The organism is Herbihabitans rhizosphaerae (genome assembly GCF_004216555.1).
Lineage (GTDB): Bacteria > Actinomycetota > Actinomycetes > Mycobacteriales > Pseudonocardiaceae > Herbihabitans > Herbihabitans rhizosphaerae.
Genome location: NZ_SGWQ01000001.1, coordinates 502,258 through 555,029, shown reverse-complemented (window position 1 = coordinate 555,029; position 52,772 = coordinate 502,258). Strand labels below are relative to the sequence as shown.

Annotated in this window: 58 protein-coding genes and 1 CRISPR repeat array (1 of these 59 running past the window's edge); of the genes, 28 read left to right on the top strand and 30 right to left on the bottom strand. The window is 69.3% G+C overall.

Annotation, left to right across the window (positions count from 1 at the left end; translation table 11 throughout):
• Window positions 1-121: 121 nt before the first annotated feature.
• A CRISPR array of direct repeats spans window positions 122-461; the repeat unit is 37 nt; unit sequence GTCAAAGAGTTGGTGCCGCAATGGGGACCGGTGAGAG.
• A gap of 184 nt (window positions 462-645) precedes the next feature.
• Together EV193_RS02915 and EV193_RS02910 are read right to left on the bottom strand one after the other, a co-directional pair.
• Window positions 646-1,821, bottom strand: coding sequence for a hypothetical protein (locus tag EV193_RS02915; protein WP_130342354.1), 1,176 nt, complete (start codon window positions 1,819-1,821; stop codon window positions 646-648).
• A 1,365-nt stretch (window positions 1,822-3,186) separates the two neighbouring features.
• A complete protein-coding gene (locus EV193_RS02910) occupies window positions 3,187-3,798 on the bottom strand; it encodes a TetR/AcrR family transcriptional regulator (RefSeq protein ID WP_130342353.1) in 612 nt (203 codons plus the stop codon).
• A gap of 52 nt (window positions 3,799-3,850) precedes the next feature.
• Here EV193_RS02910 and EV193_RS02905 point away from each other — a divergent pair, with 52 nt between their 5' ends.
• Both EV193_RS02905 and EV193_RS02900 read left to right on the top strand, forming a co-directional pair.
• Complete coding sequence (locus EV193_RS02905) at window positions 3,851-5,248, top strand: ABC1 kinase family protein (protein ID WP_130342352.1); 1,398 nt, start codon at window positions 3,851-3,853, stop codon at window positions 5,246-5,248.
• Window positions 5,245-6,381 carry a cytochrome P450 gene (locus tag EV193_RS02900; protein ID WP_130342351.1) on the top strand — a complete coding sequence of 379 codons (1,137 nt, stop codon included), beginning with the start codon at window positions 5,245-5,247 and terminating at the stop codon, window positions 6,379-6,381. The genes EV193_RS02905 and EV193_RS02900 overlap by 4 nt, the downstream gene beginning before the upstream one ends.
• Here the strand turns inward: EV193_RS02900 and EV193_RS02895 are convergent.
• Window positions 6,378-7,148 (bottom strand): TIGR03619 family F420-dependent LLM class oxidoreductase, encoded by a 771-nt coding sequence (locus EV193_RS02895; protein ID WP_130342350.1) that lies wholly within the window; start codon window positions 7,146-7,148, stop codon window positions 6,378-6,380. The two genes, EV193_RS02900 and EV193_RS02895, sit on opposite strands and share 4 nt — an antisense overlap.
• Window positions 7,149-7,189: 41 nt before the next feature.
• Window positions 7,190-7,960 carry an alpha/beta fold hydrolase gene (locus tag EV193_RS02890; RefSeq protein WP_130342349.1) on the bottom strand — a complete coding sequence of 257 codons (771 nt, stop codon included), beginning with the start codon at window positions 7,958-7,960 and terminating at the stop codon, window positions 7,190-7,192.
• A gap of 52 nt (window positions 7,961-8,012) precedes the next feature.
• On the opposite strand from EV193_RS02890, the gene EV193_RS02885 reads away from it, so the two are divergent.
• Window positions 8,013-8,357, top strand: coding sequence for a MerR family transcriptional regulator (locus EV193_RS02885; RefSeq protein WP_130342348.1), 345 nt, complete (start codon window positions 8,013-8,015; stop codon window positions 8,355-8,357).
• Between the two features lie 6 nt (window positions 8,358-8,363).
• Here the strand turns inward: EV193_RS02885 and EV193_RS02880 are convergent, their stop codons facing one another.
• The gene (locus tag EV193_RS02880; RefSeq protein WP_130342347.1) at window positions 8,364-9,293 is read right to left on the bottom strand and encodes an alpha/beta hydrolase family protein; all 930 of its coding nucleotides are present in this window, start codon (window positions 9,291-9,293) and stop codon (window positions 8,364-8,366) included.
• Window positions 9,294-9,350: 57 nt separating this feature from the next.
• Here EV193_RS02880 and EV193_RS02875 point away from each other — a divergent pair, with 57 nt between their 5' ends.
• A complete protein-coding gene (locus EV193_RS02875; protein ID WP_130342346.1) occupies window positions 9,351-9,887 on the top strand; it encodes a helix-turn-helix domain-containing protein in 537 nt (178 codons plus the stop codon).
• A gap of 3 nt (window positions 9,888-9,890) precedes the next feature.
• On the opposite strand, the gene EV193_RS02870 is transcribed toward EV193_RS02875, so the two are convergent.
• Together EV193_RS02870 and EV193_RS02865 are read right to left on the bottom strand one after the other, a co-directional pair.
• Window positions 9,891-10,685 (bottom strand): ABC transporter permease, encoded by a 795-nt coding sequence (locus EV193_RS02870; protein ID WP_242613102.1) that lies wholly within the window; start codon window positions 10,683-10,685, stop codon window positions 9,891-9,893.
• Window positions 10,678-11,652, bottom strand: a complete 975-nt coding sequence (locus tag EV193_RS02865; RefSeq protein ID WP_130342345.1) for an ATP-binding cassette domain-containing protein — start codon at window positions 11,650-11,652, stop codon at window positions 10,678-10,680. The genes EV193_RS02870 and EV193_RS02865 overlap by 8 nt, the downstream gene beginning before the upstream one ends.
• Before the next feature lie 91 nt (window positions 11,653-11,743).
• Here EV193_RS02865 and EV193_RS02860 point away from each other — a divergent pair, with 91 nt between their 5' ends.
• The gene (locus tag EV193_RS02860) at window positions 11,744-12,511 is read left to right on the top strand and encodes a TetR/AcrR family transcriptional regulator (protein WP_130342344.1); all 768 of its coding nucleotides are present in this window, start codon (window positions 11,744-11,746) and stop codon (window positions 12,509-12,511) included.
• A gap of 3 nt (window positions 12,512-12,514) precedes the next feature.
• On the opposite strand, the gene EV193_RS02855 is transcribed toward EV193_RS02860, so the two are convergent.
• On the bottom strand, window positions 12,515-12,787 hold the full coding sequence (locus EV193_RS02855; protein WP_242613101.1) for a hypothetical protein: 273 nt from the start codon (window positions 12,785-12,787) through the stop codon (window positions 12,515-12,517).
• 285 nt (window positions 12,788-13,072) lie between these two features.
• On the bottom strand, window positions 13,073-16,141 hold the full coding sequence (locus EV193_RS02850; protein ID WP_130342343.1) for an AfsR/SARP family transcriptional regulator: 3,069 nt from the start codon (window positions 16,139-16,141) through the stop codon (window positions 13,073-13,075).
• Between the two features lie 371 nt (window positions 16,142-16,512).
• On the opposite strand from EV193_RS02850, the gene EV193_RS02845 reads away from it, so the two are divergent.
• Window positions 16,513-17,160 carry a response regulator gene (locus tag EV193_RS02845; RefSeq protein ID WP_130342342.1) on the top strand — a complete coding sequence of 216 codons (648 nt, stop codon included), beginning with the start codon at window positions 16,513-16,515 and terminating at the stop codon, window positions 17,158-17,160.
• A 167-nt stretch (window positions 17,161-17,327) separates the two neighbouring features.
• On the opposite strand, the gene rpsR is transcribed toward EV193_RS02845, so the two are convergent.
• Genes rpsR through rpmB form a run of 4 tightly spaced genes read right to left on the bottom strand, consistent with a single transcriptional unit; the run spans window position 17,328 to window position 18,281 of the window.
• On the bottom strand, window positions 17,328-17,570 hold the full coding sequence (gene rpsR, locus EV193_RS02840) for a 30S ribosomal protein S18 (RefSeq protein ID WP_130342341.1): 243 nt from the start codon (window positions 17,568-17,570) through the stop codon (window positions 17,328-17,330).
• A gap of 5 nt (window positions 17,571-17,575) precedes the next feature.
• Complete coding sequence (rpsN, locus tag EV193_RS02835) at window positions 17,576-17,881, bottom strand: 30S ribosomal protein S14 (protein WP_130342340.1); 306 nt, start codon at window positions 17,879-17,881, stop codon at window positions 17,576-17,578.
• Complete coding sequence (rpmG, locus tag EV193_RS02830; protein ID WP_130342339.1) at window positions 17,881-18,045, bottom strand: 50S ribosomal protein L33; 165 nt, start codon at window positions 18,043-18,045, stop codon at window positions 17,881-17,883. Before rpmG ends, rpsN begins: the two co-directional genes overlap by 1 nt.
• Window positions 18,045-18,281 carry a 50S ribosomal protein L28 gene (gene rpmB / locus EV193_RS02825; RefSeq protein ID WP_130342338.1) on the bottom strand — a complete coding sequence of 79 codons (237 nt, stop codon included), beginning with the start codon at window positions 18,279-18,281 and terminating at the stop codon, window positions 18,045-18,047. The genes rpmG and rpmB overlap by 1 nt, the downstream gene beginning before the upstream one ends.
• 96 nt (window positions 18,282-18,377) lie before the next feature.
• Here rpmB and mrf point away from each other — a divergent pair, with 96 nt between their 5' ends.
• Genes mrf through rpmF form a run of 3 tightly spaced genes read left to right on the top strand, consistent with a single transcriptional unit; the run spans window position 18,378 to window position 20,055 of the window.
• A complete protein-coding gene (gene mrf, locus EV193_RS02820) occupies window positions 18,378-19,634 on the top strand; it encodes a ribosome hibernation factor-recruiting GTPase MRF (protein WP_423202128.1) in 1,257 nt (418 codons plus the stop codon).
• A complete protein-coding gene (locus EV193_RS02815; protein WP_130342337.1) occupies window positions 19,631-19,894 on the top strand; it encodes a type B 50S ribosomal protein L31 in 264 nt (87 codons plus the stop codon). Before mrf ends, EV193_RS02815 begins: the two co-directional genes overlap by 4 nt.
• On the top strand, window positions 19,894-20,055 hold the full coding sequence (gene rpmF / locus EV193_RS02810) for a 50S ribosomal protein L32 (RefSeq protein ID WP_130342336.1): 162 nt from the start codon (window positions 19,894-19,896) through the stop codon (window positions 20,053-20,055). Before EV193_RS02815 ends, rpmF begins: the two co-directional genes overlap by 1 nt.
• 278 nt (window positions 20,056-20,333) lie before the next feature.
• Here the strand turns inward: rpmF and EV193_RS02805 are convergent, their stop codons facing one another.
• A complete protein-coding gene (locus tag EV193_RS02805; protein ID WP_130342335.1) occupies window positions 20,334-20,990 on the bottom strand; it encodes a histidine phosphatase family protein in 657 nt (218 codons plus the stop codon).
• Window positions 20,991-21,053: 63 nt separating this feature from the next.
• On the opposite strand from EV193_RS02805, the gene EV193_RS02800 reads away from it, so the two are divergent.
• Together EV193_RS02800 and EV193_RS02795 are read left to right on the top strand one after the other, a co-directional pair.
• Complete coding sequence (locus EV193_RS02800; protein ID WP_130342334.1) at window positions 21,054-21,371, top strand: EthD family reductase; 318 nt, start codon at window positions 21,054-21,056, stop codon at window positions 21,369-21,371.
• Window positions 21,368-22,534, top strand: coding sequence for a GNAT family N-acetyltransferase (locus tag EV193_RS02795; RefSeq protein ID WP_130342333.1), 1,167 nt, complete (start codon window positions 21,368-21,370; stop codon window positions 22,532-22,534). Before EV193_RS02800 ends, EV193_RS02795 begins: the two co-directional genes overlap by 4 nt.
• Window positions 22,535-22,633: 99 nt before the next feature.
• Here the strand turns inward: EV193_RS02795 and EV193_RS02790 are convergent, their stop codons facing one another.
• Window positions 22,634-23,284, bottom strand: coding sequence for a DUF4360 domain-containing protein (locus EV193_RS02790; RefSeq protein WP_130342332.1), 651 nt, complete (start codon window positions 23,282-23,284; stop codon window positions 22,634-22,636).
• Between the two features lie 179 nt (window positions 23,285-23,463).
• The gene (locus EV193_RS02785; RefSeq protein ID WP_130342331.1) at window positions 23,464-24,090 is read right to left on the bottom strand and encodes a DUF4360 domain-containing protein; all 627 of its coding nucleotides are present in this window, start codon (window positions 24,088-24,090) and stop codon (window positions 23,464-23,466) included.
• A gap of 279 nt (window positions 24,091-24,369) precedes the next feature.
• On the opposite strand from EV193_RS02785, the gene EV193_RS02780 reads away from it, so the two are divergent.
• The 5 genes from EV193_RS02780 to EV193_RS02760 all read left to right on the top strand — a co-directional run bounded on the left by EV193_RS02780 (window position 24,370) and on the right by EV193_RS02760 (window position 29,126).
• Entirely contained in the window at window positions 24,370-25,008 is a 639-nt protein-coding gene (locus EV193_RS02780) for a trimeric intracellular cation channel family protein (RefSeq protein ID WP_423202132.1), read from the top strand.
• Between the two features lie 10 nt (window positions 25,009-25,018).
• Entirely contained in the window at window positions 25,019-25,708 is a 690-nt protein-coding gene (locus tag EV193_RS02775) for a response regulator transcription factor (RefSeq protein WP_130342329.1), read from the top strand.
• On the top strand, window positions 25,705-27,105 hold the full coding sequence (locus EV193_RS02770) for a sensor histidine kinase (protein WP_242613100.1): 1,401 nt from the start codon (window positions 25,705-25,707) through the stop codon (window positions 27,103-27,105). The genes EV193_RS02775 and EV193_RS02770 overlap by 4 nt, the downstream gene beginning before the upstream one ends.
• A gap of 63 nt (window positions 27,106-27,168) precedes the next feature.
• Complete coding sequence (locus tag EV193_RS02765; RefSeq protein WP_130342328.1) at window positions 27,169-28,581, top strand: S1C family serine protease; 1,413 nt, start codon at window positions 27,169-27,171, stop codon at window positions 28,579-28,581.
• Between the two features lie 164 nt (window positions 28,582-28,745).
• Complete coding sequence (locus tag EV193_RS02760) at window positions 28,746-29,126, top strand: DUF6191 domain-containing protein (protein WP_207222463.1); 381 nt, start codon at window positions 28,746-28,748, stop codon at window positions 29,124-29,126.
• Here the strand turns inward: EV193_RS02760 and EV193_RS02755 are convergent.
• Genes EV193_RS02755 through EV193_RS02735 form a run of 4 tightly spaced genes read right to left on the bottom strand, consistent with a single transcriptional unit; the run spans window position 29,051 to window position 35,338 of the window.
• Window positions 29,051-30,004 (bottom strand): TolB-like translocation protein, encoded by a 954-nt coding sequence (locus EV193_RS02755; RefSeq protein WP_130342327.1) that lies wholly within the window; start codon window positions 30,002-30,004, stop codon window positions 29,051-29,053. The genes EV193_RS02760 and EV193_RS02755 overlap by 76 nt on opposite strands.
• Window positions 30,001-31,404: an MFS transporter gene (locus EV193_RS33930; protein WP_242613099.1), complete on the bottom strand. Its 1,404-nt coding sequence runs from the start codon at window positions 31,402-31,404 to the stop codon at window positions 30,001-30,003. The genes EV193_RS02755 and EV193_RS33930 overlap by 4 nt, the downstream gene beginning before the upstream one ends.
• A gap of 2 nt (window positions 31,405-31,406) precedes the next feature.
• On the bottom strand, window positions 31,407-33,254 hold the full coding sequence (gene asnB / locus EV193_RS02740; RefSeq protein ID WP_130342326.1) for an asparagine synthase (glutamine-hydrolyzing): 1,848 nt from the start codon (window positions 33,252-33,254) through the stop codon (window positions 31,407-31,409).
• Window positions 33,242-35,338, bottom strand: coding sequence for a glycosyltransferase (locus EV193_RS02735; RefSeq protein WP_130342325.1), 2,097 nt, complete (start codon window positions 35,336-35,338; stop codon window positions 33,242-33,244). The genes asnB and EV193_RS02735 overlap by 13 nt, the downstream gene beginning before the upstream one ends.
• 259 nt (window positions 35,339-35,597) lie before the next feature.
• Between EV193_RS02735 and EV193_RS02730 the strand changes: the two genes are divergently transcribed.
• Both EV193_RS02730 and EV193_RS02725 read left to right on the top strand, forming a co-directional pair.
• The gene (locus EV193_RS02730; protein ID WP_130342324.1) at window positions 35,598-36,995 is read left to right on the top strand and encodes a glycosyltransferase family 4 protein; all 1,398 of its coding nucleotides are present in this window, start codon (window positions 35,598-35,600) and stop codon (window positions 36,993-36,995) included.
• Complete coding sequence (locus EV193_RS02725; RefSeq protein ID WP_130342323.1) at window positions 36,995-38,356, top strand: UDP-glucose dehydrogenase family protein; 1,362 nt, start codon at window positions 36,995-36,997, stop codon at window positions 38,354-38,356. Before EV193_RS02730 ends, EV193_RS02725 begins: the two co-directional genes overlap by 1 nt.
• 2 nt (window positions 38,357-38,358) lie before the next feature.
• Here the strand turns inward: EV193_RS02725 and EV193_RS02720 are convergent, their stop codons facing one another.
• Window positions 38,359-39,192: a methyltransferase gene (locus tag EV193_RS02720; protein ID WP_207222462.1), complete on the bottom strand. Its 834-nt coding sequence runs from the start codon at window positions 39,190-39,192 to the stop codon at window positions 38,359-38,361.
• A gap of 4 nt (window positions 39,193-39,196) precedes the next feature.
• Window positions 39,197-39,388, bottom strand: coding sequence for a hypothetical protein (locus tag EV193_RS33610; RefSeq protein WP_207222461.1), 192 nt, complete (start codon window positions 39,386-39,388; stop codon window positions 39,197-39,199).
• Window positions 39,389-39,521: 133 nt separating this feature from the next.
• Between EV193_RS33610 and EV193_RS02715 the strand changes: the two genes are divergently transcribed.
• Genes EV193_RS02715 through EV193_RS02705 form a run of 3 tightly spaced genes read left to right on the top strand, consistent with a single transcriptional unit; the run spans window position 39,522 to window position 42,585 of the window.
• A complete protein-coding gene (locus EV193_RS02715) occupies window positions 39,522-40,100 on the top strand; it encodes a TetR/AcrR family transcriptional regulator (RefSeq protein WP_130342322.1) in 579 nt (192 codons plus the stop codon).
• 2 nt (window positions 40,101-40,102) lie between these two features.
• Entirely contained in the window at window positions 40,103-41,347 is a 1,245-nt protein-coding gene (locus EV193_RS02710; protein WP_130342321.1) for an MFS transporter, read from the top strand.
• Window positions 41,323-42,585 (top strand): cytochrome P450, encoded by a 1,263-nt coding sequence (locus tag EV193_RS02705; RefSeq protein ID WP_130342320.1) that lies wholly within the window; start codon window positions 41,323-41,325, stop codon window positions 42,583-42,585. Before EV193_RS02710 ends, EV193_RS02705 begins: the two co-directional genes overlap by 25 nt.
• A gap of 45 nt (window positions 42,586-42,630) precedes the next feature.
• Here EV193_RS02705 and EV193_RS02700 read toward each other — a convergent pair whose 3' ends face one another.
• Window positions 42,631-43,587 (bottom strand): AraC family transcriptional regulator, encoded by a 957-nt coding sequence (locus EV193_RS02700; protein ID WP_207222460.1) that lies wholly within the window; start codon window positions 43,585-43,587, stop codon window positions 42,631-42,633.
• A gap of 82 nt (window positions 43,588-43,669) precedes the next feature.
• Between EV193_RS02700 and EV193_RS02695 the strand changes: the two genes are divergently transcribed.
• Together EV193_RS02695 and EV193_RS02690 are read left to right on the top strand one after the other, a co-directional pair.
• Window positions 43,670-44,521 carry an NAD(P)H-binding protein gene (locus EV193_RS02695; protein ID WP_130342319.1) on the top strand — a complete coding sequence of 284 codons (852 nt, stop codon included), beginning with the start codon at window positions 43,670-43,672 and terminating at the stop codon, window positions 44,519-44,521.
• A gap of 168 nt (window positions 44,522-44,689) precedes the next feature.
• Complete coding sequence (locus EV193_RS02690; protein ID WP_130342318.1) at window positions 44,690-45,451, top strand: 13E12 repeat family protein; 762 nt, start codon at window positions 44,690-44,692, stop codon at window positions 45,449-45,451.
• A 364-nt stretch (window positions 45,452-45,815) separates the two neighbouring features.
• On the opposite strand, the gene EV193_RS02685 is transcribed toward EV193_RS02690, so the two are convergent.
• Entirely contained in the window at window positions 45,816-46,655 is an 840-nt protein-coding gene (locus tag EV193_RS02685) for a helix-turn-helix domain-containing protein (RefSeq protein ID WP_130342317.1), read from the bottom strand.
• Between the two features lie 128 nt (window positions 46,656-46,783).
• Between EV193_RS02685 and EV193_RS33060 the strand changes: the two genes are divergently transcribed.
• Both EV193_RS33060 and EV193_RS02675 read left to right on the top strand, forming a co-directional pair.
• Complete coding sequence (locus tag EV193_RS33060; protein WP_165401186.1) at window positions 46,784-47,059, top strand: hypothetical protein; 276 nt, start codon at window positions 46,784-46,786, stop codon at window positions 47,057-47,059.
• On the top strand, window positions 47,056-47,250 hold the full coding sequence (locus EV193_RS02675) for a hypothetical protein (RefSeq protein ID WP_130342316.1): 195 nt from the start codon (window positions 47,056-47,058) through the stop codon (window positions 47,248-47,250). The genes EV193_RS33060 and EV193_RS02675 overlap by 4 nt, the downstream gene beginning before the upstream one ends.
• A gap of 9 nt (window positions 47,251-47,259) precedes the next feature.
• On the opposite strand, the gene EV193_RS02670 is transcribed toward EV193_RS02675, so the two are convergent.
• Entirely contained in the window at window positions 47,260-47,751 is a 492-nt protein-coding gene (locus tag EV193_RS02670) for a DinB family protein (protein ID WP_130342315.1), read from the bottom strand.
• Window positions 47,752-47,859: 108 nt separating this feature from the next.
• Between EV193_RS02670 and EV193_RS02665 the strand changes: the two genes are divergently transcribed.
• Together EV193_RS02665 and EV193_RS02660 are read left to right on the top strand one after the other, a co-directional pair.
• A complete protein-coding gene (locus EV193_RS02665; RefSeq protein WP_130342314.1) occupies window positions 47,860-48,069 on the top strand; it encodes a sigma factor-like helix-turn-helix DNA-binding protein in 210 nt (69 codons plus the stop codon).
• Window positions 48,066-48,608 (top strand): Clp protease N-terminal domain-containing protein, encoded by a 543-nt coding sequence (locus tag EV193_RS02660; RefSeq protein WP_207222459.1) that lies wholly within the window; start codon window positions 48,066-48,068, stop codon window positions 48,606-48,608. The genes EV193_RS02665 and EV193_RS02660 overlap by 4 nt, the downstream gene beginning before the upstream one ends.
• Window positions 48,609-48,698: 90 nt before the next feature.
• Here the strand turns inward: EV193_RS02660 and EV193_RS02655 are convergent, their stop codons facing one another.
• The 4 genes from EV193_RS02655 to yczE (EV193_RS02645) form a co-directional block, all read right to left on the bottom strand.
• Window positions 48,699-49,037, bottom strand: coding sequence for a DUF5655 domain-containing protein (locus EV193_RS02655; RefSeq protein WP_130342313.1), 339 nt, complete (start codon window positions 49,035-49,037; stop codon window positions 48,699-48,701).
• 68 nt (window positions 49,038-49,105) lie between these two features.
• Window positions 49,106-49,195, bottom strand: a complete 90-nt coding sequence (locus EV193_RS34685; protein WP_423202127.1) for a VOC family protein — start codon at window positions 49,193-49,195, stop codon at window positions 49,106-49,108.
• Window positions 49,196-49,208: 13 nt separating this feature from the next.
• Entirely contained in the window at window positions 49,209-49,838 is a 630-nt protein-coding gene (gene yczE / locus EV193_RS02650; RefSeq protein ID WP_130342312.1) for a membrane protein YczE, read from the bottom strand.
• Entirely contained in the window at window positions 49,835-50,482 is a 648-nt protein-coding gene (gene yczE, locus EV193_RS02645; RefSeq protein WP_130342311.1) for a membrane protein YczE, read from the bottom strand. Before yczE (EV193_RS02645) ends, yczE (EV193_RS02650) begins: the two co-directional genes overlap by 4 nt.
• Before the next feature lie 90 nt (window positions 50,483-50,572).
• Here yczE (EV193_RS02645) and yczR point away from each other — a divergent pair, with 90 nt between their 5' ends.
• Complete coding sequence (gene yczR, locus EV193_RS02640; RefSeq protein WP_479723859.1) at window positions 50,573-52,012, top strand: MocR-like transcription factor YczR; 1,440 nt, start codon at window positions 50,573-50,575, stop codon at window positions 52,010-52,012.
• A 408-nt stretch (window positions 52,013-52,420) separates the two neighbouring features.
• Here the strand turns inward: yczR and EV193_RS33055 are convergent, their stop codons facing one another.
• Window positions 52,421-52,772 carry the 3' portion of a hypothetical protein gene (locus tag EV193_RS33055; RefSeq protein ID WP_165401185.1) on the bottom strand. It continues 524 nt past the right edge of the window, so only the last 352 of its 876 coding nucleotides appear in the window; the start codon falls outside the window, past its right edge; the stop codon is at window positions 52,421-52,423.

Genomic DNA, 52,772 nt, shown 5'->3' with positions numbered 1-52,772 from the left:
CCGGCGTTTTCGGCCGGTGAGAGACCGGCACGCCGAAAAAGACACCGGAGCAGAAGAAATTGCCGCAATGGGGACCGGCGTTTTCGGCCGGTGAGAGTTCACCAAGGGTGCGCCGTCAGTGGTCAAAGAGTTGGTGCCGCAATGGGGACCGGTGAGAGGCTCGAGGCGGGCACGGAGTACTTCTACCGGTTCCGCGCCGTCAAAGAGTTGGTGCCGCAATGGGGACCGGTGAGAGCCGGTAGGTCAGGACGGAGCAGGCGAACGCGGCGCCGTCGTCAAAGAGTTGGTGCCGCAATGGGGACCGGTGAGAGTACGGAGACACCCCATACTACCGAACACGCTGGATGGGGTCAAAGAGTTGGTGCCGCAATGGGGACCGGTGAGAGCTCGCCTCCGGGTTGCGCTTGGCGACCTCCTCCCAGCTGTCAAAGAGTTGGTGCCGCAATGGGGACCGGTGAGAGGGCTCGCGAGAAGTATACCGGTTGACCTGCGGAAACGGGCGCGGTTGCGAGCGGTTCGGTGAAGAGGGTCGTGCGGGGCTCGGTTGGCGGCTCGGAAGGGCGCGGTTTCGGGGGCTGACCTGCGTGCGAGCGGTCCCTGGGGTTTGAGGCTGCACCGGACCGCTCGCAGTGGGCGCGGCGGCGGTCAGCCCTTGTTGCCCCAGGTTCGGAGGCGGGTCTCACCGGCGGGGAGCTTGCAGCGGTCGGGATCGCCCGCGTAGCGCAGCGCTTCTTCGGGGGTGGGCTTCCAGGGCCACATCATCCACACGCGCGTGTGCTTTCCGCCGCCGTACACCGATTCGAGCGTGTTCTCGATGAACCGGTTGTGGTGGCCAGCGCACTCTTTCGCGCGCGCCTTGTACTTCTCGTAGCAGTACTGGTCGCACACATCGTCGCGGTAGTACTGGTCAGGGCCGGTTCGGATGAAGGTGCTGTATTCGAACGAGTTCAGCGAACTGCGGTCGCGCACCTTCGCCGGCTCGCCGCTGATGTCGACGTACCTGTTCTTGGCGAAGACGTTCTGGTTGCTGAAATGCGTCACGTACCCGCCGTGGATCATGCCGGCGCGATCTCCGGCGTTCTCGATGTTCTCGAAGTGCGAATTGGTGATCCGGTTGTCCGACGAGTTGGTGAGCACGATCGCGCCGTATCCGCTGTCCCGGTTGTCGCCGGTCCACTTCGTGCCGATCTGCCGGAACCGCATGCCCATGAGCTGGTTGCCGTTCAGACCCTCGGACGTGCGCTTGAAATACGGAGGATTTCCGCCGTCGGTGTCCTTGCCGTACTCCAGGCCCATCAGGCCGAGGCCGTCGGAGTAGTTCTCGACCTGGAGGTAGGTGAACCGCAAGCCGCTGGTGCCACCGTTCGGGAGCGACCCGCCGAGTCGGGCGGTGAGCCAGGCGCCGTTCTTGTGTTTCCCGTCAGCGCCCTTGGGATTGCGGAACGTCGACCGGCCGGCGATGTCGTCGATGGTGTCGCCCGGCTGATAGTCCTCGGGGAGGAAACTCACCGTCTTGCCGGGGACGTAGAAGGTCCACGAGCCGAGTGGCGGCGAGTCGTACACGCCGTTGCGAATGCGCACCTCGACATCGCTGGACGGGTTGGTGCCCAACAGGATCTGTTGCGCGCGAGCCAGCGAGGCGATCGGTTTCGCCGGAGTGCGCCCGTCATTGCCGTCGGAACCGCCGGGTGCCATGTACAGCGTGAACACGGCGTCCGGAGCGGCCGAGGGTGCCGCCTGAGCGGACACCACCGTGGCCAGCACGCCGGCCGCGGCCAGCGCCACTCCACAGATCTGCGCACGTCGCGAGAACCGAGCCATGGTCGAGCACGTTAGCCACCCCAGCCGCTCCACGTGCGCGTTTCACAGAATCTGGCCCCACCGGCACCGCGAGCGCACCGGCGTAGAAGTGATCAGTGCGAGCGGCACTGAGGGTGTCCGCGTGCACGCCAGCCTCGTGGCGCGCAAATGGGGCTGGCTAGTGAGAGGCAGCCGCATCACCTCGGCGTGGGGCGCAGACGCCGGCCGCAATGGGGTCGGTCGAGATGACCGGTGAGTGGAGTTTGCCGAAGTCCTCGGGGCCGAAGTCGAATTCGAGGCCGCAACGGGACCGGTCGGAGCGACCGGTGAGAGCAACGTGACTGAATCTAGCTTCGGCGCTGGTCAGAGCGACCGCAATGGGGACCGGTCGGAGCAACCGGTGAGAGGGCTGCAACGCGAACCTCAAGAACATCGGCGGCGAGGTACCGCAATGGGGACCGGTCGGAGCGACCGGTGAGAGAGACCTGCTGCACATCACCTCGGACACCGGACAGTGCTCACCGCAATGGGGTCCGGCCGGATGGGGCCGGAGGCAGCGGTGGCGTCGCGCAGGTCGATGTCGTGATAGCCGCACACGCCGCAATGGGATCCGGCCGGTTAGCCGGAGGCAGTGGCTCCTGTGCACTGCGGACGGCATCTACATCTGGGGGCCGCAATAGAGTCTGGCTGACTGAGCTGAAGGGCAGGTGCGGGCTCGATCGATCGTGATCGCGTCCAGGTCGCCGCGATGGAGGGTGGCGGGATTGGCCAGCGTCAGCACGGACACGGCCTTCGCGTTGGCGCGCGGTGAGGCACCGCAATGGAGTCCAGCCGGTTTGGCCGAAGGCAGAACTCCGGCAGGAAGTTGTTCATCGCGAACAGCGGGCCGCAATGGAGCTGGCGAGGAATCGCCAGGGTGAGACGGCGACATTGACCTGCTGCGGCTGCCGCAATGGGGACCGGTCTAGGTGACCGGTGAGAGCCGGTAGGCAGATCTTGACCGGCCCGCCTTGGCGGTCCCCGCCGCAATGGGGACCGGTTCGGGAACCGGTTGTCAGATCTCCGGCGACCTCGTAGCCGGCTATGAGCTGGTCGTGCCGCAATGAGGACCGGTCCGAGAACCGGTTGTCAGTCGAAGTCCTTACGCCGAACGCTCTTCTTCCACGCGGAGCCGCAATGGGGACCGGTTGGGGGAACCGGTTGTCAGGGTCCTGGTGAAACTGTACCGCCTGACCTGGGGGAACGGGCGGGTTTGCGAGCGGTTCCGCTGTAGTGGTGGCACGGACGGGCGTGGGTGAGTTTGGAACGGTGTTTCTAGGCGGTGACCTGGGTGCGAGTGGTGTCTGGGGGGGGGTGACCGGGTACCTGACCGCTCGTAAGTGTGCGTCATGGCAGCGTCGGCGGGTTTTGGAGGAGTTGCAGGGTGCCGTGGACCCAGGTGGCGATCAGGTGCTCGTCGGACACGGGGAACGCGGGGCCGCCGAGGACGGTGGCGGTGACGCGGGATGACAGCAGCGAACCCATTGCCAGGGCGGCGATGGCGTTGGCTTGCGCGTCGGTGAGTGTCACGTCCGAGCGGGAGCGCATCCAGGTGGCGAGTTCGGTGTAGCTGTTGGAGACGATCTTCTCGACGGCGGAGATGAGCAGTTCCTGGCCGGTGCGCGCTTCGGAGGCGAGGATGCGCAGCAGCTCCGCTTCACTGTCCAATTCGGACAGGATGTAGCGCGCGCCGATCGTCAATTCCGCGCGGAGATCGCCCAGATCCGTGATGAGCCAACGCATGTCGCGCAGGGCGTCGAGTCTGGACAACTGCCGTTCGACGCCGGCGCGCAACAAGTCCTGCTTGGACTTGAAGTGGTGGTAGATGCCGCCGGCCCCTGGGGTGAGGCCAGCCTCGGCCTCGATCGCGGTGATGCTCGTGCCTCGGAAACCGCGTTCGGCGAAGAGCTTCACGGCGGCGTCGACGATGCGATCGCGGGTGGGGGTTGACTCCGGCATGGTCCTAAGTAAACACTTAGGTGGGCCAATTGCCAAGTGAGGGGAGACGGTTGTGGCGCAACGACGCTCGATACCCGTCGGCAGGGTCAAGCGGGTCGCTCCACTGGTCGCGTTGACCGGGCGCACGGCGGGGGACGCGGTCGTCGCGTCACTGCAGCGGCGGATTCGTGGTGTGGACAACACGGCCGCGGTGCACGAGCGTGCGGCCGATCGGTATGCCGCCGTGCTGGGGCGGTCCAGGGGTGTGTTGATGAAGGCGGGGCAGATTCTGTCCTTCTTCGCACCCAGCGACGGTGCGACGGCATCGGTGTACTCCACGGCATTGGCCCGGCTGCAGTCGGACGCGCCGCCGATGGCGCCGGAGGAGGCGGCCGAGGTCGTGCGCGCCGAGTTGGGCGCCCCGCCGGAGGAGATCTTCGCCGAGTTCGACGCCGTCCCGTTCGCCGCCGCCTCGATCGGTCAGGTGCACCGCGCGACGCTGCACGACGGGCGCGTGGTCGCGGTGAAGGTCCAGTACCCGGGCGTGGACGAGGCGATCCGCGCGGACCTCGCCAACGTCGAGCTGCTCGGCACCTTCCTGCGGCTCGGCGCGTCCGTCATGCCGGACATGCCCAAGATCGACACGCGGGCGCTCGCCGAGGAGGTGTCCGCGCGGATCGGCGAGGAGATCGACTACCGCACCGAGGCGGCCAACCAGATCGAGTTCGCCGACGCGTACCGCGGCCACCCGTTCATCAGGATTCCCGAGGTGATCTCCGAGCTGTCCACCGCGCGCGTGCTCACCATGGAGTACGTCGACGGCATGCGCTGGGCCGAGGCGGCCGAGCAGGACAAGGAACTGCGCGATCGTTGGGGCGAGGTGATCTACCGGTTCGTCTGGGGCAGCATGCGCCGCCTGCGCGCGGCCAACGCCGACCCGCACCCCGGCAACTATCTCTTCCACCCCGACGGCACGGTCACCTTCCTCGATTTTGGCTGTGTGAAACGGTTTTCCGCCGAGCAGGTGCTCGGGCTGCAGGCGATGGAGCGCGCCGGCAACGAGGGCGATCCGGTGCGGCTGTGGCACGAGGCGACCGCGCTCGGGTTCACCACCGGCGGGCGCGCGCCGTCGCCCGAACAGCTCGCCGACTGGTTGGACGTGCTGTGGCGCCCGTCGACCGGGGAGCAGCCGTTCACCTACACGCCGGAGTTCGGCATGGAGGCGACGCGCCAGGTGATGTCGCCGTTCGGCACGCACGCGGAGGTGCTCCGGCGGATCGACCTGCCGCCGGACTTCACGTTCTTCCTGCGCACCGACGCCGGCCTGACCGCGATCCTGTGCCGGCTCGGCGCGACCGGGTACTGGCGCTCGATCGTGGACGAGTACGACGGCGTCGCGCCGCCGGCCACCGAGTTGGGCCACGCCGAGATCGAGTTCTGGGGCGCCATCCCGGCGGGAGGTCCGCGATGACCACGGTGATCGACGGGCCGGTGTTCTTCGACGAGACGCTGGACGCGTTCGTGGTGGTCGGCCACGACGCGGCGAACGAGGTGCTGCGCGGCGGCGGGTGGAGCTCGGACCTGCGCAACAACGTCGAGTTTCTGGCCCAGTTCGGCGGGCCGGACGCGGTGCCGGAGCTGCTGACCAGGATGGTCGTGTTCATGGATCCGCCGGGTCACACCAGGATTCGGCGGCTCGTCGCGCCGGCGTTCGGCGCGCGGCGGATCGAGTCGATACGTGATCGGATCGCCGCGATCGTGGACGCCGCCGTGGCCGGACTGTCCGATGTGGACGAAGCGGAGCTGGTGGACGACTTCGCCTACCCGCTGGCGATCGCGACGATCACCGAGCTGCTCGACGTCGGCGTGGACGGCGCTCAACTGATCTTCGACGAGACACCGCGGCTGATCGGGCTGCTCGAGGTGGGCGCGTCCGAGGAGCGGGTCGCCGAGGCAGCCGGCTCGGCCATGACGTGCTCGATGTTCCTGCTGCCGCTGATCGAGGACCGCCGCCGTGCCCCGGGTGGCGACCTGATCAGCGCGCTGCTCACCGCCGAGGTGGACGGCGAGCGGCTGGACACCGAGGACGTGCTCGCCACGGTGCTGATGCTGCTGATCGCCGGGCAGGAGACGACCGCGAACCTGATCGGCAATGCCGTGCTCACGCTGCTGCGGCACCCGATGCAGTCTGCCCGGCTGCGGCGCGAGCCGGAGCTGATCGGCACCTGCGTCGAGGAGGTGCTGCGGCTGGACGGGTCGGTGAAGCTGGTCGGCCGCACCGCGCTGGTCGACCAGACCGTGGCTGGCACGAAAATCGTTGCGGGACAACAGGTTTTCGTGCGACTCGCGGCGGCCAACCGGGATCCGGCGCGGTTCGCCGGGCCGGACGCGTTCGACATCGGCCGGACCGACACCGGGCACCTGGCCTTCGGCGCCGGCCCGCACTTCTGCCTCGGCTGGGCGCTCGCGCGCACCGAGACGGAGGAGGCGATCAGCCGGTTGTTCGCCGCCTTCCCGGACCTACGGCTGACCCGGGAACCCGCCTGGCGCGACTCCACCACGTTCCACGGCCTGGACGAGTTGCCGGTACGGCTGCGGCGCTAGCCGAACTGCGCGGCGAACTCGGCCATCCGTTCCTCGAAGCCCTCGGCGGGGGTGAACCACACCGCGAGCGCGGCCGCGCCGGCGTCGGCGAACCCGTGTGCCTGGTCGACCGCGCGCTGGAACTCGGCGCGTCCGCCGTGCCAGGCGATTCGCGCGGTCGCCCGGACATCGCGATCCGACGACTCGCGCAGGCGCGCAAGGCGCTCGGCGAACTCCCGCGGCTCCAGCCCGACGGCCTGCCACTCGTCGGCGAGCCGTGCGGCGCGGCGCAGGGCGGCGTCGCTCGTCCCGCCGACCATGATCGGGAGGTGCCGTCGCGGACGCGGCTCGAAGACTCCGTCGTCATAACCGTAGAACTCGCCGTGGAACGGGCCCTCGCCGTGGAAGAGGTGGCGCAGCAGCCTGATCGCCTCGTCGGTGCGTGCGCCCCGGGTGTGGAAGTCGGCGCCCACGGCGGCGAATTCCGTTCTGTCCCACCCGATCCCGACACCGAGGGTGAGCCGTTCGCCGGAGATCCGGTCCAGCGTCGCCGCCTGCTTGGCCACCACGAACGGGTTGCGCATCGGGAGCACCAGCACGGAGGTGCCGAGCCTGATCGTGCTCGTGTGCGCCGCGAGGTAGGACAGCGACACCAGCGGCTCGTACACCCCGCCGTAGCGGTCCTGGCCGTACCGGCCCGGTGGGAGCAGGTGATCCGGCAGCCACGCCCCGCGGTAGCCCAGCCGCTCCGCCTCGGCGGCCAGCACGGCGAGCCGATGCGGCTCCATCGCGGGCGACTCGTCGGGAAGTACGACTCGATGTCCACGCCTCACACCGCCTTCGCCAGGAACCGCGTGAGCGCGTCGAGCCACTCGTCGGGCGCCTCGGTGCCGATGTCGTGTCCCGACCGGATCCGGATCAGCTCCGCACCGGGAATCCCGCTGGCCAGCCGCTCGGACAGGACCGGCGGCGTGAGCAGATCCTCGGTGGTCGCCACGATCAGCGTGGGAACCGTGATCGCGGCCAGCTCCCCGGTCGTGTCGACCGACGCGGCGAGCGCCACGTGCTCAGGGCTGCCAGGCGGAATCACTCCGGCAAGCTGGTCGATCGACTTGTCGAGTCGACCCGGCGTCAGCGACTCCAGCCGTGAGCGTCCGCTGGCGGCCATGGTCAGGAAGGTGGCCAGCAGCCGCCGGTCGCCGTCCAGCAGCGCCGCCCAGACGTCGAGTGCCAGGCGCATCGGGTTGTCCGGGCGGGCGAATCCCGCGGTCAGCACGAGCGCGGTGACCCGGTCGGGATGGCGGCTCGCGGCGCGCACGGCGACGGCGGTGCCGAGGGAGTAGCCGAGAATCGCGAAGGTGTCCAAGCCGGCGTCGAGTCCGGCGCGCACCAGCTCGTCGGCCAGGTCGTCCAGTGAGAGCGGCGCGGTGGCTCGCGGTGTCGCCCCGGTGCCCGGGTAGTCGACGCCGACGACGGTGTACTCGGCGGCGAGGCGGACCATGATCGGACCGAAGTTCGGTGCGATGCCGCCGCCGGCGCCGTGCGCGAGCAGCAGTCCGGGGCCCGAGCCGCGCACCGTGCGGAAGAAATGTTCTGCCATGCCACGACGTTAGGCATTGACATCGGTGTCAAGGTCAAGTCGAGGAGTGCACGTGCTGATCGGTGAGCTGTCCGCGCGGACCGGGGTGAGTCCTCGCCTGCTGCGGTACTACGAGCGGCAGGGTCTCCTGGACAGCGACCGGGGCCCCAACGGCTACCGGACCTACGACGACGACGCGGTCGGCACTGTGCGCCAGATCAGGGCGCTGCTCGCCGCGGGGCTGGGCACCGAGGTGATCCGCACCGTGCTTCCGTGCGCCAACGGTGACGCGTCCCGGCTGGACCTGTGCCCCCGGTTGGTCGAGACATTGCGCCGGGAGCTCACCGCGATGGACGACCGGATCGACAACCTCCGGCAGGTGCGCGGCACGCTCGCCGCTTACCTGCCGGAGGGGTGACACCGACTAGCTCTCCTTGTACCGCAATGGTTCCCGGCTGAGTCGAGTAGCGGTCCAGGTCGCCACCAGCTCGACCAGTTCGGGATCGACCGGGCGGCCGTACTGCTCGCCGTAGTTCCGCAGTGACGGCTCGCCGGGGTCACGGCGCAGCAGGTGAGTGAGGTCCGGGAATCGTTGCGGCTCAACGGTTGCCGCGATCTCCGCGATCTGGTCGAGGTTGTCCACCGGCACCTGGATGTCCTTGGTGCCGTTGATCGCCAGCACGGGCGCGCGCATTGCCGCGATGTCCGGCTTCGGGTCGTGGGACAGGTATTCGCGCATCATCCTGGCCGGGATCTTGACGCCGTACAGCCGCGCGACGTCGCCCTTCGTCGCGTTGATCTTCGCCGTCAGCCGGCGTATCTGGGCGTCGGGCGTGCGGCCGAACAGGCGCAGGATCAGTCGCATCGGCAGGGCGATGTCGGAACCGTTGCGCTCCATCCACTCCCGCATCAGCTGCGCGCCGGTGCGCGCCGGACAGGCGAGGAGCACAGCGGCCGCCACGTCGGCGTGGCCCGCGAGCCAGGCCGCGTGCATCGCGCCCTCGCTGTAGCCGATCGCGCCGACCGTGCTCACCTCCGGCCGCGCGTTCAGCTCGCGCAGTACCGCCGCCGCGTCCTCGCGGTGCGCGAAGAACCCGGTGGCCCGCCAGTCGCCACCGGTCGCGCCGACCCCTCGGCGGTCGTATCGGTAGGCCGCGATGCCTTGTGCCGCAAGGGCTTCGGCGAACGCGCGGCCCAACTCGAAGCGGGCCTTGCCGACATTGCCCTCACGGTCCGCCTTGCCCGGCCAGAGCAGCAGCACCGCCGGGTGCGGACCGTCGCCGTCCGGCACGGCCAGCGTCCCCGCCATCGCGAGCCCGTCCTCGGTGGGCAACGCCAGCTCGATCTCCCGCATGATCACTCCTTTGTTCTCAACTATGAGAACGGTATCAGATGTGAGAACATCGCGACCATGGTTTCCGCTGATCTGCTGCTCCACCCGGTGCGGCTGCGCATCGTGCACGCGATGTATCGCGACCGGGCGCTCACCACCGCCGAGCTGTGCGAGCGACTGCCGGACGTGTCCACGGCGACCATGTACCGACAGGTGGCGCAGCTCGTGGACGGCGGCATGCTGGAAATCGACAGCGAGCAGAAAGTGCGCGGGGTCGTCGAACGGCGCTACCGGCTGCCGATGGCCAACGCCACGATGTCCACTGAGGACGTCGAGGCCATGACACCCGACGACCACCGGCGCGGAATGGCCGCCGTGGTGGCCACGATCCTCGCCGAGTTCGATCTCTACCTGGACCGGGACGACGTCGACGTGATCGCGGACGGAGTGGGCTATCGGCAGCAGTCGATCTGGCTCAATGACGAGGAACTCGCCGCGATATACGGCGAGTTGCGTCGAGTCCTGTCCACAGTGGACGGTCACCCGGGGGAGGGGAAGCGGCGCCGGCTGATGACGCTGATCAGCTTCCCGACCGACGAGCGACCGTCCACATGAGACTCAGCCGGTGCGGCGGCGGAACAGCACCCCGGACAGCCAGATCGACACGGCCAGCAGGCCGACGCACCACAGGATCGCGTGCAGCGGGTGCGAGCCGACCGGCAGGCCGAGCAGCAGCGCGCGCAGCGACTCGATCACCGGCGTGATCGGCTGGTTCTCCGCGAAGCCCTGAATCCACGACGGCATCGTGTGCACCGGGACGAACGCGCTGCTCGGATAGGGCAGGAAGCTCACGAAGAAGGTGAACCCGCCCGCGCCCTCCGGCGACTTGGTGAGCAGCCCGACCGCGGCGGCCAGCCACGACATCATCAGCATGAACAGCAACAGGATTCCGCCGGCCGCGAGCCAGTCGGCAAGACCGGCGTTGGGGCGGAAGCCGATCAGGAACGCTACGACGAGCACCAGCGTGGTGGCCACGACGTTGCGCGCGAGGCTGGCGACCACGTGCCCGGCGAGCAGCGCGGCGCCGCTCACGTCCATCGAGCGGAATCGGTCGATCACCCCGGTATTGAGGTCGTGGCTGACCGTCTGCGCGGTGATCGAACAGCCGAAGCCGGCGCACAGCAGCAGCACGCCCGGCACCACGTAGGTGACGTAGGCGGTGCCGGTGTTGATCGCGCCGCCGAACAGGTAGACGAACAGCAGCATCAACATGATCGGCAACGCCAGCGAGATGATGATCGCCTCGGGGTTGCGGCGGCTGACCCGCAGGCAGCGGCCGATCATGGTGGTCCAGTCGGCCAGCCTGGATGGGGCCGGCGCGGCGGTGGGCAGGGCGAGCGTGGGGCTAGACACCGGCGGGCTCCTTCTCCTCGTCGTGCGACGGCTCCGCCGGGTGGCCGGTGAGGGCCAGGAACACGTCGTCCAGGGTCGCGTTGTGCAGGCCGAACTTGTTGACCTGACTGCGATTCGGGTCGATCTCGTCGAGCAGTGCACGCACGTGCCGCGCGCTGCCGTCGGTCGGGACGCCGAGCACCAGGCGCGCCGGGTCGGTGTGCACGACCCGGTCGTCGAGGGTCCGGTGCAGGTGGTCGTAGGTGGCGCGGTCGGCCAGGGTCAGATCCAGCCGCGCGTCGGCGACCTGGCTCTTCAGCTCGGCGGAGGTACCCTCGGCGACCAGCTTGCCGCCGTCGATCACGCCGATCCGGTCGGCGAGCTGGTCGGCCTCCTCGAGGTACTGCGTGGTGAGGAAGACGGTCACGCCGGTGGACACCAGGTCGCCGATCACCTGCCACATGCCCTGCCGGCTGCGCAGGTCCAGCCCGGTGGTCGGCTCGTCGAGGAAGATCACCGACGGCGGCACGACGAGCCCGGCGGCGAGGTCGAGCCGGCGCCGCATGCCGCCGGAGTAGGTGCTCGCCCGGCGTCGGCCGGCCTCGGTGAGGTCGAACCGTTCGAGCAGTTCGCCGGCGCGGCGGCGGGCGTCCGGGCGGGGGAGGCCGCGCAGCCGGCCCATCATGATCAGGTTCTCCTCGCCGGTCTGCAGCTCGTCCACCGCGGCGTACTGACCCGTGAGGGTGATGTTGCGGCGCAACGACTTCCGCTCGCGCTCGATGTCGAACCCGGCCACCCGCGCCTGCCCGCCGTCCGGCCGCAGCAGCGTGGTGAGGATCCGCACCGTGGTGGTCTTGCCGGCCCCGTTCGGCCCGAGCAGGCCGTACACCGTTCCACTGTGGACGGTCAGGTCGACGCCGGCGAGCACCGTCAGGTCGCCGTAGGACTTCTCGAGGCCGCGCGCCTCGACGGCCAGTGGTTGTGCCATCTCGTTCCCCTCTTCTGCGTATGCCATACGCGCTATGGCGTAGACCATACGCAGAAACTACGATGACGGTCAACAGGTGAAGGTGGAGGCGATGGCCGAAGACAGCGAACTGGACCTGCCCGCGAGCATCGCGGCGTCGTGGGGCCTGCGGGAACGGTCCGGCAAGGGGCCGAAGCCCGGGCTCAGCATCGACCGGATCGTGCGCGCGGCGGTCGCGATCGCGGAGTCCGACGGGCTCGGTGCGGTGTCCATGAGCAGGGTGGCGGCCGACCTCGGCGCGTCCACCATGTCGCTCTACCGGTACGTGGCGTCCAAGGACGAGCTGCTCATGCTGATGATGGACGCGCCGGTGGCCAAGCCGCCCGAGTCGCGCCCGGACGAAGGCTGGCGGGCGGGCCTGGAGCGCTGGGCGCGCGAACTACGCGTGGTGTATCTGCGGCACCCGTGGCTCGTCCGGGTGCCGATCAGCGGGCCGCCGATCACGCCGAACCAGATCATGTGGATGGAGGCAGCGCTGCGCGCGCTCACCGGGACGCCGCTCGAGGAGGGCGAGAAGGTGTCGACGGTCCTGCTGCTCAGCGCGCTCGTGCGCTCCGACGTCGCGCTGTTCGCCGACCTGCAGGATGCCGCGCGAACCGGTCCGTACCTGCAGCACCTGCTCCGCTCCTACAGCCGGTGGTTGCGCACGCTGACCGACGAGGAGCGGTTTCCCGCCGTCCGTGCCGCCGTGGACGCCGGTGTGTTCGACGAGGCCGAGAACGGTGTGTTCGTCGAGCCCGAGGAGGACTACGACTTCGAGTTCGGGCTCGGTCGGGTCCTCGACGGCCTCGACGCGTTGATGCGCAGCCGATCGGGCTAGGCGTCAGGCCGCGCTGGACGCGATGGCGGCGCGGCCGGCGGCGGTCACGACCGCCGGGACCCGCTGGCCGAACGTGCCGTCGACCGCGGGCGCCACGAGCCCTTCGCTGGCCAACGTGTGCGCGGTGAACTGGTCACAGCAGGCGAGCCCGTCGATGAACAGGTCGGGCTCGCTGCCGCAGCTCAGTTGCGCTCGCCCCGCGACGACCGCGCGGAGCATCGCGAGCGCCCGATGGTTGAGCCGCTCGGTCTGCATGGTGCTGATTCGGACGGACATGGTTTACCCCCGTGTGCTGACTTACCCCCGGATCATCCGGTTCCGACACGCCTTGGATGCCGGTGACCCCTGTTCGGTTTCATCGCTCCAGCACGAAAATCGTTAACAGAATTAGGCGCACCGTCGGCGCAGGTCAGCGCGCTACTCGCGGGTGATAGCGGACGGAGAGCGGACTGATAGCGGCCAGGGCAAGGCTGTTCGCACGGGTGAGCCCGCGTTTTCCGGAAGGGGGACCAGCGGCCTCGGCACGCATAGGCCTTGCGTGTCGAGGCCGTTGGTTATTGATCAGCCTCGGCGAACCGCGAGCCCATCCATCGCGCGGCGGACGTCCTCGGCCTCGGGCACACCCATCGCGGTGTACATCTCCAGCGCCGAGGACCAGTAGGTGTGCGCCACCGCCGCGTCGCCGGATATCGACAGCGCGTGCGCCAGCCCGTCGAGTGCCTTGGCCTCCTCGGCGCGGAACCCGATGTCCCGCGCCATCGTGAGCGCGCGGCGGTGCCATTCCAGACCCTCCGCGAAATCACCGTCCGAGCGGTGCGCCGCGCCGATGTTGTTCAGGATGACGCACTCCACCTCACGGCCGCCGAAGTCGCGGGCGATCTCCAGCGCCCTGGTGTGTCGCGCGAGTGCCGCGCCGAATTCACCGGTGAGGCGGAAGACGTTTCCCATGTTCGTCAGCGAGCTGGCCTCGCCGAGCCGATTCCCGCTGTCCTGGTGCAGCCGCAGCGCGCGCCGGTGGTACTCCATCGCCGTGGTGTGGTGGCCGAGCTTCTCGTGCACGTTTCCGAGGTCCTCGCGGATGAGCGCCTCGCGATACCGGTCGTCGATGTCGCGCACCAGCGACAGCGCGTGGGTCAACTCGCGCAACGCCTCCGCGTGCCGGCCGAGCTTGGCCAGGCTGCCGCCGAGATTGGAACAGGTGACCGCCTCGCCGTGCCGGTCCTCGAATTCCCGATCCAGCGCGAGTACCTGCCGGAAATGGTCGATCGCATCCGAGTGTTGGCCGAGGAACTGGTAGATCACCGCGATGTTGTGCAATGGCCGGCGTACCGCGAAATGGTCGCCCAATTCCCGATATAACGTAAGGCTCCGGCGATAGTGCATCAGCGCCTCGGAATATTTTCCACGCCTTCTGCAGATTATTCCGATCCGATTGTGGATCGACGCCTGACCGACGAGGTCGTCCAGGTCCTTGGTGGTCTTCAGCGCGCGCTGGTAGATGCCCAGCCAGTCGTCCAGGTTGCTGCGCAGCTCGTAGAACCGCCACAGCGCGAACGGCAGCTTCCACGCGTGCGCCGCCCAGCCACCGGCCTCGGCGTGGTCGATCACCGCTCGCAGGTTGTGCTGCTCGGTGTCCAGCCAGGTCATCGCGGTCGCGTAGTCGCGCACCGGCGTCGGGTCGGCGGGCGTGTACCGCACCGACGGCGGCGCCTGCGAGCCGTGCGGGTTGATCGCCTCGGCCGCGGCGGTCGCGGTCAGCAGGTAGTAGTCGAGCAGCCGGTGGATCGCCAGCCGCCGTGCCTCGGCCGACTCCTCGGCCTCCGCGGTCGCCCGCGCGTGCTGGCGCAGCAGATCGTGGAAGGTGTAGCGGCCCGGCGTGTACTGCTCCAGCAGGTGGTGGTCGAGCAGGCCCTCCAGCAGTGCCTCCGCCTCGGCCACCCGCAGGCCGGTGAGCGCGGCCGCCGCGTGCGCGTCCACGTCCGCGCCCGGGTGCAGCCCGAGCAGCCGGAACATCCTGCGCTGGCTCTCGCCGAGATGCTGGTAGGACAACGTGAAGATGCCGGCGACACTGCGATCGCCGGTGGACAGCTCGGCCAGGCGGCGCATGCTGTCGCGCAGCCGGTCCACCAGATAGCCGACCGTCCACGACGGACGGTGGCGCAGCCGGGCGGCCGCGATGCGCAGCGCGACGGGCAGCCGCCCGCAGAGCTCGACCACCTCGGACACCGCGTCCGGCTCGGTGATCACCCGCTCCGGTCCGGTGATCCGGCCGAACAGGTGCGACGCGTGCGCCCCGGACAGCACGTCAAGCGACAGCGACCCAGCGCCGTCCAGGTCGACAAGGCGCTTGCGGCTGGTGACGATCGCCATGCAGCCCGGCGCGCCCGGCAGCAGCGGCCGCACCTGGTCGACGTCGTCGGCGTTGTCCAACAGGATCAGCGTCCGCTTGCCGGCCAGCTCGCTGCGCCAGCGCGCCGCGCGCTCGTCCACGCCGTTCGGGATCTGTGCGGCCGGCACGCCGACCGACCGCAGCAGCATGTCCAGCGCGGTGGCCGGATCGAGCGGGCGGTGGCCGATGGTGTGCCCGCGCAGGTCGATGAACATCTGGCCGTCGGGGTAGCGGTGGCTGAGCCGGTGCGCGGCGTGGATCGCGAGGCTGGTCTTGCCGACGCCGGCCATGCCGTCGATCGTGGTGACCAGCGTGGCGTCGGCCGCGACGTCGGTCGCCATCGCGAGCAGGCCCTCCAGCTCGGAGTCCCGGCCGGTGAAGTCGCCGATGTCGTAGGGCAGCGAACACGGGCGGACCGGCTCCTCGGCCGGCTCGTCGACGGTGTTCGGCGGCGGCTGGATGGGCAGCGGGGCGGTGTCCGCGCCCGACCCGGGGATCTCCAGCTCGCGCGAGTTGCGCAGGATCTGCTCGTGCAGCCGGCGCAGCTCCGGTCCGGGGTCCACGCCGAGCTCGTCGGCCAGCAGCCGCCGGGTGTGGTCGAAGACGGTCAGCGCCTCGGCCTGCTGCCCGGACCGGTACAGCGCGAGCATCAGTTGGGCGCGCAGCCGCTCGCGCAGCGGGTGCTGGATCGCCCAGGCGCGCAGCTCACCGACCAGTTCGGCGGCGGCGCCGGTGGTCAGCAGCAGGTCGGCATAGCGCTCGATCGCGGTGAGCCGGCGTTCGTCCAGCGCCGCGGCCATGCTCTGCAGCACGGTGCCGCTCAGGCCGCTGAGCGCCTTGCCGTGCCACAGCCGCAGGGCCGATCGCAGGGTGCCGGCCGCCGCGCCCAGCCGGCCGGCGCGTGCCTCGGCGTCGGCCTCGGCGAGCAGCCGGTCGAACCAGCGCGCGTCGACCTGCTCGTCCTCGGCGCGCAGCTGGTAACCGGTGCCGACGGTGACCACGAGGCCGGCCGCCCCGGCGTCGGCGAGGACCCGGCGCAGCTTGCCGACCGTCGTGTGCACCTGCTGTTTGGCGGTGGCCGGCGGCTCGGTGTCCCAGAGTGTCTCGATGACCCGGTCGAGCGTCGCGACTTGGCCGGATTCGGCGAGCAGCAGGGCGAGCAACCGCTCCTGACGTCCGCTGATCGGCAACCGTCTGCCCTCGACGGCCGCCTCGACCGGCCCCAGGATCCGAAACTCCACCTTCACCTCCGACCGGCCTCGCCGAATTATGCCGGTCGGTCACTGTCCGTGTGAAGGTGCTTGAGCCCTGTAACGCGCGCGTCGCGGACCTGGTGGAAAGAGCGTTGCGCTAAAGTGCGCTCTCGCCACAAACCGTTCCGCCGAACGTGTGATCCCCGGCACTTTCTCTCTCAATGGAACGGACCGACGGAAGAATGTCGCGTTCCTCACCCTTGGCGAGTTACGATCCGTTGGTGGTCGCTCTGACTGATCGGGGTCGTGCTGCCCCGAACAGGTGAACAACCGACGTCCGAGTGGTTGAGAGCGATAGTGCGCGAACCGCGTGCGGCACAGTCGGGAGTAGGACAACGCCCAGTCGGGAGGCGTTTTCGGTGATCAAGGTGTTGCTCGCGGACGACGAGGACCTCGTCCGCTCCGGTCTACGCACGATCCTGTCCAGTGCGGACGACATCGAGGTCGTCGCCGAGGCCGACGATGGTCTGCACGTGGCCGAGTTGGCCCGTCAGCATCGTCCGCACGTCGCGCTGCTCGACATCCGCATGCGCTCGGCCGACGGGCTGGTGGCGCTGCGCAGGCTGCGCGCGCTGCCGGAGCCGCCCGCGATCGCCATGCTCACCACGTTCGACGTCGACGAGTACGTTCAGGAGGCGCTGCGCATCGGCGCGAACGGCTTCCTGCTCAAGGACACCGAGCCCGCGCAGCTGGTGAAGGCCGTCCGCGATCTGGCCCGTGGCGGTGCGGTGCTCGACCCGGGTGTGGCCGCGCGACTGGTCACCGCGGTGGCCGACGGCGAGCGCGCCGCCGAGCCCGCGCGCCGGCTGCTCGAGTCGCTGTCCGACCGGGAGCGCGAGGTCGTCGGGTTGATCGGCCAGGGCCTGTCCAACGCGGAGATCGGCAACGCGCTGCACCTGTCCGAGGCGACCGTGAAGGGTTACGTGTCCGCCGTCCTCGGCAAGATCGGCGCGGTGAACCGCGTGCAGGCCGCGCTCGTCGCCTACCGCGGCGGCCTCATCGCCTGACCAGCACTTTTATGGCGTGGGGGACTTTAGCCCGCTAAAGTCCCCCACTTTCGCGCCGCGATCGTCTCAGGATATGAGAACGCCCAGGTCGGTGCCCTGTGGATGGCGGATTTGACGTAGGACGGCCGGTATGCGTGCGTACTTTAGCCCGCGAAAGTACGGGAAAGTCAGCGGCTGGCGGGGCCGGGGTAGGGGAGCAGGGCCATCTCGCGGGCGTTCTTGATCGCGGTGGCGACCTGCTTCTGTTGTTGCACCGTGAGGCCGGTGACCCGGCGTGAGCGGATCTTGCCCCGGTCGGAGATGAACTTGCGCAGCAGCGGCACGTCCTTCCAGTCGACCACCTCGATGCCTTCCACGGCGAGCAGGTTCTTCTTGCGGCGCAACGGCTTCCGCGTCGTGTTCGGTCGCATGGTCCTCACCAGCTCGACTTGTTGACGCCGGGCAACTCGCCGTTGTGGGCCATCTCGCGCAGTCGGATCCGGGAGAGCCCGAACGCGCGGTAGTAGGCGCGCGGGCGACCGTCGGCGGTGTCGCGGTTGCGCACCCGGGTGGCACTGGCGTCGCGCGGCTGCCTGGACAGCTCGGCGCGCGCCCGTTCGCGCTCCTCCTCGGTGGTCGCCGGCTTGCGGATGATCTCCTTCAGCTCGGCCCGCCGCTCGGCGTACCGCGCGACGATCTCCCGCCGCTGGTCGTTCTTGGCGATCTTGGACTTCTTCGCCATCAGCGTTCCTCCTTGAACTCCACGTGCTTGCGCGCGATCGGGTCGAACTTGCGCAGCACCATGCGATCCGGGTCGTTGCGCCGGTTCTTCCTGGTCACGTACGTGTATCCGGTGCCGGCGGTGGAGCGGAGCTTGATGATCGGCCGGACGTCGTTGCGCGCCATCAGAACTTCTCCCCCCGTGCGCGCAGCTCGGCGACGACCGACTCGATGCCGCGCTTGTCGATCGTCTTGATGCCCTTGGCGGACACGGTCAGGGTGATCCACCGCCCCTCGGCCGGCAGCCAGTACCGCCGCCGCTGCACGTTCGGGTTCCACCTGCGCGACGTGCGCCGATGTGAGTGGGACACCTGCTTGCCGAAGCTCGGCTTTCGCCCGGTGACCTGGCAGATCGCGGACACGAGACCTCCTTGAAACGACACCCGTTTTCATTTACTGCCGTCGGCAGGGTACCGTCGAGGTGACTCAAATGGAAATCGTTGTCGATTGGAGTGCTCGTGTCGACGGATCGACCAACGTCGCTGGTGCTCGTGGCCGGGCTGCCGCGAGCGGGGACGGACACACTGGCGACCGAGTTGTCGCGCGCCGAGCCGGGGACCGTGGTGGTGCACCACGACCTGCGCGAGATCTCGCACGGCGTGGTGCGCCGCCGCCTGCGGCACGGTTCGCACGACATGACCACCGTGCTGGAACTGGCCCACGGCTGCGTGTCGTGCACGCTGCGCGAGGACCTGCTTCCGTTGCTGCGCAAGCTGATCGCCGCAGACGGCGTGCGCCGGATCGTCGTGCACCTCGACCCGTCGCTGGAGCCGGAGGCGGTCTGCTGGGCGCTGGACCACGTCGTCGTCGGCGACTCCACCATCACCGATCTGTCCACAGTGGATGGTGTGCTGACCGTGGTGGACGAGTCGAGCTGGCTCGCCGACGCGACCGGGGACGCCGAGCTCGCCGAGCGGGGGCTTGGTGCCTCGCCGGACGACGACCGCTCGATCGCGCAGGTCGCGGTGGGCCAGGTGGAGTTCGCCGACGTCGTGCTGCTGACCGGTGCCGCGCCGTCCACATGGGACGCCGCGCGAACCGGTGCGGTGCTTGACCGCCTCGCCCCGGCCGCGCCGCGCGCTCGACTGTCCACTGTGGACGCGTCGACCCTGCTCGGGCGGGTGCCGGAGTTCGCCCGCCGCGGCCGGATCGACGACGCGCACGGGCCGCTGCTGCGCGGCGAGCCGCCGCTGGAGCCGGACTGCGGCGTCGCGGTGACGGTGTTCCGCGACCGGCGGCCGTTCCATCCCGAGCGCCTGCACCAGTCGATCGACGCGCTGCTCGACGGCGTGGTGCGCACCCGTGGGCGGATGTGGGTGGCGAGTCAGCCGGATGTGGCGCTGTGGCTGGAGTCGGCCGGCGGGGGCCTGCGGGTCGGCCATGCTGGGGCGTGGCTCGCCGCGGTGTCCGAGGACGCGTGGCGGCACGCGGATCCGGAGCGGGTGGCCAAGGCGTCACTGGACTGGGATCCGTACTACGGCGACCGCATCCAGGAGTTGGTGATCGTCTCGCACCTCGCCGAGCCCGAGCAGATCACCGCCACGCTGCGTGCGGCCCTGCTGACCGACGACGAGCTCGCTGAGGGTGAGACGGCCTGGCGCGGCTACCCCGATCCCTTCGGCAGCTGGCACCAGGACCCTTGCGACACAAGGGAATCCGACGACGACCCGCTGTCGACCAACATCACCGATCGCACAGGAAGGGACGACGCGTGAAGGCGAACATTCACCCCGACTACCACCCGGTCGTGTTCCGGGACGCCTCCACCGGGACGGCGTTCCTGACCCGCTCGACGGCCACCTCGGACACGACCATCGAGTGGAGCGACGGCAACACCTACCCGTTGATCACCGTCGACGTGACCTCCGACTCGCACCCGTTCTGGACGGGCAACCAGCGGCTGGTGGACACCGCCGGCCGGGTGGAGAAGTTCCACCGCCGCTACGGCGACCGGGCCAGGAAGGGCAAGCGCTGATGGCCGTCCCGAAGCGGAAAATGTCCCGTGCCAACACCCGCAGCCGCCGCGCCCAGTGGAAGGCGACCGCGCCCGACCTGGTCCCGGTCACCACGCTGGACGGCCGCAAGCTCATGGTGCCGCGCCGCCTGGTCAAGGCCTACCGCCGAGGCCTGCTCTGACCCGGACATCGACGCCGCAATGGGGCTGGCGGGGAATCGCCAGGGTGAGCGCTCGACGCTGCCCGGCGGAATGAGACCGGGAACCCAGCCGCAATAGGGCCGGTGAGAATCGCCTGGGGCGCACGCCTAACGCCAGTTAGACGGCTTAGGGGTCACGCCCACACGACCGCGCCTGTGTCCGAAACTTAGCGATCGTTCGATTCATGTTTTGCGTACTTTAGACCGCTAAAGTACGCAAAACGTGAATCGGGTCCGCATTTTGGGCCGTTGGAGTCCGGTCACTCGGCGCTGGCTTGGGTGCTGCCGTCGGGGGAGTCGCGCCACTGTTTGAACGGCCGGTCGAGGTGCCACTGGGAGCCGTTGCCCTCCAGCACGTGGATCTCGCAGTGCTCCGGGTTGCGCAGCGATTCGAACAGCTCGACCGACCAGGAGAACATCCGGCGGCACAGCAGTCGCATGGTCAGACCGTGGGACACGACCAGCACCGTCTGCGGATGATGCGGCTCGGCGGCCATGCGCAGTTCCAGCTCGCTGAGGAACGCGGCCACCCGGTCGTCCACGTCCGCGCCCGACTCGCCGTGCGCCAGCCGGTAGAAGAACGGCCCGAACTCGTGCCGCTTGCGCTTCTGTGTCTGCTGCTCCTCGGGATCCTGCAGGTTTCCCCAGTCTTGCTCGCGCAGCCGCGGCTCGGCCACCCGTCTGATGATCATGTCGTCGAGACCGAGCAGGTCCAGGGTGCGCTGGGTGCGCACGTACGGGCTCACATAGGCCGCGACCGGGTCGGATTCGATCAGCGCGCCGACTTTCAGCCCCGCCGCCCGCGCCTGCCGCTCGCCCTTGTCGGTGAGCGGGAGCGAGTGGTCCGGGATGCGGCAGTAGGCCAGTTCGTCGACGTTGCCCAGGCTCTCGGCGTGACGCAGCAGGATGATTCGCACACAACCAGTGTTCACCATCCTGCGCTATAACGGTTCGGGAGCTGCCGCGAGGAGAGGCGTCACATGATCAAGTACGTCGCGCTGTACCGGATGCCGGAGGACGTGGAGGACTTCGAGAAGAAGTACTTCGAAACGCACTACCCGCTGATCGACCAGACTCCCGGGCTCGTCCGGCAGGAGATCGCGAAGGTGACGCGTACGGTCGTGCCGGGCTTCCTCGGCGACACCCAGCCCTACCTGCTGGCCGAGCTGTACTTCGAGTCGAAGGACGCCATGAAGATCGCCTTCGGCACCGACGAGTGGACGGCGGCGGGCGCGAACCTCACCGAGATCGGTGGCATGGAGCTCGTCTCGATGTTCACCGCCGAGGTTGTCGAGTGATCGTCCGCCCGGTTCGCGCCGACGAGGCCGAGGCCGCGTATCGGTTGCGGCGCTTGGGTTTCGGCGGCTCGCGCGACCCAGCGGTCACGGACCTGGAGGAGCCCAAAGGGCGCGTCACCCTGGTCGCCGAGGACGGCGGACGGCTGCCCGGTGCGCTGTCGATCTGGGACTACCGCCAGTTCTTCGGCGGGCGCCCGGTGCCGATGGGCGGCGTCGCGAGCGTCGCCGTCGAGCCGTCGGCGCGCGGTCGCGGTGTCGCGTCGGCGATGGTGGACGCGGCGCTGCCGGTGATGCGCGAAGCCGGGCAATGCGTGTCCGCGCTGTACCCCTCGGCACCACCGCTGTACCGCTCCCGAGGCTGGGAGCAGGCCGGCGCGCAGACCTCGGTGATACTCGAAACCCGTTTGCTGGCAACGGTTCCCCGTCCGTCGACCGCGCTGGACGTGCGGCCGGCGGAGCGCTCCGACCTGGACGCGCTGCACGCCGCCTATCTGCGCGTCGCGTCCACTGTGGACGGAATGCTGGACAGGGCGAGCGCGCCGTTCCGGGTGGATCGGGTGCTCGAGTTCGACGTGGTGACCGTGGTCGAGCGGGACGGCGAGCTCAGCGGATACCTGACCGCCGAGCGGCCGGACGGCGACGAGTTGATCGTGCGCGACCTGATCGCCGACGACGCGGACACCGCACGGCTGCTGCTGCGGCAGCTCGGTAGTTGGGCCGGCCTGCTGGACACCGTACGGCTGCGTATGGTCGATCCGCTGGTGGACGGGCTTCTGCTGGATCTGCCGACGCACCACCAGGTCGAGGCGCATCCGTGGATGCTCAGGGTGGTCGATCTGCCGGCCGCGATCGCCGCGCGCGGCTGGCCGCTCGCCGGTGGGCTCCGACCGTCCACTGTGGACATCGAGGTGGTGGACGAGCACGCACCGTGGCAGGCGGGACGGCATCGCATCACCGTCGAGGGTGACGCGGTGCGGTGTGAGGGTGGCGGAAGTGGTGCCGTGCGGTTGCACGCACGGGCTCTCGGCGCCTGGTTCGCCGGCGCGACCGACACCGCGACACTGCGCCGGGCCGGTTTGCTCGACGGTGACGTGAACGCCGCCACGGTGCTCGACGCGCTCACCGGCGCACCGCGAGCACCACGGATGGCGGACGCTTTCTAGGCGCGCGCATGGCCCTTCCGGTGTCGCACCGAAAGGGCCATGCCACCGTCGCGTCTATTGCCTGATGGCTCCTGATTTCTGGATCAACTCGCTACCCGGTTACCTCTCCGGGCATTCCTTCCAGCTGAAGTGGTATTCGGTCTTGTAATCGGCATCGGTCGAGTCCATCGTGACGAAGCTGGTCGTCGTGGCTGGATCCGAGGTGCCGGCGTTGACCCGCAATTCGGTATTGATGTTGAAGTTGCGCTCTTCGCCACAGGGCTTGTAGACGACCTGGTCGACCGGAATCTTGTGCGTGGCCTGCCAGTTGTCGTCGAGTGGGCCCTTGAAGGTCTCGGACTTCGGGATCGTGTCCGACATACCCTGGAAGTAGTAGCTCGCCTTGACCAAGAAGTTCGCACCGGGCTGAATGTTCGCGTAGCCCCGGTAGTCGGTCGACGCGATGGCGTACGTGAATCCCTGTGGGACGTGCACCACCAGGTTGAGCTGGCAATTCTTCCGGAAATCCGTCGGAGTTGAGCCCTTGCCGACCTGGGCGAGGTACTTGCTGTACGTGACGGTGAATTTCGTGTTGTCCTCGCTCACGGCCACAGCCGCGGAACCCTCAGGGCAACCAGAACCATTCACGGTCACGACATCGATGACGATCTTGTCGGCAGGTGGATCAGGAAAATGCGGTCCACCGTAGCCGCCGGCAGGAGCGGTGGCCATAGCTGCCGTGAGAAAAGCGGCAGCAATCGTGGTGAGCATGGATTACCTCCGATATATCGGGGCATGTCACGGCGTTATAGGTGCAGGTGAGAACACCGTGGCATATCGGATAGTGAAGAAAGCCTTTGGCAGAACGCCTAAAGGTGTGAAGGTGCGGCTACCGACCCCTGGCCGGGGGCCGGTGGCCGCGCCTGTCTTGCAGGGTTAGGGCGTCTGGACTACGGGCACTTCTTCCAGTGGAAGTGGTACTTGGTGCTGACTCCGGCGTCCGTAGAGTCCATCGACATGAAGCTACTGGCGTTACCGGAATCGCCCTTGTAAACGCGCAGCTCGGTGTTCACGTTGAGATTGCGCTCTTCGCCGCACGGCGCATAGACGAGTTCAGCCATGTCGGTCTTGTCGGTGAACTGCCAGTTGTCGCTGTACGGACCGCCGACCGGGTTCTTGACGTAATGCGTCGGCGACGTTCCCTGAATGTAGTAGCTCGCCTGCTGCAGGCCCTCGGCACCGCTCGCGAGGTGTGCGAAGCCGCGGTAGTCGGCCTGCGCGATCGCGTAGGTGAAGCCCTGCGGAATGTGCAGGCGCAGCGCGAGCTGACAGTTCTTGCGCATATCCGTCGGTGCCGCGCCATCGCCGACCTGAGCGGTGTAGTCGCTGTAGGTCACGGTGAACGCGGTGTTGTCCGACGACACCGCGACCGCGGTCGTTCCGGCTGGGCAGCCGGAACCATTCACGGTGACGACGTCGATGGTGATTCTGTCGGTTGGCGGATTGTCACTGGGAGCTGCTTGAGGCGCAGTGATCATGGCCAAAGCCACACCGGCAGCAGCTAATGCGGACAGCATCGATTTACCTCCGAGAGGGGTATGCCAACTGGCTGATGCGAAACGGTGGAGCCCGGGCCTCGCGGTTCTGGCAGGGTTAGCAGGGTTGCGTCGGGGCAGAGCGGGGAACGAACCGCGAGAGCCGTGCCCACATCTACTTTGTGCGTGTCGGGGCCGGCGAACAATGCGGGATCGTATGAGTGCAGTACGTATTTTTACGCCGGGGCAGCGACCGAACACCCACGGTGCGATCACGCACACTACGGCGAACGGGCGATCGTCGCAGTAATGTCGGCGCTCGTGCTGCTCGTCGTCCTCGAACACGCCGGCCTCGCGGTGTTCGCCGCGTCCGGTGCGCTGGCCGCCGTGCGCGCCCGGCTGGACGTGTTCGGCGTGGTGGTGCTCGGGCTGACCACCGCACTCGGCGGCGGGATCATCCGGGACGTGCTGCTCGGCGTGCACCCTCCCACGACCCTGCGCGGCTGGCCGTACCTGGTGGTGCCCACCGCCACCGCGCTCATCGTGTTCGCCTTCCACCCGCAGGTGGCGCGCCTGCGCCGGGCGGTGCTGCTGGCCGACGCGATCGGGCTGGGCCTGTTCACCGTGTCCGGCACCGCCACCGCGCTCGCGCACGGTGCGCCCGGCTACACCGCCTGCCTGATCGGCATGACCACCGGCATCGGCGGCGGCGCGCTGCGCGATCTGCTGCTCAGGGAGATTCCGCTGGTGCTGCGCCGGGAGATCTACGCGCTGGCGTCGCTGGCCGGGGCGGTGATCGTGTGGCTCGGCCACCAACTGCACTGGCCGGCCGTGCCGGTCACGGTGGCCGGTGCCGCGCTGGTCGTGGCGGTGCGGCTGATCGCGCTGTGGCGGCGCTGGAACGCCCCGGTCGCCCGTGGTTTGGGCGATCTCTCAGGCGGATCTCAGAACCGGGAGTAACACTGTGCCCATGCGGATCCTCGTTGTCGATGACGACCGTGCCGTGCGCGAGTCGCTTCGCCGGTCGCTGCAGTTCAACGGTTACCAGGTCGAACTGGCCAGCGACGGCGCCCAGGCGCTGGACACGGTCACCGCCGCGCGCCCGGATGCCATGGTGCTCGACGTGATGATGCCGAGGCTGGACGGTCTCGAGGTGTGCCGCCGGCTGCGTGGGATCGGCGACGACCTGCCGATCCTGGTGCTCACCGCGCGGGACACCGTGTCCGACCGGGTCGCCGGGCTGGACGCGGGTGCCGACGACTACCTGCCCAAGCCGTTCGCGCTGGAGGAGTTGCTGGCCAGACTCCGCGCGCTGCTGCGCCGTGCGGCCAACGAGATCGCCGAGACCACCGCGCCGCCGCTGGCCTTCGCCGACCTGACGCTGGATCCCGGCACCCGCGAGGTGCGCAGGGGCGATCGCGAGATCAGCCTGACCCGCACCGAGTTCGCGCTGCTGGAGCTGCTGCTGAGCCACCCGAAGCAGGTGCTCACCCGGGGGCGGATCCTGGAGGAGGTCTGGGGCTACGACTTCCCGACGTCCGGCAACGCGCTGGAGGTGTACGTCGGATATCTGCGCCGCAAGACCGAGGCGGGCGGTGAGCCGCGCCTGCTGCACACCGTCCGCGGTGTCGGCTACGTGCTGCGGGAGACGCCACCGTGACCCAGGAGCCAGCGCCGTTGCCGGCGCCGGCTCGTGCGCCGCGGCGGATCTCGCTGAGCAAGCGGGTGACCCTGCTGACGGCGATGTGCGTGGCCGGCGCGGTGGCCCTGGTGTCGATCGGTGCCTTCTTCACCGTCTACAACAGCATGTACGGCCAGCTCGACGACAACATGCGCCAGCGCGCGGAGGCGGCACTCGCCCAGCAGGGCACGGTGCTGAACTTTCCCGAGGGACAGATCCCGACCGCGTTCGTGGCGCTCGCCGACGTGCAGTTCGGCCTGCTCGACGTGCGCAGCGGACGGCTGAGAACGATCGGCAAGTCCCCGCCGATCGGCAACGCGGAGCGCGGCGTGGCTCGCGGCACGCAGCAGGACAACATCCGCACCGACACGGCGACCGACAGCCGGGTGCTCGCCGTGCGCTGGGACGTCGGCCAAGCGCTGGTGATCGCGCAGCCGCTCGGCCCGACCAGGGACGCGCTGGAGAAGCTGGCCGTGGTGCTGATCCTGATCGGCGGCGCGGGGATCGTGGTGGCCGCGTTGGCCGGCGCCGCGGTCGCCAGGGGTGGCCTGAGCCCGGTGCAACGACTCACCTCGGCCACCGAACGGGTGGCGCGAACGGGTGACCTGCGCCCGATCCCGGTGTCCGGCGACGACGAGCTGGCCCGCCTGTCACAGAGCTTCAACACGATGCTGGGCGCGGTCTCCGAGTCGCAGGAGCGCCAGCGGCGGCTGGTCGCCGACGCCGGGCACGAGCTGCGCACGCCGCTGACCTCGTTGCGCACCAACCTGGAGTTGCTGCTGGCCGCCGAGCAGCCGGGCGCGCCGCCGCTGTCGGCCACGGACAAGCGGGACATCCGCGAGGACCTGCGGGCGCAGATGGACGAGCTGACCCAGTTGATCGGCGACCTGGTCGACCTCGCGCGCGAGGACGCCCGCCCGACCGAGTACCGGCGGGTGGAGCTGGTCGAGGTGGTCGAGCAGGCGCTGGACCGCGCCCGGCGCCGCGCCTCCGATGTGGACTTCGCGGTGTCACTGGAGCCGTGGGCGCTGCAGGGCGACTCGATCAGCCTGGAGCGCGCGGTGCTGAACCTGTTGGACAACGCGGTGAAGTTCAGCCCGTCCGGCGGCACGGTCCGGGTGACGCTGCGTTCGGCCGGCGACGGCTCGACCATGCTCGAGGTCGCCGACGGCGGGCCGGGCATTCGCGACGAGGACCTGCCGAAGGTGTTCGACCGGTTCTACCGATCCCAGGAGTCGCGCACGATGCCCGGCTCCGGTCTCGGGCTGGCGATCGTCAAGCAGGCGGTGGAGCGGCACGGCGGCGTGGTGTACGCCGGACGCGCTCCGGAGGGCGGGGCGTTGTTCACGATTCGCCTTCCAGGTGTACCTGGCTAATCTGGTGGGCAACCCACAGCATGGTCTCAGCGAGATCTCAGGCCAGCCCGTCAAGGTGGTGACATGACCGAGAACAAGCCTGAACAGCAGCACGGCGAGCCGACTCCGCCGAGCCCGTGGTCGGCGGCAGGTGCGCAGCAGGGTCACGCGCAGCAGGGCGAGGTGCCGCAGCACGCACCGCAGGCGCCTCAGCAGGAGCAGGTCCTGTTCGGCTCGGCGTTCGGTGCCGGCTCGTCCTCGGGCCCCGGCTACGGGCCCGGCCAGACCCACGGCGCACAGACTCACGGCGCACAGACACACAGCGCGCAGAGCGCCGCCCCGCCGGCCACACAGACGCTGCCGCCTCATTCGTCGGGGCAGACCGAGCCGGGGCGTCGGGGCGCCTCCGGTCTGGTGACGGGGATGACGGTGCTCGCGCTGCTCGTCGGGGGTGGCGCGGGCGCGGTCGGCGGGTACCTCGCGGCGGACTCGGACAAGCCGGCCGCCGCCAGCTCCACGTCACTGGACACGACCGCGCCGGCGCCGCCGGCGAGCCAGACGGCCGCGTCGCCGCCGGGGACCATCGAGGCGGTGGCGGAGAAGGTGCTGCCGAGCGTCGTGCAGATCCAGGTGCGCAGCGGCCAGTCCAGCGGCAGTGGCGGCTCGGGCTTCGTGATCAGCCAGGACGGCTTGATCGTCACGAACAACCACGTGGTCGAGGGCGGCGCGGACGGTGGCCAGATCGCGGTGCAGTTCCAGGACGGCAAGACGGCGCAGGCGACGATCGTCGGCCGTGACCCGGAGTCCGACGTCGCGGTGATCAAGGCGCAGGGCGTTTCCGGGTTGAAGGCGGCCGAGTTGGGCCGGTCGGACAGCCTCAAGGTGGGCCAGGCCGTGGTGGCGGTCGGCTCGCCGTTCGGCCTGGCCGGCACGGTCACCTCCGGCATCGTCAGCTCGCTGCACCGCCCGACGCGGGCCGGCGGCAGCAACGGCGACCAGGCCACGGTGATGGACGCGATCCAGACCGACGCGTCGATCAACCACGGCAACTCCGGCGGGCCGCTGGTGGACATGCAGGGCCGGGTGGTCGGGATCAACTCGGCGATCTACAGCCCGAGGGAGTCCTCCGGGTCCGGGCAGCAGGGCGGCTCGGTCGGCATCGGCTTCTCGATCCCGATCGACCAGGCGCGGCGCACCGCGGACGGCATCGTGAAGACCGGCAAGGCGACGCAGACCTTCCTCGGCGCGAAGGTGACGGACAGCCCGCAGGGCGGCGCGCAGATCGCCGAGGTCACGCCGGGCGGGCCGGGCGAGAAGGCCGGTCTCAAGGCGGGCGACGTGGTGACCCAGTTCAACGAGCGCAAGATCGATACCTCGGATGCGCTGGTGGCCGCCGTGCGGGCGCGCACACCGGGCGAGAAGGTGAAGCTCGTGCTGGCCAGCGGATCCGCCACGGTGGATGTAACGCTGGAGGGCAAGACGGTCGAAGTGAAATAGACGCTCGGCCGCGGAAGTGGCCGAGACCAACCCCGACCCGACGCTGGGGTCGTCGAGTCGGACAAGGAGCTGATGCAGGGCAGCTCCGAAGAGGAGACCCGCACGTGGACGGCGCCCTCGCCCGGACCACGTGCGGGTCTTCTCGTGCGCGGGAACGACCGCGCGTGGCCGAGCGTTGGCGTGTCGTGAAGATGTGGGCGGCGATCATCGCGACGGGCATCGTCGGCAGCCTGCTGATGTTCGTGGGCGTCGGCAGCGTCGAACTCCTGCGCAAGCGGCGTGCCAAACAGAGGGGCACGCCGCTGTCGGCGACCTACGTCAACGAAGTCACCGCGATGTTCAACGGCTCCAAGCGGATCGAGTTGGACTACCGCGACTCGATGGAGATCATCAAGGAGGAGGACTCCTCCGGAGCGCCGCCGGCCATGGGCGTGGACCTCGATCGCAAGGTGGTTCGCATGCGGCGCGATCAGCCCGGCGACGGCGACGCCGCTGAGCCGATCACCAAGCGCGGCTCGCCGGACCCGTCCGCGGGCGAGGTGTAGATCGCCGGCGCGGAGGCCTGTGGCACCTTGGCATACGCCAGCGTACGGTCGTCCAGCCACGCCGCCTGATCGTCCACTCCGCCGGTCCCCGGCAGCGTGATCACGTTGCCAGAGCGCAGATCCAGCACGTTGAGCTGCCACGCGCCGAGCCGCCCGCCGCGCTGCTTGAACGCGATCCGGGTGCCGTCCGGAGACAACGACGGGCACTCCACGCCCGGCCGGATCGTGGTCACCGAGCGAGTCGCCAGATCCCCGCGCACGAGCCAGTTCTGCTGCCCGGAGCCGAGTGTGGCGTAGAACGTGCGATCGTCGGAGGAGACCGTCATACCCCAGTAGTTGAAGTCCACCCGCCGCTCCGGCCGACCGTCCACAATGGACGAGAAGTCCTCCAGCGACTCGACCAGCGTGCCGGTGCGCAGGTCCAGATACCCCGTCCTGGTGGAGAACCCGCCGGGCGCGAGGTACGAGTCACCGGTGACGAACACCGTCCAGGACACGATCTTCCCGGACGCGGACACCCGCACCCTGCTGGGCACCCCGGGCAGCGGCACGCTGCGCACGACCGTGCCGCCCGCGTCCAGCACGTCGGCCGAGTAGCTCGGCCCCACACCGGACAGCCGCAGGCACACGCTGGTGCCACCGGCGGAGTAGAACCGTTGGCAGCGAAGGGATCCCACCGATCGCGCGCCGTCCGGGCCGAGCCGGTCGACCCGGGTGCGGCCGTCGGCGAAGTCCACGAACGAGAACGCGTGTCCGCTTGCCGTGCCGGGAGCGGCCGCCGCGTCGCGGTCGGACATCGTCCACACCACGTACCCGATCCCGAACAGCACCACCGCGACGATCGCGATGACGCCGACGGCGACGCGGTGCCGGATCACGTCCGCACCAGCCAGACCACCGCCGCCAGCGCCACCACGAGTCCGGCGATCGCCACGGCCATGGCGGTGCCGAACCCGACGTACTGCAACATCAGTCCGAACAGGATCGAGGACCCCAGGCGCGCCACCGCCTGTCCGGTTTGGACGATCGACAGCCCGCTCGCCCGCAGCCGCGCCGGCACCAGCGTCGCGCCGTGCGCCATCAGCACGCCGTCGGTGGCCGCGTAGAACAGACCGTGCAACGCGAGCGTGGCGAGCACCAGCGGCAGCCCGCCGAACGGGCCGAGCAGCAGCAGGTACGCGCCGAGCAGCGCCACGTGCCCGGCGAAGAACACCTTCCACCGGCCCCGACCGGGTTGGTGGACCCCATGGTCGCGGTCTTCGCGCCGAGATGGCCCCTGGCGGCGTTGTCGGACAAGGCGAGTACGGTCCAGTACGAGCCTTATCCTCCGCCTTGTCAGATGGCCATCTCGATCACGAAGCCCATCGACCGAGGGCTCACCAACACGGTCCAGCCGATCGGCCAGCATTCCGACCGGGGTGGCGGCGGCCAGGAACACCAGCGCGGTGCCCAGTGGCAGCAGCGGCAGCCACCAGTGTGATACGCCGGAAACCCGTTGCAGCACAACGAAAACGAACGCGTCGGACATGCTGGCCAAGCCCAGTACGGCGGCGGCGATCACCGTGCCGCGCAGCCGGCGGTCACGCCACAGCGACGCCCACGCGCGCACGCCGACCCGTTCGGCGGGCGTGGTCGCGGGCGTCGGCTGGCGCACGAAGAACACCAGCACGATCAGCCCGAGCAGGGCGAAGCAGAAGCTGATCACGAACACCGGCTCGGGACTCATGGTGAGCCAGGCCAGGATCGCGAACGTGGCCAGCGGGCCGAGCAGCGCGCCGATCGTGTCCATGGTGCGGTGCACGCCGAACGCCGTGCCGAGCTGGTCGGCCGGGGTGGCCAGCGAGATCATCGCGTCGCGCGGGGCGGTGCGCAGGCCCTTGCCGGCCCGGTCGGCGGCCAGCACCCCGCCGATACCCGCGGCGGACGCGCCGACCATCGGGAACACCAGCTTGGTCACCGCGGACAGGCCGTACCCGGCGACCGCGACCGCCTTGTGCCGGCGGGAGCGGTCGGCCACGTATCCGCCGGCGAGCCGCAGGAGCGCCGTGGCCCCGGTGTAGATCCCGTCCAGCACGCCGAACGCGAGGTAGCTCATCTGCAGGCCGAACAGCAGGTACACCGGCATGAACGCGGTGATCATCTCGGCGGAGATGTCGGTGAGCAGGCTGACCGTGCCGAGCGCGAACACCGTGCCGGGCAGTTGCCGGCGCACCCGGCCGTCCCCAGCGGAAGGATCCACTGTGGACGATCGAGCCGGGCGGACCGAGGCGACGTACATGGCTAGGTCCGGTCCCTGCGGGCGACCAGCTCCCGGTGCCACATTTCCAGCGAGAGCAGTGTCCACAACCGGGACTGCTCGTCACGCGCGCCGGAATCGTGGTCCGCCAGCAGGTTCCGCACCACATCACGGTCCATTGTGGACGCCACGAAGGACGACGGGCCGGTGAGCAGGTCGTTGGCCATGTCGCGCAGCCCGTGCCGGAACCACGCGTCCAACGGCACCCGGAAGCCGGACTTCGGGCGGTCCACCACCGAGTCCGGCAGGTACCGGCGGGCCACCTCCTTGACCACCCACTTGGTCGTGCCGCCGCGCACCTTCACGTCGCTGGGCAGCCGGAAGGCCAACTCCACCAGCCGGTGGTCCAGGAACGGCGGGCGCAGTTCCAGCGACGCGGCCATGGACATCCGGTCGCCGCGCTCCAGCAGGTTGTCCGCGAGCCAGGTGTGCGCGTCCGCGTAGAGCATCCTGCGCAGCGCGTCACCGCGCCCGTTCTCGTACGGTGTCAGGGTTTCCCGCACTGCCGGGCCGAGCAGCGCCGCCCGGTCGGCCGAGGCGAACGGCGCGAACCAGGCCCGCATACGTTCCGCCGCCGTCCGTTCGGCGAGTGCGCGCAACGCGATGCCCAGTCGCGCGCCGCGGGCCGGCAGTGCCCGCTCGACCCGGCGCAGCAGCGGGCCGCGCAGCACCGCCGGCAGCGCACCGGCCCAGCGGGTGGCCGCCGAGTACCGGTGCTTCGGGTACCCGCCGAACAGCTCGTCGCTGCCCTCGCCGGACAGCACCACCTTCACGTCCCGCCGGGCCAGTTCGGCCAGCCGGAACACCGCGACGTCGGCCGGCTCGGACAGCGGCGCGTCGCGGTGCCAGGACAGTGCCGCCCACGAGTCGCGGAAGTCGTCCGGCGAGACCAGCACCTCGTGGTGATCGCTGCCGACCACCGCGGCCACCCGGCGCGCCCACTCGGTCTCGTCCACCCGCGAGTCGCCGAACCCGGCGGAGTAGGTGGACACCCCGGCGCCGGCCCGGTGCTCGGCCACCATCGCGGTGATCAGGCTGGAGTCGACGCCGCCGGACAGGTACGCCCCGACCGGAACGTCGGCGATCAGCGCCTCGGCGATCGAATCGCGCAAAGCGTTGCGCACCAGGCGAACCGCGTCCTCGGGCGCGACGTGCGTCCGGCGGCGCACCGGGTCGATCGCCCAGTAGGGCCGTACGTGCACCCGGCCCTCGGCGGTGACCACGAGGCGGTGACCGGGCGGCAGCTTGCGCACTCCGGTGATCATCGTGAACGGCGCCGGCACCGACCGGTGCGCCAGATAGTCGTGCAGGCTGTCGGTGTCCACAGTGGACGATGGGATCACCGGCAGCAGCGCCTTGATCTCCGAGGCGAACGCGATCATGCCCGCGTCGGCGTAGTAGTACAGCGGCAGGATCCCGAGCCGGTCGCGCACCAGGTGCGTCTCGCCGGTCTCGTCGTCGTGCAACGCGTAGGCGAACTGCCCGCGCAGCCGGGTCACGCCCTCGGCGCCGAACCGCTCGTACATCGCGAGCAGCACCTCGGTGTCGCCGCTGGTGCGGTACGGGTACGGCGTGCTCGCGCGCAGCTCGCGGTAGTTCAGGATCTCGCCGTTGAACACCAGGTGGTGCGCTCCGACGGCACCGGTCATCGGCTGCCGCGAGCCGCCCAGGTCGATGATCGACAGCCGGGTGTGCGCGAGGCCGACCGCCCCGTCGGCATAGCAGCCGAGATCGTCCGGCCCCCGGTGGTGCAGTCGTTTGGCCATGGCGGACAACGATTCCGGGTCGACGTGCCGCCCGTCGAAGTACCGGATGCCCGCTATTCCGCACATGGCCGGTCCGGTCGTTCGGCCAGCGCCATCAGCGCGGCCGCGCGCGAGTCCCACGAGGCGTCGGCGACCTCGACCCGGCGCAGCTCCGGGGTGCGCGGGCCGCCGTCGGCCAGCGAGTCGCGGATCAGTTCGACGAACCTGGCGTGGTCGCCCGCCACCCTGATCACCTCGCGGTACCTGGCCACCTCGGGGAAGTCGGTGCTCACCACGGCGAGCCCGAGCGCGAGGTACTCCTTCATCTTGATCGGGTTCGCGTGGGTGATCCACTCGTTGGACAGCCACGGCATCAGTGCCACGTCGAAGCCGGACCCGTACGCCGGAATCCGTTCGTACGGACGGAATCCGAGCCAGTGCACGTTCGGGTACTTGTCGAATCGCTCCATCGAGCAGGTGGCGTCGCCGATGAGCACCAGCGACGCCTCGGGGATCTCGGCGGCCACCCGTTCGAGGAGGTCGAAGTCCACCAGGTAGTCGTCCAGGCTGCCGAAGAACCCGATCTTCAGACCCGGCACCTCGGCCAGATCGCGCGGGATCTGCCGCTGGGTGCGGCGCCGGAAGTGGTCCAGATCCACGCCGTGGTCCAGGAAGTGCGCCCGCTCGCCGGTGGCCTCGGACTCGTCGTGCTGCAGTGCCCGGCTGACGTAGAGCACGTGATCGGACTCGCGCAGCAGGGAGTCCTCCAGCGCGCGGATCGTCGGCTCGTCCGACTCGGGGAACGCGGAGTGCCGATCGGACCGGTTGAACACCAGTGACCGCCTGCGCATCGGCGCGACCACGTCCCACGCGGTCGGGATGGTCACCACGACGACCGGCTCGCGGATGCCGAGCGCCCGGCTCACGGCCTTCACCTGCGCGCGTACCAGGACCGCGTTCGCCTTGCGCAGCAACGGTTTCCCGTAGAACGGGAGCACCAGTGGCGTCATCACGTGGAAGCGCGGCAGTTCGGGTACCGGGGTGCGCACGAGCTTGGCCACGCTGCGCGCCTTGCGCAGCACGCGGCGGGCGAACTGGGTGCTGCGGCCGGGCAGCGGCATACGCAGGCCGATCGAGTTGACCAGCAGCACGGTGCGCGTCTCGGCCACCCGGCGCAGCAACTGGAAGTCCGAGTGCGCCTGGTTGTGGTACCACCAGTCCTGCGCGGAGAAGCACACGTACGGCGGGTTGTCTTTGTCGTACAACGGTTTCGGCCACCGGCGCAGGCGGATCAGCCCGCGCAGCGCCGCCCGGTGGCGGGCCACGTCGACCGGCGTGCCGCGCACCGAGCGCAGCGCCTCGTTGAGTATCAGTGCCAGCCGCATCAGCACGCCGGCCAGCCGCCCGTGCCGCTCCCGGTGCAGCCGCACCCGGTTCGCGGTGAGCAATGTCCACAGTGGACTTGACGACTGCACCTCGCCGCCGAGGTGCGTCGCCACGGCGTCCGGCTCGTAGCGCACCGGGAAACTGGCGGCGGTGGCCCGCAGCATGTAGTCGGTCTCCTCGGAGTACAGCAGGTACCGCTCGTCCAGCCGGCCGGCCACGTCCAGGCACTCGCGGCTGATCAGCCACGCGGCACCGCTGGCCCAGTCGACCAGCCGCGCCTTCGCGTAGGCGCGCGGCCCGATCATCAGCTCGCCGACGCCCAGCCGGCCGGCGCGGGTACCGCCGAGCAGCGCCTCGCCGAGCACCCTGGGCACCGTGGGTGTTCGGCGCAGCGACGGGTGCAACTCGCCGTCCGGGCCGACCAGCCGGGGTACGGCGATGCCCGCCGGGCTGCGGGTCAGACTGTCGCGCAGCGTGGCGACCGAGCCGGGGGCGAGCCGGATGTCCGCGTTGAGCACGAGCACGTCGCAGCCGTCGGCGGCGGCTGTGGCAGCGTCGATGCCCGCGTTCACCCCGGCGGCGAACCCGTCGTTGGAGCCGCGCTCGATCACCCTCACGGGGTAGGTCTTGGCCACCTTCACGGTGTCGTCGGTGGAGTCGTTGTCCACCACGATCACACGGGTGTCACCCACATCGCCCAACGCGTCCGGCAGTGCGGCGAGACAGTCCTCGATCACCGCCGCGCTGTTGTAGGTCACCACCACGACGGCCAACGGTCGCTTCATCGTGAGCCCTCCACGCATGCCGCGACGCGCCGGCACTCCCCGGCGACAGCGTCAGTGCCCGGTAGATCGAGCGCCCGCCCGTAGCCGTTACCGACCGTGTTTTCGGTTGCCTGGCAACCACTTCCGCGAGTGGCGGGGAATCTTCTCCCCGTCCGGCCTCTTTTTCCGACTTCTCGGTAACCACAGAGGGGAGGCAAGCGAATACGTCTGCGTCGGGCTGCAACTGCGTCGTGCGACGTCGTCTTAGAAGGGGCCCGGGGTGAGTCGTCCTCCACATGTATTGATCATCGTGCAGAACCTGCCGGTTCCGTTGGACCGCCGGGTCTGGTTGGAATGTCAGGCGCTGGCCGCCGCGGGTTACGAGGTGTCCGTGATCTGCCCGAAAGGGCCGGGAGACCCTGACTACGAGCTGCTCGACGGCGTACACCTGTACAAGTACGCGCCGCCGCGACAGGCCGCCGGCGCGCTCGGCTACGCGTGGGAGTTCGCGTACTGCTGGGCGCGCACCGCCAGGCTGAGCCGGAAAGTGTGGCGCCGCAGGCGGTTCGACGTGATCCAGGCGTGCAACCCGCCGGACACCTACTGGGCGCTGGCCCGGCTGTGGCGGCCGCGCGGTGTGCGCTTCGTGTTCGACCATCACGACCTCAACCCCGAGGTGTTCCGCTCCCGGTTCGGCGAGCCGGCGAGCCTGCCGGCACGCGCCCAGCTCGCCGCGTTGAAGTGGTTGGAGCGCAAGACTTTCCGCACCGCCGATCGGGTGATCTCGACCAACACGTCCTACCAGCGGATCGCCGTGGAGCGCGGCGGCGTGCCCAGGGCGCGGACCACGGTCGTGCGCTCCGGCCCGGACACCTCGATCATGCGCCCGATCGAGGCGGTGGACGAGCTGCGCCGCGGCCGCCGGCACCTGGTCGTGTACCTCGGCGTGATGGGGCCGCAGGACGGGGTGGACGGCGTGCTCCAGGTGGCCGACCGGATCGTGCACCTGTACGGCCGCGACGACGTCGGGTTCGCGATGCTCGGGTTCGGCGACTGTCTTGAAGACCTACAAACCCTGTGCACCGACCTCGGGCTGGACGACGTGGTCGAGTTCACCGGCCGGGTCGGGCCGGACCAGATCACCGAGTACCTGTCCACCGCGTCGCTCGGGCTGTCGCCGGACCCGTTGAGCCCGCTCAACGACGTGTCCACGATGAACAAGACGATGGAGTACATGGCCTACGCGTTGCCCGTGGTGGCGTACCGGCTGACCGAGACGGTGGTGTCCGCCGGGGACTGCGCGGTGTACGTGGAGCCGGGTGACGTGGACGGATTCGCCGACGCGGTGGTGGATCTGCTCGACGATCCGGGCCGGCGCGCGCGGCTCGGCGCGTCCGGGCGCAGGCGCGCCGAGCAGGATTTGGACTGGCGGCCGCAGGCGCGCGCCTACGTCGGCACCTACGACGAGCTGACCGGCTACAAGTCGGCGATCGACCTGGTGTGGCCGGAGATGGACCGGCGCGACCGGTCCACCGAGGTGCCGGTTCGGCAGCGCGACCGGTACGGGCACCGGCTGATCGATCTTCGCGGCGAGCGCACGCTGAGCGCGTTCGCCGCACTGCGCAAGCTGCCGTCCGAGGACGGCAACTCGGTCGACTCGGTGGGTGAGGGGGTCTGATGTTCGCACGGCGGATCGCGGTGGTGGGTACCGGTTACGTGGGGGTGACCACTGGCGCGTGTCTCGCGTCGCTCGGTCACCGGGTCGTGTGCGCGGACGTGGACGCGGCCAAGATCGAGGCGCTGTCCAGGGGAGTGGTGGACATTCTGGAGCCCGGCCTGCCCGAGCTGATCGCCGAGGGCATGGCGGCCGGGCGGCTGTCGTTCGTGGTCGGCGCGAAGGACGCGGTGTCTTCCGCGCCCGCCGGCACCGGAGGCACCAACACTGTGGACGGTGGCGCGGAGGTCGTTTTCCTTTGTGTGCCAACGCCGATGGGTGTCGGCGGAGTCGCGGACCTGAGCATCGTGGAGTCGGTGATCGAGGAGGTCGGTCACCTGCTGCCGCCGGGTGCGGTGGTGGTGAACAAGTCGACGGTGCCGGTCGGCACGGCCTCGCGCACCGCGGAGTTGCTCGACCGGGACGACGTGGCGGTGGTGAGCAATCCGGAGTTCCTGCGCGAGGGCTCGGCGGTACGGGATTTCCTGAACCCGGACCGGATCGTGGTCGGCTGCGACAAGCAGGACGCGGCCGAGCGGGTGGCCGCGCTCTACGCCCGGCTCGGCGCGCCGACGGTGTTGACCGACGCGGCCAGCGCCGAGTTGGTCAAGTACGCGGCGAACTGCTTCCTGGCGATGAAGTTGTCCTATGTCAACGCGATCGCCGAGCTGTGCGAGCGGCTGGACGCCAACGTGGACGACGTGACCGAGGGGATGGGCTACGACCGGCGGATCGGTACCGCGTTCCTGTCGCCCGGCCCGGGGTGGGGCGGCTCGTGCCTGCCCAAGGACACGCACGCGATGTTGCAGGTGGCCGACGCCGCGGACTTCGAGTTCCGTCTGTTGCGCGCCACCATCGACACGAACGTGCGACAGCGGCAGCGCATGGTGGACAAGGTGCGGCTGGCCGTCACCGGCAAACGCGGCGGATCCCTGTCACACCACCGGATCGGCGTACTCGGGCTCACCTTCAAGGCGGGTACCGACGACGTGCGCGACTCCCCGGCACTGGCCGTCGCCGCGTTGCTCCGGCAGGCCGGTGCGGAGCTGGTCGCCTACGACCCGTCGTTCGCGGCCGGCGCGACCAATCCGGCGCCGGGATTGCTCAGCGTGGTGGACGACGTGTACCTGGCCGGCAAGGACGCCGACGCGCTGGTGGTGCTCACCGAGTGGCCCGAGTTCCGCTCGCTGGACTGGGCGCGGATGGCCGGCGTGATGCGGCGGCCGGTCGTGGTGGACACCCGCAACCTGCTCGACCCCGACGTGCCGAGGCGTGCCGGGTTCACCCTCACCGCACTCGGCCGGGGCGTTCGGGTGAACACCTGAGGTCAGGCTTTCGTGCCGATCACCACGCCGTTGGCGCTGAGCGCCTCGAACCGGATCGTGTGGATCTTGTCGAACCCGGTGTCGGTGAGCCAGCGGGTGTACTCACTCTCGGTGTAGTTGCGGCCGAACGTCTCCACCAGCATGTGGATGCTCATCAGCGCCGCGTCGACCGGACCGTCCTTGGTGTCGTCGACCAGCAGCTCGCTGATCATCAGCCGTCCGCCAGGGGGTAGCGCCCGCCAGCACTTGTCCAGGATCGCCCGGCATTCGGGCTCGGCCCAGTCGTGCAGGATCATCGACAGCAGGATCGTGTCGTGACCGCCGGGTAGCGCGGCGTCCACGAAGAAGTCTCCCTCGACCACCTCGATGCGGTCCCCCAGTCCGGCTTCGGTGATCTTTCCGCGCGCGAACTCGCACGCCTGGGGGAGGTCGTACACGGTCGCCCGCAACTCGGGATTCTGTTGGCAGAGAACGATTCCGTACGGTGTGCCGCCGCCACCGACGTCCAGGAACCGCCGGGTGCCGGTGAAGTCGACGCTGCTCGCCACGACCCGCGCGGTCCAGGTGGACATGGAGAACATGCCTGCCCAGAAGTCGCCGACGAACGCGGGATCGAGGTTGTCGAACAGCGACACCTGGGTGTCGGGATCCCAGGTGGTCGGCGCGTTGGTGCGCAGCGCGTCCTCCAGCCGCATCCAACCGGGCGCACAGTGCTGATCGAAGACCCGAACGATCCCGCCGAAGTAGTCCGGCTTCTCCGCGACCAGGTACTCCTCGGCGGCGTGTTCTCGTACCGCCCGTCGGCGGTGACCTGGAGCAGGTCCAGCCCGGCGCACGCGGTCAGCAGCAACTCGGCCGGGCGTGCGTCGATCCCGCCGTGTTCGCGAACTCGGCCACCGTGACACCGGATCCGGCGCGGGCGTGTTCGAAGACGCCGAACTCGTGCGCGACCGCCATGGTCCGAGCGGCCCAGAGACCGGAGCTGATGCGCATCAACGGCAGCGGACTGACGTAGGTATCTGATCTGGCCACAAGACCTCTCTTTTGGTAACCGTCTGATTACATATAGCGAGGGTAGTGAGGGTGGTCGAAAGATCGGTGCCGCCATCTGGATGAGTTCGGTCTTCGCGTGCACAAAACGGGACACTGTTGTACAGTTTTGGGCATGAGTAGTCCGGAAGTGGGTAAGGCTGCGCGCACGAGCGCGTCGATCCTCGATGTCGCGACTGAGGTGCTGCTGGCCAATCCGTCCGCGTCCATGTCCGACGTCGCCACGGCCGCGGGGGTCGGCCGCACCACGTTGACCAACCGCTTTCCGACCCGCCAGGAGATGCTGGTCGCGGTCGCGCACGACGCGGTGGACCGGGTGGAGAAGGCGGTCGCCGAGGCCGAACTGGATGTGCCGGGCGAGCAGGTGGTCGACGCGCTGCGCCGGCTTGTCACGGCGGCCATCCCGCTGGGATCGCGGATCGAGTTCCTGGTGCGCCAGCCGTCGCTGGACCTCGACGCGGAGCTGATGGCCCGGCTCGAGGCCCTCGACGAGGAGACCGACGAGCTGATCCGGCGCGGTCAGCAGGCGGGGATCTTCCGCGCGGACACCCGCGTCTGGTGGTTCACGCTCACCTTCAACGGCCTGATCTACAGCGCGTGGGAGGCGATCGTGAAGGGTCGGTTGGCGCCGCTGGACGCACCGGACCTGGTGGTCACGACGCTGCTGCGCGGCCTCGGCGCCGAGCAGGACTGACCATGGCGCGCACCGTCCCGGTCGCGGGTCTGCTCGGCGCGGCCGGCCTGTCGATCACGGGCAACACGATCGTCCAGATCGCGATCCCGTGGTTGGTCATGGAGCGCACCGGCAGCCCGGCGCTGGCCGGTCTGATCGCGGCCGCCTCGCTGCTCCCGATGGCCGTGTCCGCGTTGCTCGGCGGCGCGTTGATCGACCGCTGGGGGCGGCGCAGGCTGAGCATCGGAGCCGATCTGCTCAGCGCGGCGGCGGTGGCCGCGGTGCCGCTGCTGGACCGTGCCGTCGGGCTGACCGCGGGGCTGATCGCCCTGCTGGTGGCACTCGGCGCGGTGTTCGACGGACCGGGAATGGCCGCCCGCGAGTCGCTGCGCCCCGACGTCGCGCAGCACTCCCGCGTGCCGCTGGAGCGGGTCAACGCGTGGGGCGAGGCGGTGGACGGCTTCGGCGGCGTGGCCGCTCCGGGTCTGGCGGGCGTGCTGATCGCCACCGTCGGCGCGGCCAACACGCTGTGGGCGACCGTGGCGATGTTCCTCGCCGCGGCGGTGCTCACCGCGACCACGATTCCCGCGCAGGTACGGGACGACAGCGTGCACGAGCCCTACGGCCGCGCCGTGGTCGAAGGTCTTCGATTCGTGCTGCGCAAGGCGGAACTGCGCGCAACCGCGATCACGCTGATGATGCTGGTGTTGTTCGTGGCACCACTGACCACGGTGCTCACCATCGAATTGCAGCGTGCCGGCCGGCCGGGGGACCTCGGCCTGATCGCGGCCATGTTCGCGGTCGGCGGGATCGCCGGCGCGGTCGGCTACGGATTCGTCGCGCCCCGGCTGCGCCGCCGCCCGGTGCTGTGGTGGGCGCTCGCGCTGACCGGAGTCGGCCTGGCCGCGTTCGCGTTGCTGGACGGCACCCTCGGGCGGGCCGTGCTGGCCGCCGCCGTCGGGATCGGCGCCGCCCCGGTGAACCCGATCACCGCGGTGATCATGCAGGAGAAGACGCCGGAACGCCTGCGCGGACGGGTGATCGGCACCGTCACCTCGCTCGCGCTGCTCGCCGCGCCGCTCGGCGCCGCGTTCGCCGGCGCGCTGGTGGACGGCGTCGGGGCGGCGGTGACCTACGCGCTGATCGGCGCCGGCTGCCTGGTGTCGGCCGGCTACGCCGCGATCGCTCCCGGACTGCGGCACATCGAGGTCCGGGCACAGGAGGAGTCAATCGAGGAGGGGTCATGTCCACTGTCACGAACGCCATAAAGGGATTCGCCACCCGCGCCGCCACCCGCACGCTGGCGACACTCGGCGATCAGATGGCGAAGCTCTACCTGGCGCCGCCGGATCCGTGGCCGGTCTATCGCGCGATTCGGGATCGGGGGCCGGTATATCGCAGCCGGATGGGATACACGGCGGTGTCGTCGCACGAGCTGTGCGCTCGGGTGCTGCGCGGTCCGGGTTTCGGCGTGCGGGACTCGGCGGGCCGGCTCACCGAGGAGCAGATGATCCCGGTCGGCTCGGTGCCGTCGCTGCTCGAACTCGACCCGCCGGACCACGGCAAGCTGCGCCGCCTCGTCGCGCCGGCGTTCCGCCCGAAGCTGATCAACGAGTACCGGCCGAGGATCGAGGAGACCACCGGGCGGCTGCTCGACAAGATCGACGGGCCGTTCGACCTGATGTCCGACTTCGCCACGCCGCTGCCGATCACGGTGATCAGCGAGCTGCTGGGCATTCCGGAGGACAGCCGCGCGCGGTTCGCCGACTACGGCAAGCTCGCCGGTCAGGCGCTGGACGGTCAGCTCACCGCGCGGCAGCAGGTGGACCTGGAGAAGGCGATCGCCGCGCTGAACGATTTGTTCAGCGAATTGATGGCGCAGCGAAGGGTTGATCCGGGAAACGATGTGATCAGCGTGCTGGTGCAGGCCGTCGACGGCGACAAGATCACCGCCGACGAGCTGCTCTCCACGTGTCAGTTGTTGCTGATCGCTGGCTTCGAGACCACCGTGAATCTGATCGGGAACGCGGTGTTCCACCTCGGGCGCAACCCCGCGCAGTGGGCTTTGCTGCGCGAACGACCGGAGCTGGCGGCGGGTGCGGTCGAGGAGACGCTGCGGTACGAGCCGCCGGTGCCGATCACCGGCCGGGTGAGCCAGACCGAGGTGGAGCTGGCCGGCGAGCGTCTGCCTGCTGACACGCCGGTGCTCACGATGCTCGCGACCGCGAATCGGGATTCTTCGGTGTACCCGGAGCCTGATCGATTCGACATCACGCGTGAAGGTGGGCCGGAGCATTTCGCGTTCTCGAGTGGGGTGCACTACTGCCTCGGTGCGCAGCTGGCTCGGATCGAGGGGGAGATCGCGTTGCGGGCTTTGGCGGAGCGTTTTCCTGATCTGCGTCCTGTGGGTACTCCGGTGTTGCGGCCTTCTGCTTCGATTCGGGGGTTTGTGCGCTTTCCGGTGGAGGTGGGGGTGCGCGGCTCTGGTGTTCTTCGGTCTTCTTAGAGCGCCCGGCAAATGACTCGATGCCCGCGCTCCAGGACCGGGCGGTCACATCCGGTCGCGGTGGCGTTGTGGACTGATCCTGCGGGCTCGTTTGAAAGCGGCGCTGAACGCGAATGCGCTGCCATAACCAACCTGACGGGCTATGGAGTCAATTGTGGCGTCCGACTCTTTGAGGAGATCGGCGGCCAGGTCGATTCGCCACTCGGTGAGATATGCCATTGGTGGCGTGCCGACGAGGTCAGTGAAGCGGCGGGCCAACGTCGCTCGGGACACCCCGGTCCGCCCGGCGAGCGCGGCCACCGTCCACGGATGGTCCGGGTGGCCGTGCATGAGTCGCAGGACGGGGCCGACGACGGGATCCCCGTTGGCTCGATACCAGGCCGGCGCATCGGCATCTGGCCTGATGAACCGTGCGCGGAGGATGGTGACTAGCAGGAGATCCAGAAGTCGTTCGAGCACGAGATCTTGGCCCGGCTCGTTTCGCACGGTCTCCTCGGCGAGTAGCGACACCACCGCGGATTCGCCGTGGGCGGCCCTGGGGATGACCAGAAGGGGAGGCAACGCGCTGAGCAGTCGCATGGCGATCTCGCCTGGTCGCCGGTACTTGCCGATCAGCAGCACCGACGAGCCGTCCGGGCCGTCATCGCGGGTTCGCATGCCGTTGGCCCAGGTGCGCACACTCGCGTCCGCGGCCTCGGGCAGGTCCACGCCGGCTGGGGTCGTCCGTCGGGGGCCGGGCTGAACGACCACCTGGATCGGAGTGCGGGGATCATCGGCGAAGGTGAACGCGTCCGGGCCGCGCATCATCGCGATATCACCAACGTCGAGTCGTACCGCATCGCCGGTACTGGGCACAACCCAAGGCGTCCCGCGCAGGATGGCCACTACGTTGAGCGGCGCCCTGTCTCGCACCTGCACCGACCAGGGTGGGTTCTGGACGGTCCGCAGCACGAACGCACCCCTGGCCCTGGCTCCGTCGAGCAAAATCGACAAGGGGTCCACCGGCGCAGTGTAAGACGCGCCATTATGGACCTGCGAGCCTCGACCATGGCCCGTAGCCCGGCATTCCGGTGGACTGTGGATCATGACAGTGACTGCGCCAACAACGTTGGTCCTCGCGGGGACCGGCAAGACCGGACGTCGGGTCGTGGCTGGGCTCGTAGCGCGTGACATGCCGGTACGGGTTGGCTCACGGCGTGCTGACCCGCCTTTCGACTGGCAGGACGACACCACGTGGGCACCCGCGCTACGAGGCATGGACGCGGCTTACGTGGCCTTCTACCCTGATGCGGCGTTCCCCGGCGCGGCCAGGACCGTGGGTTCCTTCGCGGACCTGGCAGTGGCGTGCGGCGTCCGGCGCCTCGTCCTGCTTGCCGACCGCGGTGCGGACGAGGCCGAGCGGTGCGAACGGGCGGTGCGGGACTCGGGTGCGGAGTGGACCATCGTGCGGGCGGGGTTCATCACGCAGAACTTCAGCGAGGCGTTCCTCGTAGAACTGGTCCGGGCCGGTGTGGTCGCACTTCCGGCTGGCGACGTCGCGGAACCGTTCACTGACGCGGAGGACATCGCGGATGTCGCCGTCGCGGCGCTGACCGAGAACGGCCATGCCGGCCGGATCCACGACGTGACCGGACCACGACTGCTCACCTTCGCCGATGCCGTCGGCGAGATAGCGAGGGTGACCCGCAGGGAGGTTCGTTATCTGTCGGTCACGCCCGAGCAGTTCGTCTCATCGCTGACCAGGCGAGGCGTGCCGGCCGAGTATGCGACGCAACTGGCCGGCCTGATGGTCGAGGTCTTCGACGGCCGCAGGGCCACGGTGACCGACACCGTCGAGCGCATTCTCGGCCGGCCGCCCCGCGACTTCGCGGAATATGCTCACAAAACCGCCGCGACTGGTGTCTGGGATGCTCATGCTGATCGCCGACTCGGGTGATCTTTCTTGAATTAGTGCGCTTTGTGCGTTTTGGGCTGCCGCGCTGGTCGCCCTCTTGTGGTTGTTCTCCGTGGGGGTGTCAGGGTGACCAGCTTGCCGCCGGAATGGGGGACGCCATTTTCGTGGATAGTCCGGTAGAATTGTAGTGTGTTGGTAATAGGTGAGGAAATGTCTTGGGACGCGGTTCTCGCAACCGCGCCTCGGGTATTTGGCGAGCCTGAGTTCGATTGGTCGGATGGGCCGTTTACGCCGGATGAGGCGAGCACGGTCGCGGAGCTGGAAAACGTTCAGCGAGACAAAGCCGCGTTGTGCGCTGATGAGGTTCGGCTGCTCGCCCAGACCCTGTCCGCGCTCGGGCGGGGTGTGATTGATTGGGCGAAGGCGCGGGCGATGTATGAGGTCACCCGGCCACTGTCGGATGAGCACGCCGCCCAGGTGGAAGCCGCTGTGTTGGCGGATGCGCCGGACTACTACACCCCGTTTCAGCGCAAGGTGCGCTACTGGGTGAACAAGGTCGACCCCGACGGCGCCGAACAACGCCGCCTGGCGCGCCGCAAAGACCGGTGTGTCACCTTCAAGCAGGACGAGGACGGGGAGGCCTTCCTCGGCATCCGGGGGCCGGTGGAGCAGTTGTATCCGGCGTATGTGCGGATCGACCAACACGCCCGCCGGTTGAAGCAGCAGGGTGACGCGCGCAGCCTGGACAATTTGCGGTTCGACAGCGCGATGGAGCACTTCTGCGGGGAGAACCCGTCGCACATCAAGACGATTGTGTGGGTGACGTGCCGCACACCACGCTGTTGGGTGTGGACGACAAGCCGGGGGAACTCTTCGGCGTCGACATACTCCCCGCGCAAGTCGTGCGGGAACTCGCGGCCGACGAGAAATCGACCTGGCGGCGAATTCTCTATGATCCGGCGAGCGGGATGATCACTGATGTGGGGCGGAAGCGGTATCCGCCGGCGGCGATGGCTGAGAATGTGCGATTGCGGTTCCGCCGATGTACTCACCCCGGGTGTGACAGGCCGGCCACACGGTGCCAGATCGATCACACCCTCCGCCACGCCGACCACGGCAGAACTTGCTTGTGCAATCTGAACCCGCGCTGCGAGCGCCACAACCTGTGCAAGGAGAAGCCCGGCTGGCAGGTCGAACAACCCGAACCCGACACCGTGATCACCCGCAGCCCATTGGGACACGAAGTCGCTGTCCGGGCCGAACCCATCGCCGACCAGACCCACCACCCTACTGACGAGAGGGTCACCACGACTCACTGACGCCGGGGAGCACCCCGTCATACGCGGTCCCTCCATTGGTCCGTGTACTCGGCAACCAACGTGGTGGAGTCGTTGGGAGACAATGCAATTTGGTCGACGTGGGCGAGAGCCTCGCGATATATCGCGACGTCGTGCTTCTCGTGCATGAACATCGCCTGGGCGCGGAGTTCGACGTTGACGATCGTCGGATTGGCGGCTGATTCCATGATCACGAACAGGGTCTCCAGGCCTGGGTGCCAGCCGCTGTCGAAGGGCATAACGCGAACGTCCACATTGGACTGTGTGGCCATGTTGAGGATGTGACGCATCTGCTCGTGCATGGTCTGCGGAGTTCCGATGCGCTGTTTGAACACGGCCTCGCCGATGTAGGCAGTGAGCTTCACAGGGGCGGGGCGGTTCAGGATGTCTTGGCGTCCCATGCGAAGCGCGACCCTGAACGATGCTTCGGCTTCCGACAGATTGGTGCTGGTCATGATCGCCCGGGTGTAGTCGCGGGTCTGCAGTAGGCCAGGCACCAGGAGTGGACTCACCACGGTGATCGCGGTGGCGGACTGTTCGAAGTGCACCAAAGCGACGAGTTGCTCCCGTTGCTCAGGCGGGGTGATCGCGATCCAGCGACCGTCGTCGGTGCCATGCGCGAGGTTGACGATCGTGTCGTAGCGCTCGCCGGTGACGTCGAGCTTGGTGAGGATTCGTGCGACCTGATCAAGCTTCGGGACACGCTCCCCGTTCTCCCAGCGGGAGATCTGGCCCGGGTCGCATTCGATCAACTTCGCCAGATCGCGCAACGTCATGTCGCGTTCTTTCCGTGCCGCCCGCAAGGACTCTCCGAGGGCGCGCGCTTTCGGTGTCCTCATCGTTGACCTCCTGTTGCGGGCCGCGCAACGGGTGAAATTCGCACGATTCCTCCTGGATGACCGCTGGATCGACCTAGCTTGGCGGCAAGCTAGCAATGGTCGACAACTTCACGACTGGGGTGGTCAGGATGGCGAGACAAATCAGCTTCGAGCGGGTGCTTGCCACGTATCCGCAACTCCGACCGCTCGCCGATGATCCGGTGCCGTGGCGGTGGGAGGCGTGTCCGGTCGCCGACGTCGAGCTGTGGGGTTCGCGGGCCGCGACTCCGTCCGCGCCTGAGATCGACCTGTTCGTCTACGCGGGGCACGCCGCGCTGTACGTGGGCGGCGGCCACACCGACGCCCCGCGCATCACCGGTTCGCTCGCGAGCATGGTCGACGTGGCGGGGCGGGCGGCTCGATGATTCGCCGTGGCGTGCCCGAGTGGGCCGACATCGGGCACGCGTTGGTCGAGGTGCGGTTGCTGATCGGTGATTTCGCGCACCGGGCGCATTTTGAGTCGGTTCCGGTTGACGAGTGGCAGCGGCTACTCACTCATCTCGATGAGCTGGTGCGAATGGTCCGCCGTCAGATCGACGCGGAGCGGACCGTCTGATGTGGACAGTCAGCGTCCGGTGGCGCCGTCGATGAGTTCGCGCAGGATGTCGGCGTGTCCGGCGTGGCGGCCGGTTTCCTCGATCATGTGGGTGAGGGTCCAGCGCAGGGACGGTGCCGAGCCACGCTTCCCGCCTGGGCGCGGGCCGGCCGAGGCGAGGTCGGTGTGGGCGGCGATCACCTCGTTCGCGCGGGCCGTGGTTTCTCGGTAGGCGAGGACAATCTGCTCGGCGCTTTCGTTCGGGTCCGGGCGGAAGGTCGCCTCCCAGTCGGTGACCGGATGGCCGAGCAGCCAGTGCCGTTCGACGTGGGTGAGGTGCTTGACGAGGCCGAGCAGGTTCGTTCCCGACGCCACGCCGGGCGTGCGGATCTGCGGTTCCGGGACACCCTGCGTCTTGGCGATCACCGCGGCGCGCAGGTAATCGAGGAAGCCGAGCAGGACCTCCTTCTCGCCGGGGCCGGTTTGCGGGGGCCTGGCGTCGCGGCGGCGCGTTGGTGGCATGGCGACCACATCACCCGAAGCAGTCGCTGATCGCACGGGAATTTGCCGAAGTGGCAAAGGTGTCAACTGGAGTTGACAGAATCGGAGCGTCAACCTAGATTGACAGGCATGGGTCAAGCGACAGAGTTGGCGACCGCGGCGGGCGACCGTGACCCGAGAGTGGGCCTCAAGGCCGTCGCCGCGCTGCGGAAGCTGTTGGAACAACTGGAAGCAGTGCAGGTGCGCAGCGCGCGCGTGCAGGGCTGGTCCTGGCAGGAGATCGCCGACGAACTCGGCGTGAGTCGCCAAGCGGTGCACAAGAAGTACGGGAGGCGATGATGTTCGAAAGGTTCACCAAGGCAACCCGGACCGTGGTCCTCGGCGCGGTACGCGAAGCCGAGCGGCAGAAGGCCCCGGCGATCACCGACGAGCACCTGCTGCTCGCGCTGACCGACGTTCACGACACCGTCGGCGCCGGATTGCTGGCCTCCTACGGCGTGTCCCGTGACGACGTCGCGGTGGCCTGTCTGGAGATCCGGCGGCGCGGCGGGCTCAGCACGTCGGAGGCGGATGCCTTGCGGGAGTTGGGAATCGACGTCACCGAGGTGGTGGACCGGATCGAGCAGTCGCACGGTACCGGGGCGTTCGCGTCGACCGTGCGCGGGCGGTGCCGGCGGCTCGGCACGCCGTTCGGCGACGAGGGGAAGGCCGTGCTGGAACGCGCGCTGCGGGAGGCACAGGACCTCGGTGACCGGCGCATCGGGGATGAGCATCTACTGCTCGCGCTCACCGTGCGCGGCGGCCTCGCAAGCGAGGTGCTCGCCGCGCACGGTGTTACGTACCAAGGGATTCGGTCCACGCTGGCCCAGGCGAGTTAGCACCCCTGTAGGTCCTGGATGGCCTTGGTGATCTTGTCGTGGAAATTGCTGATCCCTCGACGCAGTGCGTCAACCTACGGAAGTAGGCCACTACTCCGCGAAGAGATACGCCTCGGTGAGCCAGCCGCGCACCTCGTCGTCCACGTCCTCCGGCGAGCGCAGGTTCACCACGTTGTACATCCGGGAGCCGGACGCGCGGATGCGCCTGGCGAACCGCGGGGAGTTCACGGTGGACGGCAGGTTCAGCGCGCACGCCACCCAGCGGACCATCGGCCGCAGTTCACAGAACGTCTTGGTGCGCTTGAGAAAGATGCCGACCGACACCGGTTCCACGTGCACCGGCCCGAGGCTGCCCACGTGCGACAACACCGCCTCGAACACCGGCCGCTCGAACGGCGGTCCGGTGGCGAAGTAGTCCTCGATCGTCATGGCCGGCGCGCATTCATGCGACTGCCGGCGGCGGCCGAACCGCCGTCCGCAGTCAGGGCACGTCCAGCTCATTCCGGCTTGTGACACACCGCCTCGACGTCGTAGAACGCGGCGCTGGCCGGCACGTCGGCGCACTGGATCGCGAGGTGGTCGAGCATGGGGGCAGCCTAGCTAGTCACGCGTGTCCCGCCAGGCAACTCGCGGCAGGAAAAGCTGCGCCAGCGGGCCGATCGCCAGCGCGTAGATCACCGTGCCGACGCCGACCGTGCCGCCGAGCAGCCACCCGACGACGAGCACGACGACCTCGATCGCGGTGCGCGCCATGCGCACGGAAACCCTTGTGCGGGCGTGGATTCCGGTCATCAGCCCGTCGCGCGGGCCAGGCCCGAGGCGCGCGCCGACGTAGATCGCGACGGCCAGCCCGTTGAGTGTCACGCCGGCCACGAGCAGGGCCACGCGCGCGACCAGATCAGTCGGCGCGGGCACGACGGCCAGCGTGGCGTCCACGGCGAGCGCGGTCACCACGACGTTGGCGACCGTGCCGATTCCGGGGCGTTGCCGAAGTGGCAACCACGCGAGCAACACCGTCACCCCGACGATGGCCACGACCGTGCCAAACGACAAACCCGTGCGCTTGGAGATCGCCTCGTGCAGCACGTTCCACGGGTTCAGGCCGAGTGTCGCGCGGATCGTGAGTGCCGCGCTGGAGCCGTACAGGGCGAGCCCGAACAGCAGTTGGGCCAGCCGGCGAACCGGAGCGACGGTGACCGTGACCGGCGCCAGATCGACGGGCTTTCTCATGCGGGGCAACGGTTTCGCGTGTCACGCCAGACGACGAGCGGGAGGAAGAGTTGGGTCAGCGGGCCGATCGCCAGCGCGTACACCACGGTGCCGATGCCGACCGTGCCGCCGAGCAGCCAGCCGGTGCCGAGCACGGTGATCTCGATGGCCGTGCGCACCAGGCGGATGGACCAGCCGGTGCGCGCGTAGATCCCGGTCATCAGCCCGTCGCGCGGGCCGGGTCCGAGGCGCGCGCCGACGTAGATCGCGGTGGCCAGACCGTTCAGCGTCACGCCGAGCACGAGCAGGGTGATCCGCATGGGCAGGCCGGACGGCGCCTCGACGACGGCCAGCGCGGCGTCCACCGCCACCGCGATCACCACGACGTTGGCCACCGTGCCGATGCCGGGGCGCTGCCGCAGCGGCAGCCAGGCGAGCAGCACCGCGATGCCGGTGATCGCGGTGATCGTGCCGAACGACAGGCCGGTGCGCTTGGCCAGCGATTCGTGCAGCACGTCCCACGGATCCAACCCGAGCGTGGAGCGGATCATCAGCCCCATGCTCGCGCCGTACAGCGTGAGGCCGGCGAACAGCTGGACGAGCCGCCGGGTGGGGCTGGCGGTGACGGTGACAGGTGTCAGGTCAACGGTCTTCGAAAGGGCCACATCGCCATCGGATCAAAGATTGGCCCGCATATCGAGGGCCAATCGTGAATAATTGGTCACATGACTGGTCCATCCGTGCGAGGTGATCGGGTGTCAGGGCGAGCGATGGCCACCCTGCTGGGCTCCTGGCGAGCCAGCGGCGCACGGGCGGGTGCCGCCGATCTCGCCGCCGGCGTACGCCTGCTCGTGCTCGACGGGAAGCTGCCGCCCGGCACCCGACTGCCCGCCGAACGTGAACTCGCCGGCGCGCTCGGCGCCAGCCGCACCATGATCAGCTCGGCGCTGGACCGGCTGCGCGAGGCCGGCATCGTGTCCAGCCGTCAGGGTGCCGGCTCGTGGATCACCGTGCCGCGGTGCGGTGGGCAGCCGGACGGTCCGAGTGAGTTCGCCGTGTCCGCGGCACCCGGCGAGATCGACCTCGCCCGCGCCGCGCCGGCCGCGGTCGCCGGACTCGGTGCCGCCATCGAGTCCGCCCAGCTCAGGCTGGCCGCCGAGCTGTGCGACCACGGGTACGTCGAACACGGCCTGCCCGAACTGCGCGAGCAGATCGCCCAGCGGTACGCCGCGCGCGGGCTGCCCACCACGCCGGACCAGATCGTGGTCACCAACGGCGCGCACAACGCGTTCGCGCTCGTGCTGCGGCTGTTCACCTCACCCGGCGACCGGGTCGTCGTCGAGCAGCCCACCTACCCCAACGCGCTGGACGCCGTCCGCCTGTCCAACGCCATTCCGGTCGGGGTGTCCATGCGCGAGGGCGGGTGGAGCCTGCCCGGCATCGAGTCCGCGCTGCGCGCCAGCGCGCCGAGGCTGGCGTACTTCGTCGTGGACTTCCAGAACCCGACCGGTCTGCGGATGGACGCCGAGGACCGGCGACGGCTGGCCTCTGTGCTGCGCCGCGCCGAGGTGCCGGCGGTGGTCGACGAGACCGTGGTCGAGTTGGACCTGGACGGCGATCCGCTGGACGGTCCGCCGCCGCTGGCCGCGTTCGCCGGCGAGTGGGCGATCACCGTCGGGTCGGCCAGCAAGTCGCACTGGGGCGGGCTGCGGCTGGGCTGGATCCGCGCGTCGGTCGGCGTCGTGCGGCGGCTGCTCTCGACGCGCAACGCGCTGGACCTCGGTTCGCCCGTGCTCGAACAGATCGTGCTCGCCGAACTGCTGGCGCGCGGCGACGAGCCGGTGCGGACGCGGCGGGCCGAGCTGACCGCGAACCGGGACGCGCTGATCGACGCGCTCGCCGAGCACTGTCCACAGTGGACTTTCCGGCGACCGGGCGGCGGGCTCGCGCTGTGGTGTGAGCTGCCGGAACCGGTGAGCACCCGGCTCGCCGTCGCCGCTCGGGAGCAGGGCGTTCGGCTCGCTCCCGGGTCGCGGTTCGGCGTGCACGGAGGATTCGAGAGCCGGCTGCGGCTGCCGTTCGCGCTGTCGGCCGACGTGCTGCTCGATGTGGTGCCGAAGATAGCCGAGGCGGCGAAAACTATACGTATGCGAGCAAGTCGCCGAGAAATAGGTGAACCTATTTCGGTGGTCTGACCCCGCACCGTTCGGCTAGGTAGTACGGTCCGATCAGGGTATAAAGCTCCGATCAGGGTATAAAGCACTGCGCCGGATGGCTCAGCGACAGCGACCATACGGTCGCGCGCTGGCCATCCGGCGCAGAACACCTGGCAGCCCGTCAGGTCAGGGTCGGCACAGCCCCTCGTTGTGCCGACCGGCGTGCCGCCAGGAGGGGGCCCAGGCGCCGCGGGGGCATCGCGGCGCCTGGGCACGGTCCCGACGCGGCCGGGCGCGGTCGGCCCGTCGGGTAGCTCTGAAAGTCGGACATGCCCCTGCTCCACATGACGTGGTGGATTTCTGTCGTCACTGAGGCGGGTCACGTGGCGCCTTGACGGCGGCGTGCTCCTGCTCGAGACACACGTGTCCCCGCGCGCAGGGCTGGGGTCAGTCGGGTGAGACGGCGGGCAGCCCGGGTGCCCGCTTGTGACCGGCGGTGGCGGTGTCGCCAGCGATGCCGGAGAGCACGGGCGGTGCGAGATCGGCGCGGCCGGCGTGAATGCCGAGCGGGTGGCGGTCGCCGCCGTGGTTGTCGTGCGACGCGTGCGAGAAGGTCGCCGGGGCGACCGGAACGGACGGTGGTGACGGCAGCGGAGTGGGCTCCGGCGTCGGCAGCGTGGCGGACGCGCGTGCCGGCTGCTTCGGTTTGACCGGCTTCGGCGCGACGGCGCGCGGCGTACTCGGCAGCGCGACGGTCGGGGCGATCGCGTGGTGCACCGGAGCGGCGGCCGGCGGCGGC

Bases quoted from the DNA above. Each gene is read 5' to 3' on its own strand.
- EV193_RS02915 (WP_130342354.1), bottom strand. From the start codon at position 1,821: ATGGCTCGGTTCTCGCGACGTGCGCAGATCTGTGGAGTGGCGCTGGCC.
- EV193_RS02910 (WP_130342353.1), bottom strand. From the start codon at position 3,798: ATGCCGGAGTCAACCCCCACCCGCGATCGCATCGTCGACGCCGCCGTG.
- EV193_RS02900 (WP_130342351.1), top strand. From the start codon at position 5,245: ATGACCACGGTGATCGACGGGCCGGTGTTCTTCGACGAGACGCTGGAC.
- EV193_RS02895 (WP_130342350.1), bottom strand. From the start codon at position 7,148: ATGGAGCCGCATCGGCTCGCCGTGCTGGCCGCCGAGGCGGAGCGGCTG.
- EV193_RS02890 (WP_130342349.1), bottom strand. From the start codon at position 7,960: ATGGCAGAACATTTCTTCCGCACGGTGCGCGGCTCGGGCCCCGGACTG.
- EV193_RS02880 (WP_130342347.1), bottom strand. From the start codon at position 9,293: ATGCGGGAGATCGAGCTGGCGTTGCCCACCGAGGACGGGCTCGCGATG.
- EV193_RS02875 (WP_130342346.1), top strand. From the start codon at position 9,351: ATGGTTTCCGCTGATCTGCTGCTCCACCCGGTGCGGCTGCGCATCGTG.
- EV193_RS02865 (WP_130342345.1), bottom strand. From the start codon at position 11,652: ATGGCACAACCACTGGCCGTCGAGGCGCGCGGCCTCGAGAAGTCCTAC.
- EV193_RS02860 (WP_130342344.1), top strand. From the start codon at position 11,744: ATGGCCGAAGACAGCGAACTGGACCTGCCCGCGAGCATCGCGGCGTCG.
- EV193_RS02855 (WP_242613101.1), bottom strand. From the start codon at position 12,787: ATGTCCGTCCGAATCAGCACCATGCAGACCGAGCGGCTCAACCATCGG.
- rpsR (WP_130342341.1), bottom strand. From the start codon at position 17,570: ATGCGACCGAACACGACGCGGAAGCCGTTGCGCCGCAAGAAGAACCTG.
- rpsN (WP_130342340.1), bottom strand. From the start codon at position 17,881: ATGGCGAAGAAGTCCAAGATCGCCAAGAACGACCAGCGGCGGGAGATC.
- rpmG (WP_130342339.1), bottom strand. From the start codon at position 18,045: ATGGCGCGCAACGACGTCCGGCCGATCATCAAGCTCCGCTCCACCGCC.
- rpmF (WP_130342336.1), top strand. From the start codon at position 19,894: ATGGCCGTCCCGAAGCGGAAAATGTCCCGTGCCAACACCCGCAGCCGC.
- EV193_RS02800 (WP_130342334.1), top strand. From the start codon at position 21,054: ATGATCAAGTACGTCGCGCTGTACCGGATGCCGGAGGACGTGGAGGAC.
- EV193_RS02790 (WP_130342332.1), bottom strand. From the start codon at position 23,284: ATGCTCACCACGATTGCTGCCGCTTTTCTCACGGCAGCTATGGCCACC.
- EV193_RS02785 (WP_130342331.1), bottom strand. From the start codon at position 24,090: ATGCTGTCCGCATTAGCTGCTGCCGGTGTGGCTTTGGCCATGATCACT.
- EV193_RS02775 (WP_130342329.1), top strand. From the start codon at position 25,019: ATGCGGATCCTCGTTGTCGATGACGACCGTGCCGTGCGCGAGTCGCTT.
- EV193_RS02765 (WP_130342328.1), top strand. From the start codon at position 27,169: ATGACCGAGAACAAGCCTGAACAGCAGCACGGCGAGCCGACTCCGCCG.
- EV193_RS33930 (WP_242613099.1), bottom strand. From the start codon at position 31,404: ATGTACGTCGCCTCGGTCCGCCCGGCTCGATCGTCCACAGTGGATCCT.
- asnB (WP_130342326.1), bottom strand. From the start codon at position 33,254: ATGTGCGGAATAGCGGGCATCCGGTACTTCGACGGGCGGCACGTCGAC.
- EV193_RS02735 (WP_130342325.1), bottom strand. From the start codon at position 35,338: ATGAAGCGACCGTTGGCCGTCGTGGTGGTGACCTACAACAGCGCGGCG.
- EV193_RS02725 (WP_130342323.1), top strand. From the start codon at position 36,995: ATGTTCGCACGGCGGATCGCGGTGGTGGGTACCGGTTACGTGGGGGTG.
- EV193_RS02715 (WP_130342322.1), top strand. From the start codon at position 39,522: ATGAGTAGTCCGGAAGTGGGTAAGGCTGCGCGCACGAGCGCGTCGATC.
- EV193_RS02710 (WP_130342321.1), top strand. From the start codon at position 40,103: ATGGCGCGCACCGTCCCGGTCGCGGGTCTGCTCGGCGCGGCCGGCCTG.
- EV193_RS02705 (WP_130342320.1), top strand. From the start codon at position 41,323: ATGTCCACTGTCACGAACGCCATAAAGGGATTCGCCACCCGCGCCGCC.
- EV193_RS02695 (WP_130342319.1), top strand. From the start codon at position 43,670: ATGACAGTGACTGCGCCAACAACGTTGGTCCTCGCGGGGACCGGCAAG.
- EV193_RS02690 (WP_130342318.1), top strand. From the start codon at position 44,690: ATGTCTTGGGACGCGGTTCTCGCAACCGCGCCTCGGGTATTTGGCGAG.
- EV193_RS02685 (WP_130342317.1), bottom strand. From the start codon at position 46,655: ATGAGGACACCGAAAGCGCGCGCCCTCGGAGAGTCCTTGCGGGCGGCA.
- EV193_RS33060 (WP_165401186.1), top strand. From the start codon at position 46,784: ATGGCGAGACAAATCAGCTTCGAGCGGGTGCTTGCCACGTATCCGCAA.
- EV193_RS02675 (WP_130342316.1), top strand. From the start codon at position 47,056: ATGATTCGCCGTGGCGTGCCCGAGTGGGCCGACATCGGGCACGCGTTG.
- EV193_RS02670 (WP_130342315.1), bottom strand. From the start codon at position 47,751: ATGCCACCAACGCGCCGCCGCGACGCCAGGCCCCCGCAAACCGGCCCC.
- EV193_RS02665 (WP_130342314.1), top strand. From the start codon at position 47,860: ATGGGTCAAGCGACAGAGTTGGCGACCGCGGCGGGCGACCGTGACCCG.
- EV193_RS02660 (WP_207222459.1), top strand. From the start codon at position 48,066: ATGATGTTCGAAAGGTTCACCAAGGCAACCCGGACCGTGGTCCTCGGC.
- EV193_RS02655 (WP_130342313.1), bottom strand. From the start codon at position 49,037: ATGACGATCGAGGACTACTTCGCCACCGGACCGCCGTTCGAGCGGCCG.
- EV193_RS34685 (WP_423202127.1), bottom strand. From the start codon at position 49,195: ATGCTCGACCACCTCGCGATCCAGTGCGCCGACGTGCCGGCCAGCGCC.
- yczE (WP_130342312.1), bottom strand. From the start codon at position 49,838: ATGAGAAAGCCCGTCGATCTGGCGCCGGTCACGGTCACCGTCGCTCCG.